This window comes from Rhizobium sp. AQ_MP (genome assembly GCF_014237835.1).
Taxonomy (GTDB): Bacteria; Pseudomonadota; Alphaproteobacteria; order Rhizobiales; family Rhizobiaceae; genus Allorhizobium.
Genome location: NZ_JACJVI010000003.1, coordinates 227,020 through 284,690, shown reverse-complemented (window position 1 = coordinate 284,690; position 57,671 = coordinate 227,020). Strand labels below are relative to the sequence as shown.

The 57,671-nt window shown below is 61.7% G+C and carries 45 protein-coding genes (2 of these 45 only partly in view); 18 read left to right on the top strand and 27 right to left on the bottom strand.

Annotated features, from left to right (window positions below; translation table 11 throughout):
- Positions 1–154: the beginning of an RNA-binding S4 domain-containing protein gene (locus H6M51_RS07025; RefSeq protein ID WP_162549000.1), read on the bottom strand. It extends 257 nt beyond the left edge of the window; 154 of the gene's 411 nt are visible here — the first part of the coding sequence; the start codon lies at positions 152–154; the stop codon falls past the left edge of the window.
- Positions 154–3,210 carry a helicase-related protein gene (locus H6M51_RS07020; RefSeq protein WP_185809353.1) on the bottom strand — a complete coding sequence of 1,019 codons (3,057 nt, stop codon included), beginning with the start codon at positions 3,208–3,210 and terminating at the stop codon, positions 154–156. Before H6M51_RS07020 ends, H6M51_RS07025 begins: the two co-directional genes overlap by 1 nt.
- Positions 3,211–3,577: 367 nt before the next feature.
- Here H6M51_RS07020 and H6M51_RS07015 point away from each other — a divergent pair, with 367 nt between their 5' ends.
- The 3 genes from H6M51_RS07015 to H6M51_RS07005 are packed head-to-tail and all read left to right on the top strand — an operon-like array spanning position 3,578 to position 5,040.
- The gene (locus H6M51_RS07015) at positions 3,578–4,654 is read left to right on the top strand and encodes an alpha/beta fold hydrolase (RefSeq protein WP_185809169.1); all 1,077 of its coding nucleotides are present in this window, start codon (positions 3,578–3,580) and stop codon (positions 4,652–4,654) included.
- On the top strand, positions 4,587–4,739 hold the full coding sequence (locus H6M51_RS07010; RefSeq protein WP_082511155.1) for a DUF3309 family protein: 153 nt from the start codon (positions 4,587–4,589) through the stop codon (positions 4,737–4,739). Before H6M51_RS07015 ends, H6M51_RS07010 begins: the two co-directional genes overlap by 68 nt.
- 46 nt (positions 4,740–4,785) lie before the next feature.
- A complete protein-coding gene (locus H6M51_RS07005; RefSeq protein WP_185809352.1) occupies positions 4,786–5,040 on the top strand; it encodes a glycine zipper domain-containing protein in 255 nt (84 codons plus the stop codon).
- 210 nt (positions 5,041–5,250) lie between these two features.
- On the opposite strand, the gene H6M51_RS07000 is transcribed toward H6M51_RS07005, so the two are convergent.
- From H6M51_RS07000 to H6M51_RS06990, 3 genes are all read right to left on the bottom strand, one after another.
- Positions 5,251–5,604 (bottom strand): hypothetical protein, encoded by a 354-nt coding sequence (locus H6M51_RS07000; protein ID WP_185809168.1) that lies wholly within the window; start codon positions 5,602–5,604, stop codon positions 5,251–5,253.
- Between the two features lie 65 nt (positions 5,605–5,669).
- Complete coding sequence (locus H6M51_RS06995; RefSeq protein WP_185809167.1) at positions 5,670–6,395, bottom strand: beta-ketoacyl-ACP reductase; 726 nt, start codon at positions 6,393–6,395, stop codon at positions 5,670–5,672.
- A 149-nt stretch (positions 6,396–6,544) separates the two neighbouring features.
- The gene (locus H6M51_RS06990; protein WP_185809166.1) at positions 6,545–7,726 is read right to left on the bottom strand and encodes an acetyl-CoA C-acetyltransferase; all 1,182 of its coding nucleotides are present in this window, start codon (positions 7,724–7,726) and stop codon (positions 6,545–6,547) included.
- A 224-nt stretch (positions 7,727–7,950) separates the two neighbouring features.
- On the opposite strand from H6M51_RS06990, the gene phaR reads away from it, so the two are divergent.
- Complete coding sequence (gene phaR, locus H6M51_RS06985; RefSeq protein WP_185809165.1) at positions 7,951–8,529, top strand: polyhydroxyalkanoate synthesis repressor PhaR; 579 nt, start codon at positions 7,951–7,953, stop codon at positions 8,527–8,529.
- A 41-nt stretch (positions 8,530–8,570) separates the two neighbouring features.
- Here the strand turns inward: phaR and H6M51_RS06980 are convergent, their stop codons facing one another.
- The 4 genes from H6M51_RS06980 to mtgA all read right to left on the bottom strand — a co-directional run bounded on the left by H6M51_RS06980 (position 8,571) and on the right by mtgA (position 10,916).
- Positions 8,571–8,966, bottom strand: coding sequence for a hypothetical protein (locus H6M51_RS06980; protein WP_185809164.1), 396 nt, complete (start codon positions 8,964–8,966; stop codon positions 8,571–8,573).
- 133 nt (positions 8,967–9,099) lie between these two features.
- Positions 9,100–9,285 (bottom strand): 50S ribosomal protein L32, encoded by a 186-nt coding sequence (gene rpmF / locus H6M51_RS06975; protein WP_003543812.1) that lies wholly within the window; start codon positions 9,283–9,285, stop codon positions 9,100–9,102.
- A 155-nt stretch (positions 9,286–9,440) separates the two neighbouring features.
- Positions 9,441–10,088 (bottom strand): glutathione S-transferase family protein, encoded by a 648-nt coding sequence (locus tag H6M51_RS06970; RefSeq protein ID WP_185809163.1) that lies wholly within the window; start codon positions 10,086–10,088, stop codon positions 9,441–9,443.
- Between the two features lie 72 nt (positions 10,089–10,160).
- Positions 10,161–10,916, bottom strand: coding sequence for a monofunctional biosynthetic peptidoglycan transglycosylase (mtgA, locus tag H6M51_RS06965; RefSeq protein WP_185809162.1), 756 nt, complete (start codon positions 10,914–10,916; stop codon positions 10,161–10,163).
- Positions 10,917–11,039: 123 nt separating this feature from the next.
- On the opposite strand from mtgA, the gene H6M51_RS06960 reads away from it, so the two are divergent.
- The 3 genes from H6M51_RS06960 to H6M51_RS06950 all read left to right on the top strand — a co-directional run bounded on the left by H6M51_RS06960 (position 11,040) and on the right by H6M51_RS06950 (position 13,707).
- Positions 11,040–11,954, top strand: coding sequence for a polyprenyl synthetase family protein (locus tag H6M51_RS06960; RefSeq protein WP_185809161.1), 915 nt, complete (start codon positions 11,040–11,042; stop codon positions 11,952–11,954).
- A 1-nt stretch (position 11,955) separates the two neighbouring features.
- Positions 11,956–13,011, top strand: a complete 1,056-nt coding sequence (gene hisC, locus H6M51_RS06955; protein ID WP_185809160.1) for a histidinol-phosphate transaminase — start codon at positions 11,956–11,958, stop codon at positions 13,009–13,011.
- 63 nt (positions 13,012–13,074) lie between these two features.
- A complete protein-coding gene (locus H6M51_RS06950; protein WP_185809159.1) occupies positions 13,075–13,707 on the top strand; it encodes a LysE family translocator in 633 nt (210 codons plus the stop codon).
- Positions 13,708–13,761: 54 nt separating this feature from the next.
- Here H6M51_RS06950 and H6M51_RS06945 read toward each other — a convergent pair whose 3' ends face one another.
- The 3 genes from H6M51_RS06945 to H6M51_RS06935 all read right to left on the bottom strand — a co-directional run bounded on the left by H6M51_RS06945 (position 13,762) and on the right by H6M51_RS06935 (position 17,073).
- Positions 13,762–14,427, bottom strand: coding sequence for an OmpA family protein (locus H6M51_RS06945; protein WP_185809158.1), 666 nt, complete (start codon positions 14,425–14,427; stop codon positions 13,762–13,764).
- Positions 14,428–14,502: 75 nt separating this feature from the next.
- Entirely contained in the window at positions 14,503–15,768 is a 1,266-nt protein-coding gene (gene ispG / locus H6M51_RS06940; RefSeq protein WP_185809157.1) for a flavodoxin-dependent (E)-4-hydroxy-3-methylbut-2-enyl-diphosphate synthase, read from the bottom strand.
- A gap of 132 nt (positions 15,769–15,900) precedes the next feature.
- Positions 15,901–17,073, bottom strand: coding sequence for an MFS transporter (locus H6M51_RS06935; RefSeq protein WP_407073563.1), 1,173 nt, complete (start codon positions 17,071–17,073; stop codon positions 15,901–15,903).
- A gap of 224 nt (positions 17,074–17,297) precedes the next feature.
- Here H6M51_RS06935 and H6M51_RS06930 point away from each other — a divergent pair, with 224 nt between their 5' ends.
- Entirely contained in the window at positions 17,298–18,176 is an 879-nt protein-coding gene (locus H6M51_RS06930) for a DMT family transporter (RefSeq protein ID WP_185809155.1), read from the top strand.
- Here the strand turns inward: H6M51_RS06930 and H6M51_RS06925 are convergent.
- Complete coding sequence (locus H6M51_RS06925) at positions 18,158–19,321, bottom strand: M20 aminoacylase family protein (protein WP_185809154.1); 1,164 nt, start codon at positions 19,319–19,321, stop codon at positions 18,158–18,160. The two genes, H6M51_RS06930 and H6M51_RS06925, sit on opposite strands and share 19 nt — an antisense overlap.
- 136 nt (positions 19,322–19,457) lie before the next feature.
- Here H6M51_RS06925 and H6M51_RS06920 point away from each other — a divergent pair, with 136 nt between their 5' ends.
- Positions 19,458–20,093: a TetR family transcriptional regulator C-terminal domain-containing protein gene (locus H6M51_RS06920; protein ID WP_185809153.1), complete on the top strand. Its 636-nt coding sequence runs from the start codon at positions 19,458–19,460 to the stop codon at positions 20,091–20,093.
- 357 nt (positions 20,094–20,450) lie between these two features.
- The gene (locus H6M51_RS06915) at positions 20,451–28,958 is read left to right on the top strand and encodes a GH36-type glycosyl hydrolase domain-containing protein (protein WP_185809152.1); all 8,508 of its coding nucleotides are present in this window, start codon (positions 20,451–20,453) and stop codon (positions 28,956–28,958) included.
- A 78-nt stretch (positions 28,959–29,036) separates the two neighbouring features.
- Here the strand turns inward: H6M51_RS06915 and pyc are convergent, their stop codons facing one another.
- On the bottom strand, positions 29,037–32,498 hold the full coding sequence (gene pyc, locus H6M51_RS06910; protein WP_185809151.1) for a pyruvate carboxylase: 3,462 nt from the start codon (positions 32,496–32,498) through the stop codon (positions 29,037–29,039).
- 117 nt (positions 32,499–32,615) lie between these two features.
- Positions 32,616–33,353, bottom strand: coding sequence for a LuxR family transcriptional regulator (locus tag H6M51_RS06905; protein WP_185809150.1), 738 nt, complete (start codon positions 33,351–33,353; stop codon positions 32,616–32,618).
- 282 nt (positions 33,354–33,635) lie between these two features.
- Here H6M51_RS06905 and H6M51_RS06900 point away from each other — a divergent pair, with 282 nt between their 5' ends.
- Positions 33,636–35,381, top strand: a complete 1,746-nt coding sequence (locus H6M51_RS06900; protein ID WP_185809149.1) for a glucan ABC transporter ATP-binding protein/ permease — start codon at positions 33,636–33,638, stop codon at positions 35,379–35,381.
- Between the two features lie 14 nt (positions 35,382–35,395).
- Here the strand turns inward: H6M51_RS06900 and H6M51_RS06895 are convergent, their stop codons facing one another.
- From H6M51_RS06895 to H6M51_RS06850, 10 genes are all read right to left on the bottom strand, one after another.
- A complete protein-coding gene (locus tag H6M51_RS06895) occupies positions 35,396–36,934 on the bottom strand; it encodes a cryptochrome/photolyase family protein (RefSeq protein WP_185809148.1) in 1,539 nt (512 codons plus the stop codon).
- Positions 36,928–37,644, bottom strand: a complete 717-nt coding sequence (locus H6M51_RS06890; RefSeq protein ID WP_185809147.1) for an SDR family oxidoreductase — start codon at positions 37,642–37,644, stop codon at positions 36,928–36,930. The genes H6M51_RS06895 and H6M51_RS06890 overlap by 7 nt, the downstream gene beginning before the upstream one ends.
- Before the next feature lie 68 nt (positions 37,645–37,712).
- On the bottom strand, positions 37,713–38,519 hold the full coding sequence (locus tag H6M51_RS06885; RefSeq protein WP_185809146.1) for an alkaline phosphatase family protein: 807 nt from the start codon (positions 38,517–38,519) through the stop codon (positions 37,713–37,715).
- Between the two features lie 42 nt (positions 38,520–38,561).
- Positions 38,562–39,419 carry an SDR family oxidoreductase gene (locus H6M51_RS06880; protein ID WP_185809145.1) on the bottom strand — a complete coding sequence of 286 codons (858 nt, stop codon included), beginning with the start codon at positions 39,417–39,419 and terminating at the stop codon, positions 38,562–38,564.
- A gap of 118 nt (positions 39,420–39,537) precedes the next feature.
- A complete protein-coding gene (locus H6M51_RS06875) occupies positions 39,538–41,469 on the bottom strand; it encodes a beta-galactosidase (protein WP_185809144.1) in 1,932 nt (643 codons plus the stop codon).
- Positions 41,469–42,560 (bottom strand): ABC transporter ATP-binding protein, encoded by a 1,092-nt coding sequence (locus H6M51_RS06870; RefSeq protein ID WP_185809143.1) that lies wholly within the window; start codon positions 42,558–42,560, stop codon positions 41,469–41,471. Before H6M51_RS06870 ends, H6M51_RS06875 begins: the two co-directional genes overlap by 1 nt.
- On the bottom strand, positions 42,553–44,658 hold the full coding sequence (locus H6M51_RS06865) for an alpha-galactosidase (RefSeq protein WP_185809142.1): 2,106 nt from the start codon (positions 44,656–44,658) through the stop codon (positions 42,553–42,555). The genes H6M51_RS06870 and H6M51_RS06865 overlap by 8 nt, the downstream gene beginning before the upstream one ends.
- Positions 44,655–45,506: a carbohydrate ABC transporter permease gene (locus tag H6M51_RS06860; protein WP_185809141.1), complete on the bottom strand. Its 852-nt coding sequence runs from the start codon at positions 45,504–45,506 to the stop codon at positions 44,655–44,657. The genes H6M51_RS06865 and H6M51_RS06860 overlap by 4 nt, the downstream gene beginning before the upstream one ends.
- Positions 45,506–46,414 (bottom strand): carbohydrate ABC transporter permease, encoded by a 909-nt coding sequence (locus H6M51_RS06855; RefSeq protein WP_185809140.1) that lies wholly within the window; start codon positions 46,412–46,414, stop codon positions 45,506–45,508. The genes H6M51_RS06860 and H6M51_RS06855 overlap by 1 nt, the downstream gene beginning before the upstream one ends.
- Before the next feature lie 87 nt (positions 46,415–46,501).
- Positions 46,502–47,734: an ABC transporter substrate-binding protein gene (locus tag H6M51_RS06850; RefSeq protein WP_185809139.1), complete on the bottom strand. Its 1,233-nt coding sequence runs from the start codon at positions 47,732–47,734 to the stop codon at positions 46,502–46,504.
- Positions 47,735–47,884: 150 nt separating this feature from the next.
- On the opposite strand from H6M51_RS06850, the gene H6M51_RS06845 reads away from it, so the two are divergent.
- A complete protein-coding gene (locus H6M51_RS06845) occupies positions 47,885–48,808 on the top strand; it encodes a helix-turn-helix domain-containing protein (RefSeq protein ID WP_185809138.1) in 924 nt (307 codons plus the stop codon).
- A gap of 6 nt (positions 48,809–48,814) precedes the next feature.
- On the opposite strand, the gene H6M51_RS06840 is transcribed toward H6M51_RS06845, so the two are convergent.
- Positions 48,815–49,903, bottom strand: coding sequence for a mannitol dehydrogenase family protein (locus H6M51_RS06840; protein WP_185809137.1), 1,089 nt, complete (start codon positions 49,901–49,903; stop codon positions 48,815–48,817).
- A 3-nt stretch (positions 49,904–49,906) separates the two neighbouring features.
- Positions 49,907–50,794: a GntR family transcriptional regulator gene (locus H6M51_RS06835; protein ID WP_185809136.1), complete on the bottom strand. Its 888-nt coding sequence runs from the start codon at positions 50,792–50,794 to the stop codon at positions 49,907–49,909.
- Positions 50,795–51,045: 251 nt separating this feature from the next.
- Between H6M51_RS06835 and H6M51_RS06830 the strand changes: the two genes are divergently transcribed.
- The 6 genes from H6M51_RS06830 to H6M51_RS06805 form a co-directional block, all read left to right on the top strand.
- Positions 51,046–52,551: an altronate dehydratase family protein gene (locus H6M51_RS06830; protein ID WP_185809135.1), complete on the top strand. Its 1,506-nt coding sequence runs from the start codon at positions 51,046–51,048 to the stop codon at positions 52,549–52,551.
- Positions 52,552–52,579: 28 nt separating this feature from the next.
- A complete protein-coding gene (locus H6M51_RS06825) occupies positions 52,580–53,599 on the top strand; it encodes an aldo/keto reductase (protein WP_185809134.1) in 1,020 nt (339 codons plus the stop codon).
- Between the two features lie 9 nt (positions 53,600–53,608).
- Positions 53,609–54,055: an RbsD/FucU family protein gene (locus H6M51_RS06820; RefSeq protein WP_166600477.1), complete on the top strand. Its 447-nt coding sequence runs from the start codon at positions 53,609–53,611 to the stop codon at positions 54,053–54,055.
- A 191-nt stretch (positions 54,056–54,246) separates the two neighbouring features.
- Complete coding sequence (locus tag H6M51_RS06815) at positions 54,247–55,233, top strand: ABC transporter substrate-binding protein (RefSeq protein ID WP_185809133.1); 987 nt, start codon at positions 54,247–54,249, stop codon at positions 55,231–55,233.
- 100 nt (positions 55,234–55,333) lie between these two features.
- Positions 55,334–56,887, top strand: coding sequence for a sugar ABC transporter ATP-binding protein (locus tag H6M51_RS06810; protein WP_185809132.1), 1,554 nt, complete (start codon positions 55,334–55,336; stop codon positions 56,885–56,887).
- Positions 56,888–56,940: 53 nt separating this feature from the next.
- Positions 56,941–57,671: the 5' portion of an ABC transporter permease gene (locus H6M51_RS06805; protein WP_185809131.1), read on the top strand. Its footprint extends 241 nt past the window's final position; the window shows 731 of its 972 coding nt (coding positions 1–731); the start codon lies at positions 56,941–56,943; its stop codon lies beyond the right edge, outside the window.

Below are 57,671 nucleotides of genomic sequence, written 5' to 3'. Positions count from 1 at the left end.
GATGACTGGGCTGGCGAACCGTCTGCCCGTTGACAACAACATGGCCAGCTGCCACGCGCTCTTGCGCCAGGCTGCGTGATTTTGCCACACGGGCGAAGAACAGCCACTTGTCGATGCGCTGGCGCGAACCGTTTTGTGGCTGCTTCTCGTCCATTACTTCTTCAGCTGCTCCTTCAGCGCCGCCAGCTTGGCGAAGGGCGAATCCGGATCGATGGGCTTTTCCTTGCGTGGCGGCTTGGCTTCGAAGCGTGCCGGCTGCGACTTGTTGTTGTCGCGGTCCGGACGCGGACCACGGTCCTTGCGGTCGCCGCGATCCGGACGATCACCCTTGCCTGCGAACTTGCCACGGTTGTCGTCACGGCGATCGCCGCGATTGTCGGAGCGACGGTCGTCACGGCGGCCTTCGCCACGCCCCTCTCCACGCCCTTCTCCACGATTGTCGCCGCGACCTTCACCGCCTTCACGCGGTGCCTGATTGCGCTGACCTTGCGGACGGCGATCGCCACCCGGGCGACCGGCGCCACGCTGATTGTCGCTGCGACCACCCGGACGCCACAATAGAACCGGCTTCGGCTCGGCAGGCTCGCCAGCCTGATCGGCTGCAGCAGCCTCGGCCGGAGCAGCCTCTTCGGCCGCGGCAGCCACGGCTTCGCCCTCAACTGCAGCCTCAGAGGAGTGATCGGAGTCGTCGACGCTTTCGTCATCGCTCTTTTCAGCCGCAACCGACGCTTCGGCCTGAGCCGATCCCGCCTGCGCGGCGAGGAAAGCGGCGGCCTCTTCGGCAGAGACGCTGTCGGCACGATAGCCTAGACCCTTCAGGATCTCTTCCATGTCGTCGGGTGTCGCACCGAGGATCGAGAGCATTGCAGTCGTTGTGGTAAAGCGACGGCCGTCATAGGCACCATCAGGACGCGCCGGCGAGCCGGGCTTCCACTGCAGGAGCGGACGGATGAGATCGGCGAGACGCTCGAGGATGTCGATGCGCACCGCGCGCTTGCCAAGGAAACGGAAGCCGGCCAGCTTGTAGAACATGCGCTCGAAGCTCGGATCCGTAACAACGGATGTACGGCCGGCAGCAAGCACCGGGATCAGGTCGCCATAACCCGGCTTGTCGAGGCCGTCATGCTTCAGTGCCCAGAGGAGCGTGATGAGCTCGGCCGGAGCGGGCTTCAGGAGCGCCGGCATGAAGATGTGATAGGCGCCGAAGCGCACGCCATAGCGACGCATCGAGGCGCGACCGTCCTGGTCGAGCGACTTGACGTCGTCGGCGACGTCGCGCCGGAAGAGCACGCCGAGGTTTTCGACGAGCTGGAAGGCAAGCCCTTTGGCGAGACCCTGCAGGTCTTCCGCGCGAGAGAGATCGTCGAGCGGCTTCAGAACCGTGGAAATGTGATGATTGACGAAGCGCTCGATGCGAGCGGCAACGTGATCGCGTGCAATGCCGGTCAACTGCTCGTCGGCGAGCAGGATGACACGCGGATGCAGGATATGGTCTGTTCCCGTCAGGCGTGCGACGGGGTCGCCAAGCCAGCGGACAAGACCATCGGAACCGATCGCAAGGTCGTTGTTGCCGGATGCATGCAGACGCGCCGCACGGGCTTCGAATTCAAGCGCCAGCGCCTTGTAGGCGGCAGCCTGAACGGCCTTCGCATCCGGACCCTCCATGCCGGAAATCGGCGTGAACCGGAACCCGGAGAGTTGTCCCATGGCATGGCCTTCCACGAAGACATCGCCGTTCACACTGATTTCAGCTTCCAACATCGCATTCTCTCTCAAGCGCTTCATGAGCACAGATGTCCTGCGATCAACAAAGCGTTTCGTCAACCGTTCATGTAACGCATCGGACAATCGGTCTTCGATTTCCCGCGTCTTTTCTTGCCAGTGTGTCGGATCGGCAAGCCAGCCCGGCCGGTTCGACACATAAGTCCATGTCCTGATTTGCGCAATCCGCGCCGACAGCGTGTCAATCTCGCCGTCGGTCCGGTCCGCACGACGCACCTGCTCCGCAAGGAAGTCCTCGTTGACGGTGCCCCGCCTGACCAGATCGAAATAGAGGCTCTGAATCAGGTCTGCATGCTGTGCCGGTGTAATGCGCCGATAGTCGGGCAGCGCACAGGCTTCCCAAAGTTTTTCCACCCGTTCAGGCCGATCGGTGATGTCGATGATTTCGGGATAGCGCGACAGGAATTCCAGCGCCTGCTGATCCGTGGCCGGCAGGGCCCGTGTCAGACCTTCAACCTTAGGCGCCGCATCAAGGCTGCGCTGCAGGGCTCCAACCGAAGAAAAGTCGAATTGCGCCGTGCGCCATTGCAGAACCTTGACCGGATCGAACTGATGCGTCTCCAGCCGCTCGACGAGTTCGTCATCAAACGGATCGACGCGGCCCGTCACTCCGAAGGTACCGTCCTTGACGTGACGTCCGGCCCGTCCGGCAATCTGCCCAAGTTCACCCGGGTTGAGATTGCGGAACTGGTAGCCGTCGAACTTGCGGTCCTGGGCAAAGGCAACATGGTCGACATCGAGGTTGAGACCCATGCCGATCGCATCAGTCGCCACCAGATATTCGACATCACCTTCCTGGTAGAGCCCGACCTGCGCGTTGCGGGTGCGCGGGCTCAGCGCGCCCAGCACGACGGCCGCACCTCCCCGCTGGCGGCGGATGAGCTCGGCGATCGCATAGACCTCGTCAGCCGAGAAGGCGACGATCGCGGTCCGTTGCGGCAGGCGGGTGATCTTCTTCTGGCCGGCATAGAAGAGCTGCGACAGGCGCGGCCGCTCGACGATCGTGATCCCAGGCAGAAGCTGGATCAGGATCGACTTCATGGTCGAGGACCCGAGAAGAAGCGTTTCCTCGCGACCTCTCAGATGCAGCAGTCTGTCGGTGAAGATGTGCCCACGCTCGAGATCGCCGGCAAGCTGGATCTCGTCGATGGCGACGAAGGCGACCTTCGTTTCGCGCGGCATCGCCTCGACGGTGCAGACGGAAAAGCGCGCCTTTGGCGGGCTGATCTTTTCTTCGCCGGTGACCAGCGCAACGTTCTGGACCCCGACCCGCTCCACCACGCGGGTATAGACCTCCCGGGCGAGCAATCTCAAAGGCAACCCGATCATGCCCGACCCATGCGCGACCATGCGTTCGATGGCGAAATGAGTCTTGCCGGTGTTGGTTGGCCCCAGCACAGCGTTGACGCCGCGGCCACTCAGGATCATGGGTTGGGTATTCAAAGACCGCTCCGCTTGTCGGGACCGCGGCTCTGTCCGCACTCCGGCACCCTTGGCCAACACATGGCGACGAACAGGGGCAAAGGCAAGGCGCTTGTCGCAATCACCCCCGGAATTCCTCGCAAACCCTTGATCAGAATCAGTTTTCTGAATCAGGAACAGTCTGGGAACGAATCAGCGACGAATCGACGACTCAAGCAGATTCAGGCTTTGTTCACGGCTACATCTGGGAGAGAGTGCGTCTTGCACACACCAGATACTGAATCGGCCCCGACCGCCGGTCCGATCGTTTCGGTTGTTCAGCCAATGGAACAATCGGGAACAGCTGATCGTTGCGCCGGCGAGGTGAAGCCTGATGACACTATCCCCACCACCTGCAGAATGGATCGGAACCGACCACCTGGAACGGGACTTCGTCCTGATCCATGGCATGGTCATGGCGCCGTCTTTCTGGCGCACCTACGCGCCGGATATGGTGCGCCGGTCGCACAGCGCGGCATATGCCTTGCCAGGCCATCATCCATGGAAGCTTGCCGCACCGGGGCAGGCGATAACCCCAGAAGCTGTCGCCGCCGCCTATGCCGCGGCGATCCGGCGCGATTTCGGCGGCAGACCTGTCACGCTGATCGGCCACTCAACCGGCGGCTTCGTTTCGCTGCTGATTGCGCATCACTATCCGGAGCTGGTGAAGTCGATTGTGCTACTCGGCGCCTTCGCCTGTGGTCGTTTCGAGGGTCAGGAGCGCCTGCCGGCAAAATTGCTCAGGGTACCACGGGTCGGACCCTTCCTTTTCCGGCAGTTTTTCCTGCGCTGGATAGCGACCAGCGAACAGTTCCGCTGGGGATCGATCGAATGCGTCTTCGACAAGGGCTGCCCATGGCAAAATGATCGCGCCGTGGCCGCCCTGGAGGATGTGCGTCTGCAACTTCAGCAAGCCCGGCCGGAGGATATCGCGGCCTGTATCCGGTTCATGTCGGCGACCAGTCTCCTTGACCATCTGCGCGATATCCGCATTCCGGTTCTGAATGTCATAGGGGCAGATGATGCGATCGTCCCCTCTGCCCATCAGTTGCGCGTATCAAAGCTTCTGCCCCAGGCGCAGACCGTGCTGCTGCGCAACTGCGGTCATCTGCCGATGGTCGAGCATCAGAAACTGACGGCCAGCATCATCAGTGCCTTTGTCGACAGTATGCCCATTGCCCAGGAAAAACAGCGGCATGAAGTTCTGGCTCCGGCCGGTCACGCCACTGCGCATCTGTTGCAGTTGATGTCCAACAGTTTTCGGCGAACGGAACAAAGTGTCGCTGGTCGCGTTCCAACGGCACACGATACCGCATTTCATCCAGGCTCAGGAGAGGGTCCAAATGAGTACCATCCTCATCGTCATTCTAATTCTACTGCTGATCGGTGCGCTGCCGAGCTGGGGCTATAGCCGCGGCTGGGGCTATGGGCCGTCGGGAGGCTTGGGCCTCGTACTGCTCATCCTCATCATCCTGATGTTGATGGGCCGAATTTGATCTGAACTGACAATCCAACTCGACGTGAAAAAGGAATGAGACGATGATGAAAAAGGCCCTTCTTGCCATCGCATTGATCGCCCCGCTCGCATCCTGCACGGCAACCGAACGTGGCGCCGGCATTGGCGCGGCTTCCGGCGCTGTCATCGGTGGCATTGCCACTGGTAACGTCCGCGGCGCAGCCGTCGGTGCAGCTGTCGGCGGCGTTGCCGGTGCTCTGATCGGCAACTCCCAGGAGCGTGCAGGCTACTGCGTCTATCGCGACCGCTACGGCCGCACCTATGAAGCACGCTGCCGCTAAGGCGTAACGTCCCTCAAAAGCCGCCGGACCGAAAGGTTCGGCGGCTTTTTTCATTTCGGTATTAACCTCTCGACCAAAGCCGGAACGAATCATCGACGAATCGCGGACTGAGGCATCTTCCCGGTTTGTTCACCGCTATATATTGTGTAATAACAATTGTTTAACCATAGGACGCAGTGGATATTAAGAAATCATCCGCACCCGCGTGCGTCAATCGTTAACAGGAAGCCCGAGCCTGCTGCACAAAGCCCGATATTGAAATGGATTAGTGTCGGTCATGGCTTCTTGCCGATCCGAAGGTAGATCCAGGTAGTCGATCGGAACATCGAACTGGCTCGAAGTGAAGTCCAAGCGGCGACCCTCGATGAGGTTATAGAAGTGCGGCCTCTGCGGAAGTAGTGTCTTCAATATCCGTCCTCCAAATACGTCATGAACGACGAGGCTGGTGACGCCACACTGGCCCCTTGCAGGATTGTCGGATGACCAGAGGCTAGATGTTTCGCGCGACCACGCGCTGGCGAGGCGCTTGGCAAATTGCTCAAGATCTACGTTCAAATGAACCATGGCGATTCCCAAGAACGAACAAGGCCGGCACAGGGCCGGCCTCCTGATTGGACACTCGCTGTTATCTACACGAAGAACTGACCACCATTGGCAGAGATCGTCGAGCCCGTGATGAAGCCGGCATCATCGGAGGCGAGGAAGACGACGCAGCGCGCGATCTCCTCGGGCTCGCCGAGGCGTCCCACCGGGATCTGCGGGATGATGCGCTCGTTCAGCACCTTTTCCGGGATGGCGCGCACCATTTCCGTGCCGATATAGCCTGGGCAGATGGCATTGACGGTGATGCCCTTGGCAGCACCTTCCTGGGCAAGCGCCTTGGTGAAGCCGAGATCGCCGGCCTTCGCCGCGGAGTAATTCGCCTGGCCCATCTGGCCCTTTTGGCCATTGATCGACGAGATATTGATGACGCGGCCGAAACTGCGGTCACGCATGCCGGTCCAGACCGGATGCGTCATATTGAAGAGGCCAGTGAGGTTGGTGTTGATCACCTCGTTCCACTGGTCCGGCGTCATCTTGTGGAACATGGCGTCCCGCGTGATCCCGGCATTGTTGACCAGCACCTCGACAGGGCCAAGTGCTGCCTCGACCGCAGCGATCCCGTCCACGCAGGCCTGATAGTTGGACACATCCCACTTGAAGACCGGAATGCCGGTCTCGGCTTCAAAGGCTTTCGCCTTTTCCTCATTGCCGGCGAAGTTCGCCGCAACCTTGTAGCCCGCATTCTTCAGCGCGATCGAAATCGCCGCACCGATACCGCGCGTGCCGCCGGTCACCAAAGCCACTCTGCTCATGCTGTCCTCCCCGTTCTTTTTCTATGGGTTCCCATCTGGATCGCCGTTACGGTTCCCGTCGCAGCGGCATGACTGACCCATCCCGGCGATGAACCGGGACAGGCACTGACGATGTTACTGGTGAGCCGGTCCCATCAGGACTGGCCGGATCAGAAGGACTCGAGGCACATGGCGACACCCATGCCGCCACCGATGCAAAGCGTGGCGAGGCCCTTCTTGGCCCCGCGACGCTTCATCTCGAACAGCAGGGTGTTGAGGATACGCGCCCCCGATGCGCCGACGGGGTGACCGATCGCGATTGCGCCGCCGTTGACGTTGACGATGGAGGTGTCCCAGCCGAGATCCTTGTTGACGGCGCAGGCCTGTGCCGCAAAGGCTTCGTTGGCCTCGACGAGATCAAGATCGGCGATCTTCCAGCCGGCCTTTTCCAGCGCCTTGCGCGATGCCGGGATCGGGCCCGTGCCCATGATCTTCGGATCGACGCCGGCAGTCGCCCAGGAGACGATACGCGCCAGCGGCGCGATGCCACGACGCGAAGCCTCGGCTTCCGTCATCAGCAGGGCTGCAGCTGCTCCGTCATTGATGCCGGATGCGTTGCCGGCGGTGACGGTCCCTTCCTTGTCGAAGGCAGGTTTCAGTTTCTGCATGCTCTCGAGCGTTGCGCCATGGCGGATGTATTCGTCCTGGTCGACGGTCACGTCACCCTTGCGGCCGGGCACGATGACCGGCACGATCTCATCCTTGAAACGGCCGGCAACCTGAGCCGCCTCCGCCTTGTTCTGCGAAGCCAGCGCGAAGGCGTCCTGCTCGTCGCGGGTGAGCTGCCACTGGCGGGCGACATTTTCGGCCGTCGTGCCCATGTGATAGCCATAGAAGGCATCGGTCAGGCCGTCCTTGATCATCGTATCGACCATCTTCAGGTCGCCCATCTTGGTGCCATTGCGCAGATGCGCGCAATGTGGCGCCATCGACATCGATTCCTGCCCGCCGGCGATGATGATCTTGGCATCACCCGTCGCGATCTGCTGCATGCCGATGGCGACGGCGCGCAGGCCCGAGCCGCAGAGCTGGTTGAGCCCCCAGGCGGTGGCTTCCTGTGGGATGCCGGCTTTCATAGCTGCCTGTCGCGCCGGGTTCTGGCCTTGGCCCGCCGTCAGGATCTGGCCAAGAATGACCTCATCGACCTCGGCCGCCTCAACGCCGGCACGCTCCAGCACGCCCTTGATGGCAATCGCGCCGAGATCATGGGCCGCGACGGAGGACAGCGCCCCGTTGAAAGACCCGACAGGGGTTCTTGCAGCGCTCGCGATGACGATGGACGGGGTGCTCATGGGCGTCTCCTCGGGTTTTGTGATTGAGAAGAAACTGACAAAGACTGCCGCCGGTGTCAAACAGGATAAACCCCCGCTTCTCGTTCTTTGGTTGCGCTTGCCTGTCTTTCGTCAATTGCCGATCCTGCATCGCACAAAGAGATTGTAACCGGACTGAATTTGCGCTTAGACTTGCTTCAGGGAAGAGCAAAAATAATCGAAAAACGACGGGTTAGGAGACAGAAATGGCCAAAGCCGATGGCGAAATCGTTATCAAGAAGTACGCCAATCGACGCCTCTACAACACCGGGACCAGCACTTATGTGACCCTTGAAGACCTCGCCAAGATGGTCAAGAAGGGAGAAGACTTCGTGGTGCAGGATGCAAAATCCGGCGAGGACATCACGCATTCGGTTCTGACCCAGATCATCTTCGAGCAGGAATCCAAGACCGGTAACACGCTGCTGCCCATCTCCTTCCTGCGCCAGCTGATCAGCTACTACGGCGACCAGATGCAGATGGTGGTCCCGAGTTTTCTCGAGCACTCGATGAAGGCGTTTACCGAGCAGCAGACGCAGATGCGCGAGCAGATGACCAAGGCCTTCGGTGATCATCCGCTGTCGAAGAATCTGCAGATGCCGATGCAACTCATGGAGGAGCAGGTCAAGCGCAACACCGAGATGTTCCAGCAGGCGATGCAGATGTTCTCGCCCTTCCTCGGCGGCCAGCAGCCGGCCAAGGAAACCAAGAAGGCGGAAGCCAAGGACATCGACGAGCTGAAGGAGCAATTGCGCTCTTTGCAGAACAAACTCGACAATCTCTGATGCATGCAAGGCCCCCGAGCGGGGCCTTTTTCATATGGGGATCAAAGTCCGATCGAGACGTCGCGCCCGGCCGCGCGATTGGAAATGGTGAAGCCCGCGACCACGTCGATGAAGGCGATCACCATCAGACTGAAGAAGAGTTGCGTCGCCGCTTCGCGCACCAGCAGGAACTCGACCAGAAACGCGATGAACACCAGCATGGACAGCATGTGGTTCATCAGCGAGCCGCGATTGCTGAGCGTTGCCTTAAGCACCTCGAAGAACAGCGCCACCAGCGCCGAGAGGATGACGAGATCTCCGAGCGTCATCGTCCAGATGGCGCCCGAGAGCATGGGAACCGTCATGATCACGCCGGCAAAGGCTGGAACTCCGCTCCCCAACATAACGGCATTGTAGAAGACGAGGGGCACGATCATCAGCGGCACGGCAATCAGCATGCGAAACCCTTCCTGGAATGCGATCCCGACCGAGACGAGCGTGATCCGCCGCGCAACTTAACTATGCCTGACCCAAAATGAAAAGGCCGGCGCATGCGCCGGCCCTTCGAAAAACCAAATCAATGCGCAGAGATTATGCGCTTTCCTTCGGCGTCAGAACCTGACGGCCGCGATACATACCGGTCTTCAGATCGATATGGTGCGGGCGGCGCAGTTCGCCGGAATTCTTGTCCTCGACATAGGTCGGGGCCTTGAGCGCGTCAGCAGAGCGGCGCATACCGCGCTTGGACGGGCTTGTTTTTCTCTTCGGTACAGCCATTTTCGTTACTCCACGTGACGGACAAAACAGGTTTAGCGGCCTCGATGAGGCCGGACAGAACCTGTCTCGATCTCGGAATTTGGCGGGCTTATACATGCCCGAAGTGGGTTTGACCAGTCCCCGGGACGATTTTTTCGAATCTAGGGCAGGCCCGTTCAGGCCTCGTCCTCCGGCACGATCCAGGCTTCCGCAAGGGCCGCCTCTTCCCAAGCAAGCCAGGCCCGATGTGCCCGCATCGCGTCCATGTAGGCAATCGTTTCTGGATCGCGCGTGAGATCATAGGCGCTGAAGCGATTGACCACGGGCGCAAACATCGCTTCTGCCGCCGAGAATGCGCCGAACAGGAAAGGACCGCCCGAGCGCTGCCGCATCTCCCGCCAGATCGCCTCGATGCGAGCGACGTCGGCCGCCACTCCCTCCGGCAGATCGATCGCCCTGACCGGCCGCCGCAGGTTCATCGGACAGGCGCTGCGCAAGGCGCGAAAGCCGGAGAGCATTTCCATCGAGATGGAGCGCGCGAGCGAACGGCTTTCGCGATCCGCAGGCCAGAGCCCCGCATCGGGGTGAAGCTCGGCCACATATTCGATGATTGCGAGTGATTCCCATACACGAACCGAGCCGTGATGCAGCACCGGAACCTTGCCGGTCGGCGAGAGCTCGTGAAACCGCGGATGGGTGGCGCCCGGTCCGAACGGGATCAGTTCCTCGCGAAAGGGAATGCTGGCGGCCGTCAGCGCGATCCATGGACGGAACGACCAGGAGGAATAGTTCTTGTTGGCAATGTAGAGGATGAGTTCGGTCATGATGTCTCCCGGTCGTCTGAGAAACGATCCTAACCGGATCGAGCCTGCCAAGACCAACGAAAGCTTATGATCTCAATCATAAAGACAGGTGATGTAATCGCCCGAGGCTCTTGCGCGCCTATCGACAACGCCGGCAAGCCGCTTCAATCCCGGGCCGGGCTTGCTGGCGACGCGATCGATCGGATTGGGCAGGGAAACGGCAAGAAGGGCTGCCTGCTGGCGGCTGAGTTTGGCGGCCGAGGTCTTGAAGTGATAGCGAGCCGCAGCCTCGATCCCGTAGATGCCGGGACCCCATTCGGCGACATTCAGATAGACTTCCATGACCCGCTCTTTCGGCCAGACGGCATCAAGCGCCAGCGCCAGCGGCAGCTCGAGACCTTTGCGAATGAAGGAACGACCATTCCAGAGGAAAAGGTTCTTGGCCGTCTGCATTGGGATTGTGCTGGCACCGCGCGTCGCCTCGCCTGCCATCGCGTCGTCGATCACGGACTGCAGTTGGTTCCAGTCGACCCCACCATGATTGCAGAACTGCCCGTCCTCCGACATCATCACCGCCCGGACGACATTCGGCGAGATATCCTCGAAATCGACCCAACGCCGGTCATAGCCCTGGAAGGTGGCAAGATCCGCCAGCATCAGGGTCGAGACAGGCCGCACGAAGTCGAGCCGATAGATGAGGATCAGGAGATAGGGCCCGAGCAGAAAGACGACGAGGGCAATCAGTAGGGCCCGGATGATCCGGGGCCGCAACCTCCGTTCTTCCGTCGGGACAAGCTGCTCGTTTCTCTCCAATGCCTCGACTTCCGGTGTCAACGAAGTTGGGTCCATGATCTGTGATGGACCCTCTTAGCGGTCCTCCCTCTAAATGACCAGTGTGGGTGCGCTGTTCCGCGCCATTCCCACGGTGAATTTCCCGTTGCCTGACAGGGGGCAGCGTGCCAAATAGCCCAGATGACCCAGAGCGCCGATGACTTTGAAAAGAGCCTGTCCGCCCATGCCGAGATCATCGAGGCAAGGCTCGCTGTCCTCCTTGATGCGACCCCGCGTCCGGCAGAGCTTGCACGGCCCGTCCAGCTGATCGGGGCGATGCATTATGGCGCACTGAACGGCGGCAAGCGCCTGCGCCCCTATCTCGTGATGCAGGCAACGCGGCTGTTCGGTGGAGTGGACGAGGCCGCCCTTCAGGTGGGCTGCGCCCTCGAATGCCTGCACAGCTATTCGCTGGTGCATGACGATTTGCCGGCCATGGACGACGATGACCTGCGCCGCGGCAAACCGACGGTTCACAAACAGTATGACGAGGCGACCGCCATCCTCGCCGGCGATGGCCTGCTGACCTATGCCTTCGACATCATCGCCTCCCCCGAAACACCGCTGCCCGATACGGCCAAGGTCGCGCTGGTGCTGGAACTTTCGCGCGCCGCCGGGATCGGCGGCATGGCGGGTGGCCAGATGCTCGATCTTGCCGCGGAAAAGGATCAGCCCGACGAAGGGGGTATCGTGATGCTGCAGGCGATGAAGACCGGCGCGCTACTTCGTTTTGCCTGCGAAGCCGGCGCGATCATCGCCGGTCGCACGGCTGACGATCGCGATCGCCTGCGCCGATTCGGCGAGATCATCGGTCGCGCTTTCCAGGTGGCGGACGACCTGCTCGACATCACGTCGGATGCCGCCACAATGGGCAAGGCGACCGGGAAGGATGCCGCCAAGGGCAAGGCGACTCTCGTCGGACTGAAAGGCACCGACTGGGCCCGCGCCGAGCTCGACCGTCTCGTGGCGGAAGCCAACGCCCTGCTCGATCCCTATGGCGCCAAGGCCGAGGCCTTGAAGGAAGCCGCCCATTTCATTGCCTACAGGAAGAAATAGTATGAGCCGTTTCTGGTCGTCTGCCGTTCACGCGCTGGAACCCTATGTCGCCGGCGAACAGCCGAAGATCCCGGGCCTGGTGAAGCTCAACACCAATGAGAGCCCCTATGGTCCCTCGCAGAAAGTGCTGGACGCGATCGCGGCTGCATCCGGAGAGCGTCTGCGCCTTTACCCCGATCCGGCCTCCACGACCCTGCGTGAGGCGATCGCAAAACGCTTCGGCCTGGCGCTGGACGAGGTTTTCGTTGGCAACGGTTCCGACGAGGTGCTTGCCTTCACCTTTGCCGGTCTCCTCAAGCATGACGCGCCGCTTCTGTATCCCGACATCACCTACAGCTTCTACAAGACCTATGCCCGGCTGTTCGAGGTGAAGGTCGAGGAGATCCCGCTGGATGATGCCTTGCGCGTTCAAATTGCCGACTACGACCGTCCCTGCGGCGCGATCATCCTCGCCAATCCGAATGCACCGACCGGCATCGCTTTGCCTCTCTCGGAAATCGAAAAACTGGTCGCTGCGCACGCGGACCAGGTCGTGGTCATCGACGAGGCCTATGTCGATTTCGGCGCGGAAAGCGCAGCAAGCCTTATCCCGCGATATGAAAACCTGCTCGTCGTCCAGACGTTCTCCAAGTCGCGCTCGCTTGCAGGCCTGCGCGTCGGCTTTGCGCTCGGCCAGCGGCCGCTGATCGAAGCGCTGGAGCGGATGAAGGACAGCTTCAATTCCTATCCCGTCGACATGCTCGCCCAGGCCGCCGCCAAGGCCGCCATCGAGGATGAGGCCTGGTTCGATGAGGCCTGCGGCAAGATCATCGCCAATCGCGATGTAGTGACGAAGGCGCTTGAAGCTCGCGGCTTCGAGGTCCTGCCGTCATCGACAAACTTCGTCTTCGCACGTCACCCCGCCCATCAGGGCGCGGATCTGCAGAAAGGTCTGCGCGAACGCGCGGTTCTTGTGCGCCACTTCAACAAGCCCCGGATCGCCGATTTCCTGCGCGTCACCATCGGCACGACCGAGGAATGCCATCAGTTTCTGAAGGCAATCGATCAAATCATCTGACGTGTGCAGATCGCCGCAAGCAATTAGTGTCCGGCTCATTGCAGACCAAGCCGGAGCCTTTTCGTGACCGTCATCCTTGAACACTGGCCGCAGGTCGTGGCCGCTTATCTCGTCTACCTCGTGGCGGTCCTGAGCCCAGGCCCGGCGACTATGGCAATTGCATCCGCTTCGCTCGGCCAGGGGCGGCGGCATGGCCTGACAATCGCCGCCGGCATTTTCTGCGGGTCGATGACCTGGGCGATAGCCGCCTCCCTGGGCCTCGCAGCAATCCTCTCCCAGTATGCGCAGGCACTGGTGGTCATGCGCATCCTCGGGGGGCTTTATCTGCTGTATCTCGCCTGGCGTGCCTTCCGCTCCGCCGCCAGCAAGATCGATCCGCTTTCCGTCTCCAAGGCAACGGCGAGCCTCAAGCGCACCTTTCTCATGGGCTATGCGATCCACCTGACAAACCCGAAGGCGATCTTCGCCTGGCTCGCCATCATCTCGCTCGGCCTGCCAGAGGATGCGACGCCGCTAGCTGTCGCCATCATCGTCTGCGGCTGCCTCGCGACGGGCTTCACGATCTTCACGGGCTATGCACTGCTCTTTTCCACGCCGGGGGCCCTGCGGATCTATCGCGCGGCGCGCCGTTATATCGATGGAACGCTGGCGGTCCTGTTTGCGACAGCAGGCGCCAAGATGCTGACCTTCCGCTGAAACGAAAAAGGCGCCGCACGGATGCGACGCCTTGAATCCCTTGGATCGAAGACCTCAGCCCTGGGTGAGCGGCGAGATCTGGATTTCGACGCGGCGGTTCTGCGCGCGGCCATCCGGGGTCGCGTTGGACGCAATCGGCTGGTTCGGGCCGAAGCCGACAGCCGAAACACGACGCGGATCGATGCCCTGGCTGTTGAGATAGCCGGCAACCGACATCGCACGGCGCTCGGACAGACCCTGGTTGTAGCCCGGGCTGCCGGTCGAATCGGTGTGGCCGTTGATATCGATCAGGGTACGGTCGAACTTGCGAAGCACGATCGCGACCGAGTTCAGCGTCGGATAGAACTGCGGCATGACCGCGTCCTGATCAGTGTTGAACGTGATGTTGGACGGCATGTTCAGGATGATGCGATCGCCGACGCGGGTCACCGAGATCCCGGTACCCTGCAGCTGTGCGCGCAGCTCGGCTTCCTGCTGGTCCATGTAGTTGCCGATCGCACCGCCCGCGAGCGCACCGATGCCGGCACCGATGAGGGCTGCGTTGCGGCGGCCTTCCGGCGAGCCGCCCACCGCAAGACCACCAAGCGCACCGACGGCAGCACCAAGTGCCGCGCCGCCCGCCGTGTTGGACACCTTCTGCTGGCCCGTATAGGGATCGGTCGTGGTGCAGGCACTCAGATAGGTCGCGCACAGCGCGAGAATGGCGATCTTCTTGATCATGCTCGGTGTCCCTCCAGGATTCGGCTGATAATCCGTCAACCGTGAAATTGCGGCAACAAAAAGTTGGCCGCAAGCTCACTCCGCCGCCGACTTCCGACCATAGCGCTTCTCGATATAGTCCGCCACCAGCGCCTCGAAATCGGCTGCGATATTGGGACCGCGCAGCGTCATCGCCTTCTGGCCGTCGATGAAGACGGGGGCAGCCGGGTTTTCACCCGTCCCCGGAAGCGAAATGCCGATATCGGCATGCTTGCTTTCGCCGGGACCGTTGACGATGCAGCCCATGACGGCGACGTTCAGCCCCTCGACACCGGGATACTTGTCGCGCCAGACCGGCATGTTCTTGCGCAGGTCGTCCTGGATCTTTTGGGCAAGTTCCTGAAAGACGGTCGAGGTCGTGCGACCACAGCCCGGACAGGCGGCAACGACGGGCACGAACTGGCGGAAGCCCATGACCTGCAACAGTTCCTGCGCCACCTGCACTTCGCGGGTCCGGTCACCGTTCGGCTCGGGGGTCAGCGACACGCGGATCGTGTCGCCGATACCATGCTGCAGCACGTAACCCATGGCCGCCGAGGAGGCGACGATGCCCTTGGAGCCCATACCGGCCTCGGTCAGTCCCAGATGCAGAGCATGGTTCGAGCGCTCGGCGAGCATCGAATAGACGGCGATCAGGTCCTGCACCTGGCTGACCTTCGCGGAGAGAATGATGCGGTTGCGCGGCAACCCGATCTCTTCGGCGAGTTCGGCCGATAGAAGTGCGGATTGCACGATCGCCTCGCGCGTCACCTGACGGGCCGACAGCGGCGAGCCCTGTGCGGCGTTTTCGTCCATCAGCCGCGTCAGCAACTCCTGATCGAGCGAGCCCCAGTTGACGCCGATCCGGACGGGCTTGTCGTAGCGGATCGCCATCTCGATGATCTCGGCGAACTGCTTGTCCTTCTTGTCCTTGAAACCGACATTGCCTGGGTTGATGCGATACTTGGCGAGCGCCTCGGCACAGGCAGGATGATCGGCGAGCAGCTTGTGGCCGATGTAGTGGAAATCGCCGATCAGCGGCACGTCCATGCCGAGCCTCAGCAGCCGCTCGCGGATCTTCGGCACGGCTGCGGCACTCTCGTCACGGTCGACGGTGATGCGCACCACCTCGGAGCCAGCCTTGTAGAGCGCGGCAACCTGGGCAACGGTCGCGTCGATGTCAGCGGTGTCGGTATTGGTCATCGACTGGACGACGACGGGCGCGCCGCCACCGATAATGACACCACCCACTTCGACCGCAACCGAGGAACGGCGCGGCTTGGGGTCAAAGGCATCGGCGGGATGGATCAGGGGTGCGGTCATGGCTGGTTCTCTGCAAGCCTCAATCGCCATGGAGGTGGATCAAAGCCGTTCGCTTGTCAACCGAAAGACACAGGGACACGATCACATGCGCGCGTGTGCGGCAGCCTCGATGCCCCCGCACACGCCTTGTTTTCAGTGCCCAGCCGCCCGGTCGGCATGGCGGGCAAGCCCGGAAAGGGCGAGCACGACGATGAGCAGGGAGGGGATCGCCGTATAGACGGTCGAGAGTGAGGTGAATTCCGCGACGAAACCGATCAGCGAAGGCGCAAACAGGATCCCCGAATAGCCCATGGTCGTGACCACGGAGAGACCGACACCCGGCGCCAGCCCCGGAATGTTGCCGCCTGCCGAAAAGGCGATCGGCACCATGTTCGAGATCCCGATCCCCGTGATCGCAAACCCGATAAGGGCGAAGGTCACGTTGGTCGATTGTCCCGCCATGACAAGACCGATGATCGCCGCCACACCGCAGAACCGCAAGGTGTTGACCGCCCCGAACCGATCACGGATGAAGTCGCCCGCAAATCGGCAGACGGCCATCGTGAAGGAGAAAGCGGCAAACGCGAAGCCCGACAACTCCGTCGATGCATTCAGCTCGTTGCGCAGATAGAGCGCGCTCCAGTCCAGAACGGTGCCTTCCGGGATCATGGAGAACAATGCAATGGTGCCGATCAGCCACGGCAGCGGCGTCATCGGCAGCTTCGCCTTGACCGGCTCTTCACTTGGATGCGGTGCATCGGCCAGGATCATCGGCCGGGCAACAAGAAAGAGCGCGACACAGACAGCCGCGAGCAACAGCACGTGCCCCATGACTCCAAGTGAGGCGATCAGGAAACCACCGGTCGCTGCCCCACAGAGACCGCCGAGGCTCCAGAAGGCATGGCAGGAGGACATGATCGAGCGGCGCATGTTGCGCTCGACTTCGACGGCATTGGCATTCATCGCCACGTCCATCGCTCCGGTCAGCCCGCCGAACAGGAAGATCGCGACCGCCCCGGTCCAGATATTGTCGACCAGCGTCACCAGCACGATCGTCGGAATGAAGAGCAGCGTGGCCACCTCCACGACGCGCCGCGAGCCATAGCGGGCGATCTGCATGCCGGCGATCGGCATCAGCACCAGCGAACCGACGCCAAAGACGAAGATCATCACGCCGAGCATTAGTTCCGTCAGGCCGAGTGCCTGCGAGAAGAAGGGGATCTTCGGGGCCCAGGCACCGATGACGAGACCATTGAGGAAGAACAGCAGCGCGACGGCCGCGCGCTCCTTCGTTACGATCGGCGCCGGTGTGGCTGGGGAAGTCATGCTCTGTGAAATGTCGTTCATATCCTGCTCCCGTGGTGGGGCCGCACTTTAGTTAAATCGATTTAGTCGGCAATCGCCCTTGCGCGCACCAGCTGTAAATTTTTGTTTCGCGTGACAACAGTATCGAACCACATGCAGCTGGTTGACATGGCAGCGTCAAGCTCCGACACATGGGGCGTAATGCGCGCTCCGGTTCGGGGCACTTCATCCGAAAGATATCTCCCGTGAAAACCGCAGTCGGCGCTGGCATCCTGCTTTCCAGTCTCGCCTATTTCCTCTTCGCCATGCATGACGCCATGATCAAGCTGCTGGTGGAGAGCACGACGGTCTGGCAGATCCTGTTTTGCCGTAGCATCGCGATCCTGCTCGGCTGCTACATTCTCGGTGGTCGATCGCTGGCCGTCGAGACGGTCAAGTCGCCTGCGCTGCGCCCCATGATGCTGCGCAGCCTCTTCCTGCTCGCCGCCTGGCTTTGCTACTTCAACGCCGCCAGGCATCTGCCACTTGCAGACCTTACCACGCTCTATTTCGCCGCGCCGATCGCCGCGATCCTGCTGGCCATTCCGATCCTCGGTGAAAAGGTGCCGATGAGCAGCTGGATTGCTGTCTTGACCGGCTTTGCCGGCGTGGTGATCGCCAGCAATCCGACCGGCATGGCCACCGGCTGGCCGGTCTATCTCGCGCTGGTCGCCGCCGTCTGCTGGGCCATTGCGACGACGCTCCTGCGCACCACCAGCCAGAGCGCCAGCAGCATGGTTCAGATGACGATGACCAATGTCTTCTTCCTGGCACTGACGACCCCGATGGCGCTTGTCTCCTGGACCATGCCGAGTGGACCGAGCCAGATCCTGCTGCTCGCGGTCGGCGTGATCGGGGGCATTGGCCAGCTCAGTTACTTCGAGGCTCTGCGCCGCGCGCCGATTTCGGTGATTGCACCGCTCGAATACACCGCCCTCATCTGGGCCTTCGCGCTGGGCTATGCCATCTGGCAGGAAGTGCCCGGCCCCAATGTTTGGGCCGGCGCCGTGCTGATCGCCGGCGCAGGCCTCATCATTCTCTTTGCCGAGCGCCGTCGGATGCCGGCTCAGGACCTCGAAAGATAACGTTCGGCAAGCTCCACCCAGAAGGTGGTACCGACGGGCAGGATGTCATCGTTGAAGTCGTAGCGCGGATGATGCAGCGGCGGATCGTTGGGCGTGCGCTGCGTGCCCAGGAAGAAATAGGTGCCCGGCCGCTTGGCAAGCATGTAGGCAAAGTCTTCACTGCCCATCATCGGACGGGCGAGATCATAGACCTTCTCCTGCCCGGCAAAGCTGACGGCGAGATCGCGGACGAAATCGGTTTCCGCCTTGTGATTGATTGTCGGGTCATAACCGCGCTGGTAGTCGATGGTGACGCCCATCCCGTAGCTCGCTGCCTGCCCCTCGGCCACGCCACGGATGCGCTGCTCCAGCTGGTCCCGCACTTTCGGATCGAAGGACCGGATCGAGAGCACCATCTCTGCCCGCTCCGGAATGACATTGCTTGCGGCACCCGCATGGAACCCGCCAACGGTGATCACGGTCGGGTCGAGCGGATGGATGTTGCGCGAAACGATCGTCTGCAGCGCCATGACGATGGACGCGCCACAGACGATTGGATCGGCCGTCGACTGAGGCTCGGCACCATGACCGCCGCGACCATTGACGGTGATCTTGCACTCGTCCACGGCGGCCATGATCGGCCCCTCGCGTAGCGCGATGTGACCGAAGGGGATTTCCGGATCGTTATGCAGCGCAAAGACGGCATCGCAGGGGAAGCGCTCGAACAGACCATCCTCGATCATGATCCGCGCACCGCCGAAATTCTCCTCGGCCGGCTGGAAGATGAGATGAATGGTGCCATCGAAATTCCGCCGCTCGGCCAGGATCTTGGCCGCCCCGAGAAGCATGGCCGTGTGGCCGTCATGCCCGCAGGCATGCATCACTCCGGGGATCTCGCTGGCATAGGGAAGCCCGGTTTCCTCAAGGATCGGCAGGGCATCGAAATCGGCACGAATGCCGATGCTGCGATCACTGCTGCCGTTCCGAAGGGTCGCGACCACGCCGGTCTTGGCAAGCCCCCGGGTGACCTCATAACCAAGCGCCGTCAGCTGTTCAGCGACGTAGTCCGAGGTCTTGAACTCCGACAGACCGATCTCCGGAAACCGGTGCAGATGGTGGCGCGTTGCGAGCACTTCGGCCATCACATTGGGAGCGTGGATCGTCATGGGTTTCACCTCTCGGCATCTGCAGAACAGTTCTTGGAGGCGCGGACTGTTGCACTTGCCGCCCGGTTGTTCAACCGTGTAAAATGTCGCCTCGACGGCAGAAGCGCTGCCCTATTTGCCTGGCTGGAGTTGCCGCATGACACGACGCACGTTCCAGCGTGCCGGGGAAGCCGAGCGTCGAAAAGACCTGATAGCCGCGACGCTGGACAGCGTTTCGGAGCACGGTCTGGAAGGTGCGACGGTCCGCGACATCGCCGCCAGAGCCGGTGTGACCGGCGGTTTGGTCCGGCACTACTTTTCCGGCAAGGATGAGATGATCCAGGCGGCCTATCGCGAGATGCTGGCAGGAATGACCGGCACTGCGATCGATGCCATGAGGGGGGCGGATGCGGATCCGCGCAGGCGATTGCGGGAGTTCATCGTCGCCAATGTCAGTCCGCCCATTGCCGATCCCAAGGCCTTGTCCCTATGGGCCGCGTTCATCGGCCGCGTGCGATCAAACGAGGACCTCGCGCGGATCCATCGGGAAAACTACCTCGTTTTCATTGGCATTCTTGAGGATCTCATCCGGGCTGTTCTCTCAACGCGGCAGCAGAAGCCGCCATTTGCGGAGGTGCGTCATCTGGCAGTCGCAATCAACGGCCTTATTGACGGTCTGTGGCTGGAGAATTCCCTCGCGAGCGACCTTTTCGATGAGCGACGCCTGCCGCAGATCGCACTGGACGCTGTCGAGGCGATGCTCGGTGGTGTGTCCCTGGAAGACGATGATTGAGGCTTGCAGAAGGGGAGCCGGACAACACCTTGCCATGCAGATGTTTGGGATCTGGTAACCTCACCGACAGATCGACTGTGCCTATGCTCGCATGCGCAGGACAGGCACACACTTCAGGCGCGTAAGCCACTTGGCCAGTGACTTGAAATAAGGCATAAAAACGCCAATTCACCTGCCAGCATGCGAAAGTCGTACTGAGAGTGTAGCCGCCGCCGCTTATCGTCGTATTACGGCCTTTTTCTGCCCCGATTGTTGGTCAACAGCCCAATTTTGTGCAATGAGGCGCGACGGTGAAGACCGGGTCGGTCCAACCACAACGGCTTTTCATTAAACCACCGAACCGAGAACTTATCCTTCATGACGCTGCATGTCCCATCGCGCGACCTCGAAACAAAGCAGATCGACCACAACGATTCCATCAGATCTGCCTACTTCACGATCGAGGAATTGAGGGAAAGTGCGGAATCCCTGGCGCTGAATGGCGCCACGGAACTTCCCGGCCTGATGGATTTTGACTTCTTCGCCCGGCACAAGGAAAACGAGCGCGAGATCCTGCGTGTCTACCGCGCGACCGCCGCTGACGTGGAGGCCGGCGCAACCATCACGCCGGCGGCCGAATGGCTGCTCGACAACCATTATGTGATCGAAGAAGCGATCCAGGAAGTTCGCCGAGACTTCCCGAAGAAGTTCTATCGCCAGCTGCCGACGATGAAGGTGGGCAGCCGCGAAATTCCGCGCACCATGGCGCTCGCTTGGCTTTATGTCGCCCATACCCATTCGACCGTCAGCCAGGAAAGCATGACCGCGCTAGTCGAGGGCTATCAGCAGCATCAGACGCTGGAAATCGGTGAACTCTGGGCGCTGCCCTCGATCGTCCGCTTCGTGCTGGTCGAGAACCTCCGTCGCATTGCGACCCGCGTCGACCGTTCGCGCCGGATGCGCCGTCGCGCCAATGAAGTGGCCGACGAGATCGTCCGCCTCAACGACCCGGTCGCAGCAGCAACTTATCTCAGCCAGATCGAGCAGCTGGCCGACGATAACACCTTCGCGACCCAGTTCCTCTATCGTCTGCGCAACGGCTCGCAGAACACGAGCTTCGCGGTAGAATGGCTGGAAAGCCGTCTGGAAGCAGCCGGCCGCACCGCCCAGGAGGCCATGGACGCCGAGCACAATCGTCTCTCCTCGGGCAATGTGACGATGGGCAACATCGTCCGCGGCCTGCGCGAGATCGACGACAAGGAATGGTCGGTCTGGGTCGAAGAGGTGAGCCATGTCGACCGGGTACTCGGTCAGCACACCGATTACCGTCAGCTCGATTTCGGCTCGCGCAATGCGTACCGCAACACGATCGAAAAGCTGGCGCGCCGCTGTGACCAGACCGAGATCGAGATTGCCCAGACCGCGATCGATCTCGCCACCGAGGCGGCGGGCCCGGAGGGCCATCTCGACGTCGGCAGCTACCTTGTCGGCAATCGCCGCACCGAACTCGAAAATGCGATCGGCTACAGCCAGCCGCTGTCGCGCATCATCACCGATTTCATCAAGCGACTGAACTGGCTCTCGATCGCGGTTCCCGTCATCGCGCTGACGATTGCCGCGCTCGCCGTCATTGGCCATTTCCTCAACCAGATGGCGCTGCCAACCTCGCTCATACTGGTGCTCCTGATCCTCGTATCGCTCCCGGTGTCGGAGGGCGCAACGGGCCTCTTCAACACGCTGGTGACCTTCTTCGTCAAACCCTTCCGCCTGACCGGCTACGAGTTCAAGCAAGGCATTCCCGAGGAAGCCCGCACCCTCGTCGTCGTGCCGTGCATGATCACAAAGCGCGACGATGTCGATGAACTCGTCCGCAACCTCGAAGTCCACTATCTCACCAACCCCCATGGCGAGATCTACTTTGCTCTGCTGAGCGACTGGAAGGACAGCCAGACGGAAGAATCCTCCGCCGACATGGAGGTGCTGGACTATGCCAAGCGCGAGGTGGCGCAGCTCAACAGCCGATACGATTTCGCTGGCAAGACGCGCTTCTATCTCCTGCATCGTCGCCGCCTCTACAACGAGGCGGAAGGTTGCTGGATGGGATGGGAGCGCAAGCGCGGCAAGCTGCACGAGCTGAACCTGCTGCTGCGCGGCGACCGTGACACATCCTATCTGCCTGGTGCCAACATGGTGCCGGAAAACGTGCGCTATGTGATGACGCTCGACGCCGACACGCGCCTGATGCGTGATGCGGTCACCAAGCTCGTCGGCAAGATGCACCACCCGATCAACCGGCCGGTCCACGACGAAAAGACCGGCCGCGTGATCAGCGGTTACGGCGTCCTGCAGCCGCGCGTCACCCCGTCGCTCACGACCGGCAAGGATGCCTCGGTCTTCCAGCGCATCTTCTCGATGAACCGCGGCCTCGACCCTTATGTCTTCACTGTTTCCGACGTCTATCAGGACATCACCGGCGAGGGCACCTTCACGGGCAAGGGCCTCTACGACGTCGATGCCTTCGAAACGGCGATCAAGGGCCGGATCGATGAGAACAGCGTGCTTAGCCACGACCTGCTCGAAGGCTCGTTTGCCCGCTGCGCGTTGGTGACCGACGTCGAACTGGTCGAGGACTTCCCGACCCGCTACGAAGTGGAAATTTCGCGCCAGCATCGCTGGGCCCGCGGCGACTGGCAGTTGATCCCCTATATCGGCGACACCAGCCGCGGCATCACCAGCCTCGGTCGCTGGAAGATGGTCGACAACCTGCGCCGCTCGCTGACCCCGATCGCATGGTACGCGGCCTCGGTTCTCGGCTGGGCCACCATGGACCCGGTCGGCGCCACCATCTGGCAGCTGCTTTTGATTTTCAGCCTTTTCGTTGCACCGACCCTGTCGCTTCTCTCCGGCATCGTTCCGCGCCAGACCGATATCGTTCCGGCAGCCCACTTCCAGACGCTATGGTCGGAAGTCCGCTCGATCAACGCACAGGTCGCGCTGCGCATCGTCTTCATCGCCGACAATGCCTGCATGATGGCCGATGCCATCGCGCGCTCGCTTTACCGCATGCTGGTGAGCCGCAAGCTGCTGCTCGAATGGCGTACCGCCGCAAGCGTTCAGTCGGCAGCCCAGGGCTCGATCGCCTCTTACTATGAGAACATGCGCCATGCGCCGATCCTCGCCATTCTCTCCGTGGGCGTCGCTGCCCTGCCCGGCGGTTATGGCTATCTGATCGGCCTTCCCTTCGCCTTGCTCTGGGTGCTCTCGCCACTGCTTGCCTGGTATGTCAGCCAGTCCGCAGAGACCGAAGACAGCCTGGAAGTCCCTGAGAACGTCTCCTACGAGCTGCGCAAGATCGCCCGCCGTACCTGGCGTTACTACGAAACCTTCACGACAGCGGGCGACAATTATCTGCCGCCGGACAACTTCCAGGAAACGCCTGAGCCGATCATCGCGCATCGCACCTCGCCGACCAATATCGGCGTCTACCTGCTGTCGGTCGTGTCCGCCCGCCATTTCGGCTGGCTCAGCTTCGAGCAGACGATCGAACGCATGGAGCAAACGATTGCGACCGTCGAGCGGATGGAGAAGTATCGCGGCCATCTCTACAACTGGTACTACACCGACACGCTTCAGACGCTCGGCCCGAAATACATCTCGGCCGTCGACAGCGGCAACCTGGCCGGCCATCTGATCGCGATCTCCTCGGCCTGCCGCGAATGGGCGGAAGCCCCCTCCGCCCACCTCCAGGGCAACCTCGATGGTATCGGTGATGTCGGCGGCATCCTGCTCGAAATCCTCGGCCAGCTGCCGGACGACCGCAAGACCGTCCGCCCGCTTCGCCGCCGTCTCGAAGAGCGCATCATCGGCTTCAACACGGCCCTGGCCGCGGTCAAGCGCGAGCACGAATTCGCCTCGATCCGCATCATCAACCTCGCGGTGCTCGCCCGCGACGTCCAGAAGCTTGCGGCCAACCTGCACCACGAAGTGCGCTCCGAACAGAGCGCCGAGGTCGTGCGCTGGACGGAATCCCTCGTGCAGGTCTGTGAAGCGCATATTGCCGACACCGCCTTCGACCTGTCGAACATCGATCCGCTGCGCCAGCGCCTGAACCAGCTCTCGGAACGCGCCCGCAACCTCGCTTTCTCGATGGACTTTACTTTCCTGTTCCGTCCGGAGCGCCGTCTTCTCTCCATCGGCTACCGCGTCGATGCCCGTGAACTGGACGAGGCCTGCTACGACCTTCTGGCGTCGGAATGCCGCCTGACGAGCCTGTTTGCGATTGCCAAGGGCGACCTGCCCACGGAGCACTGGTACCGTCTCGGCCGCCAGGTCGTGCCGATCGGCGCGCGCGCCGCGCTCATTTCCTGGTCGGGCTCGATGTTCGAGTATCTGATGCCGCCGCTCGTCATGCAGGAGCGTCAAGGCGGCATCCTCAATCAGACCAACAATCTGATTGTCATCGAGCAGATGAACCACGGGCGTCGCCTCAACATTCCCTGGGGCATTTCGGAAGCGGCCTTCAATGCCCGCGACCACGAGATGAACTACCAGTACACCAACTTCGGTGTGCCGACGCTCGGCCTGAAACGCGGTCTGGGACAAAACGCCGTGGTGGCGCCCTATGCCTCGATCCTCGCCAGCCAGTATTACCCGGAAGCCGCGCTCGAGAACCTGAAGCGTCTGCGTAAGCTCGGTGCCCTCGGTGCCTACGGCTTCCACGATGCTGTCGACTTCACGCCGACACGTCTGCCGGATGGCAAGAAATGCGCTGTCGTCTACAATTACTATGCCCACCACCACGGCATGTCGATCGCAGCCATCGCCAACGTCGCTTTCAACGGCCGTCTGCGCGCCCTTTTCCACGCCGACCCGGTGATCGAAGCGGCTGAACTTCTGCTGCAGGAAAAGACACCGCGCGAAATCCCGGTCATGAGCGCGAAATACGAACCGCAGACGCCGGGCAAGGGCCAGGCCGACCTGCTGCGCGCCGAAATCCGCACAGTTGAGGACCCGGCCACCAAGGACCGCGAAGTCGTCTTCCTGTCGAACGGCCACTATTCGGTGATGCTGACGGCCACCGGCTCGGGCTTCTCCCGCTGGAACGGACAGTCCGTCACCCGCTGGAAGCCTGATACGACCGAGGACCGCTGGGGCACCTTCCTCTTCCTGCGCGACACCGCGACCAACGAATGGTGGTCGGCAACATCGGCGCCGCGCAGCGCGCCGAATGAAAAGTCCAAGGTCATCTTCGGCGACGACAAGGCCGAGTTCTTCAAGACCGTCGGCGACATCTCGACGAGCCTCGAATGCATTGTCGGCACCGAGCACGATGCCGAGGGCCGTCGTCTGACGATCCTGAACACCGGCACGGAAGACCGTTACATCGAGGTAACGTCCTATACCGAACCGGTGCTGGCCTACGAGGATAGCGACAGCGCACATCCGCTCTTCTCGCGCATGTTCGTGAAGACTGAATTCGGCCGCCGTCGTGATGTCATTCGCGCCGAGCGCAACAAGCGCAGCCCGTCGGATCCCGATATCTGCGTAGCCCATCTGGTGGTGGACAGTGCAGGCCAGGGTCGCCCGACGGAATTCGAGACCGATCGCCGCAAGTTCCTCGGCCGTGGCCGCAGTCTCGGTGAGGCAGCTGCCTTCGATCCCGGTGCGAGCCTCTCCGGCACGGAAGGCTTCACGCTCGATCCGATCCTGAGCCTTCGCCGCGTTGTGCGCGTGCCGGCCGGCAAGAAGGTTCAGGTCATCTTCTGGACCATGGCAGCCCCGAACCGCGAGGAAGTCGACAAGGCGATCGAACGCTATCGCCACCCGGATTCCTTCAGCCACGAGCTGATCCATGCCTGGACGCGTGCCCAGGTGGAGCTCCGCCACATCGGCATCACCTCGCAGCAGGCGGCTGCCTTCCAGCATCTCGGCCGCTACCTCACCTATCCGGACAACCACCTGCGTGCCGACCCGGAAACGGTCCGCAAGGGTTTGAAGTCGCAGTCGGCACTCTGGCCGATGGCGATTTCGGGCGACTTCCCGATCTTTGCGCTGCGCATCAACGATGACATGGACATGGACATCGCCCGCGAAGCGATGAGCGCGCTGGAATATCTGCGCCGTCGCGGCGTCGTGGCTGACCTTGCGATCATCAACGAGCGCGCGACTTCCTATGCCCAGGACATGCAGCACGCACTCGACCAGATGGCGGACAATCTGCGCCACCGCCTGCCGGGCGGTCGCCAGCATGTCTTCACCGTCCGTGACGATCTGCAGGACGAGGGCGCAACGCTTGCCGTGCTTGCCGCTGCCCGCGTGGTTCTGCATACCCGCAACGGCAAGATCGTCGACCAGGTGAACCGAGCCGTCTCGCTGTTTGCGACACCACGTACGATCGACGGCGAAGCTGAATGGGCAGGCCTGCCCCCGGCGCTGCCCGCTCCGTCAAAATCGGCTCAGAAGGCTGACGGTGCCGACCTCGACTTCTGGAACGGCTTCGGCGGCTTCTCGAAAGACGGCAAGCAATATGTCGTCCGTCTCGATGGAACCGCCAGCACGCCGCATCCGTGGATTAATGTCATCGCCAACGAAAGCTTCGGCTTCCACGTCTCGGCAGAGGGCGCCGGCTTTACCTGGAGCCAGAACTCCCGCGATTACCAGGTGACGCCCTGGACCAACGATCCCGTCATCAATCGCCCGGGTGAGGCCTTCTACGTTACCGATCTTGCCAGCGGCCGCGCCTATGCGACGGTGAGTGCGCTCAACCTCGACCCGACGGCGCGTTTCGAGACGCGTCATGGTCTCGGCTACTCGACCTTTGTCAGCAGACACGGCGATCTCGAAATCGAACTGAACCAGACGGTCGATCGCGAGCGTCCGGTGAAGCTCACGAAGATCCGCCTGAAGAATGTCAGCGACGAAGCACGCAAGTTCCGCATCTATGGTTATGCGGAATGGGTGCTGGGCAACAATCCGGCCCGTACCGCACCTTTCGTTCTCTCGACTTTCGATGAAGAAACCGGCGCCCTTCTCGCGTCGAACCCCTACGACATCAACTATCCCGGCCGTTTCGCCTTCCTGGCGGGTCCGGAACAGCCGGATGGCTATACGGCAAGCCGCCGAGAATTCATCGGTCGCAACGGCACGATCAAGCTGCCGCAGGCCGTTGCGCGGGCCTCCGGTCTGAGTGGATCGATCGAGAGCGAAAGCGACCCCTGTGCTGCCATCGCCTTCGATGTCGAGCTGTCGCCCGGCCAGTCCCGCGACATGACCTTCCTGCTCGGCGAGACCGACACGGCGGAAAAAGCGATCGATCTGGTGAAGACTGTCCGTGGCTCCGGCTTCGAGACCATCCTGAAGACCAACACCGATTTCTGGACAGGCTTCACCGGCAAGCTCTCGGTCGAAACCGGCGACAAGGGCTTCGATAACCTCGTCAATCGCTGGCTGCCCTATCAGGCGCTCGCCTGCCGCATCTTCGCGCGGGCCGGCTTCTATCAGGCCAGCGGCGCCTATGGCTTCCGCGACCAGCTTCAGGATACGCTCGCCTTCCTGACCGTCGAGCCGCATCTTGCCCGCAGGCAGATCCTCAACGCCGCTGCCCGCCAGTTCATCGAAGGCGACGTCCAGCATTGGTGGCTGCCGCAGACGGGAGCGGGTGTCCGCACCATGATCTCAGACGACGTCGTCTGGCTCGCCTATGCGATTGATCAGTACGTGTCGACCACGGGCGACGAGGCCATCCTTGCCGAACAGGTTCCGTTCCTCGACGGCCCGGAGCTGAAGCAGGGGCAGCATGACAGCTTCTTCCTGCCGAACACGGCGGCAGAGACGGCGGATCTCTACGAGCATGCCGCCCGCGCGCTGGATCTGGCAATTGCCCGCACCGGCGAACACGGCCTGCCGCTGATCCTCGGTGGTGACTGGAACGACGGCATGAACCGTGTGGGCATCGAAGGTCGCGGCGAAAGCGTCTGGCTGGGCTGGCTTTTGGCGGCAACGCTGGAGCGTTTCAAGGCCCAGGCCGAGAGGCGCGGCGAACGTGAGCGCAGCGCCCGCTGGAGCGACCATGTCGCAAAGCTTAAAGCCGCTCTGGAAACGGCCGGCTGGGACGGTGACCACTATCGTCGCGGCTATTTCGACGATGGCTCGCCGCTGGGGTCGAACGGCTCCCTGCAGTGCCAGATCGATTCCATCGCCCAGTCCTGGAGTGTGCTTTCGGGTCTCGGAGATCCAGCGCATACCGCAAAGGCTCTCGATTCCGCAGTCTCCAAATTGGTCGACACGGAGACGGGCATCGTCCGCCTCTTCACGCCGGCCTTCGAGAAGCCTGAGGTCGATCCGGGCTATATCGGCGCCTATCCGCCGGGTGTGCGTGAGAACGGTGGTCAGTACACCCACGCGGCGATCTGGCTCGGCCTCTCGCTGGTCAAGGCCGGACGCCTCTCCGACGCCTGGCGCGTCTTCGAGCTCTTGAACCCGATCAACCATGCCCGCACGCCGGAAGAAGCAGAGCAGTACCGCGTCGAGCCTTACGTTGTCGCAGCCGACATCTATGGCGGCAGCGGCTATGCCGGTCGCGGTGGCTGGACCTGGTACACGGGCTCTGCCGGCTGGCTCTACCGCTTCGCGGTCGAAGGCTTCCTCGGTATCCGCCGCAAGGGCAGTGACATCGTGGTCACGCCTGCGCTTCCCGAGCACTGGCAGGGCTTCAAGGCGAAGGTCGAAATCGACGGACGCAAGGTCGACGTCGCCGTCACCCGCAAGGCCGAAGGCTATGACGTGACCCTGGATGGCAAGGCCCAGGAGATCGGCCAGGATCTGCCGCCCGCTCCGCCGCCAGCGAAGAAGCCGGCCCGCAAGCCAAAGGTCAAGGCGGCCGAGTAAGCGGTCCCAATAAGCGAAACGAACGAGGCCCCGCCAGCGATGGCGGGGCCTCTTCTCATTGTACTGATGAAAGAGCGATCAGGCGGAATAGACGACCAGCAGGTCCTTGGCGTCGATCTGATCACCGACGCGCACCAGCACTTCCGAAATCGTCCCGTCGCGGTCGGCATGCAGCGCCGTTTCCATCTTCATCGCCTCGATGGAGAGCAGCACGTCACCGGATCTGACCGTCTGACCGGATGAGACGGCAACCTGCGAGATGACGCCCGGCATCGGCGCGCCGAGATGAGCGGCATTGCCGTTCTCCGCCTTCCGGCGGATGGCGCTGCCCGATGCACCATGGGCGCGGTCGGGGACCTTGATGCGGCGCGGCTGACCGTTCAGCTCGAAGAACACGGTGACCATGCCCTTGTCGTCGGTGTGGCCGATCGCCTGGTTGACGATGACGAGCGTCTTGCCCTTTTCGAGATCGACGAACAGCTCTTCACCGGCCGGCAGACCGTAGAAATACTGCGGCGTCGGGATCACAGAAACCGGGCCATACATATCGGCGGCCAGCGCGTAATCCGTGAAGACCTTGGGGTACATCAGATACGAGGCAAACTCGAAATCCGTGACTTCGCGGCCGAGCTTTTCCTCGATCGTCTTGCGCTCGGCATCGAGATCGGCAGGCGGCAGAAGCGAACCAGGGACGGCCGTATAGGGCTGCTCACCCTTCAGCACCTTCTTCTGCAAGGCTTCCGGCCAGCCACCCGGAGGCTGACCGAGATCACCCTTGAGCATCGAGACGACAGAGTCCGGGAAGGCAATGTCCTTGTTCGGATTCTCGACATCGGCAACGGAAAGATCCTGGCTCACCATCATCAGCGCCATGTCGCCGACAACCTTGGAGGACGGGGTCACCTTGACGATGTCGCCGAACATCTGGTTGGCATCGGCATAGGCCTGCGCCACTTCGTGCCAGCGCGTTTCAAGCCCGAGCGAACGGGCCTGTTCCTTGAGGTTGGTGAACTGGCCGCCCGGCATTTCGTGCAGGTAGACTTCCGAAGCCGGCCCCTTGAGGTCGCTTTCGAAGGCCGCGTACTGCGTGCGCACGGCTTCCCAGTAGAAGGACAGACGACGGATCCAGTGCGGATCGAGACCCGGGTCACGCTCGGAGCCACGCAGGGCCTCGACGATGGAGCCGAGGCAGGGCTGGGACGTGTTGCCCGAGAAGGCATCCATGGCGGCATCCACGGCATCCACGCCTGCTTCGACAGCGGCCAGAACCGTGGCCGCGGCAATGCCCGAGGTGTCGTGCGTATGGAAGTGGATCGGCAGGCTGGTCGCTTCCCGCAGCGCCTTGAACAACACCTTGGCCGCACCCGGCTTCAAGAGACCGGCCATATCCTTGACCGCGATGATATGCGCACCGGCCTTTTCGAGATCGGCGGCCAATGACGTGTAGTACTTCAGGTCATATTTCGGACGCGCCGAGTTCAAGAGGTCGCCGGTGTAGCAGATGACCGCCTCGCAGAGTTTGTTCTCCTCGATGACGGCATCCATCGACACGCGCATGTTGTCGACCCAGTTCAGGCAGTCGAAGACCCGGAACAGGTCGATACCGCCCTTGGCTGCCTGGCGCACGAAATACTTCACGACATTGTCGGGATAGTTCTTGTATCCGACGCCGTTGGCACCGCGGAGTAGCATCTGCAGGAGCAGGTTCGGCGCGCCTTCACGCACCAGCTGCAGCCGCTCCCACGGATCTTCCGTCAGGAAGCGCATGGAGACGTCGAAGGTTGCACCACCCCAGCACTCGAGCGAGAAGAGGTTCGGCAGCGCGCGCGCATAGGTATCGGCGACCCTGGCGATATCGTGGGTACGCACGCGCGTGGCCAACAGCGACTGGTGGCCGTCACGCATCGTCGTATCGGTCATCAGGATGCGCTTTTCGTTGCGCATCCAGTCGCCGAACTTCTTCGGCCCGAGCTCGTCGAGCAGCTGCTTCGTACCTGGCTTGATATCGGCATCGATGAAGGGAACGACCGGTTCGGCAGCATCGGCCGGCGGCTTCGGGCGGCCCTTCACTTCCGGATGCCCGTTGACCGTGACGTCGGCGAGATAGGTCAGGAGCTTCGTCGCTCGGTCCTGGCGCTTCACCTGCTGGAAGAGCTCCGGCGTCGTGTCGATGAAGCGGGTTGTGTAGGAGTTATCACGGAAGCTCGGGTGACCGATGATCGCCTCGAGGAAGGTAAGGTTGGTGGCAACACCGCGGATACGGAACTCGCGCAAAGCACGATCCATGCGGCTGATCGCCTCCTGCGGCGTGCTGCCGGATGCCGTAACCTTGACAAGCAGCGGGTCATAGTAGCGGGTGATGATCGCGCCTGAATAGGCGGTACCACCGTCGAGACGGATGCCGAAGCCGGCCGCCGAACGATAGGCGGTGATGCGACCGTAATCCGGAATGAAGTTCTGCTCCGGATCTTCGGTGGTGATGCGGCACTGTAGGGCGTGGCCGTTGAGGCGGATATCCGCCTGATCAGGCACGCCCGATTCCGGCGTACCGATCGCATGGCCATCGAGAATATGGATTTGCGCCTTCACGATATCGATGCCGGTCACGACTTCGGTGACGGTATGCTCCACCTGGATGCGCGGGTTGACCTCGATGAAGTAGAATTTGCCGGTATCGGCATCCATCAGATACTCGACGGTGCCTGCACCGATATAGTTCGTCGCCTTGGCGATACGGAGCGAATAGTCGGCCAGCTCCTGGCGCTGCGCTTCGCTGAGATAGGGAGCCGGCGCGCGCTCGACGACCTTCTGGTTGCGGCGCTGGATCGAGCAGTCACGCTCGAAGAGATGCACGACATTGCCATGCGTATCGCCGAGCACCTGGCTCTCCACATGGCGCGCGCGCTCGACGAGTTTTTCGAGATAGACCTCGTCCTTGCCGAAGGCGGCCTTCGCCTCGCGCTTGGCTTCGGTGACCTCGCGGATCAGATCCTTGGGATCGCGGATCGCGCGCATGCCGCGGCCACCGCCGCCCCAGGAGGCCTTGAGCATGACGGGATAGCCGATCTCGGCGGCGAGGCGATGGATTTCTGCTTCGTCATCCGGCAGCGGATCGGTCGCGGGCACGACCGGCACGCCCACGCTGATCGCCAGATTGCGGGCGGCGACCTTGTTGCCGAGCTGCCGCATGGTGTCGCTCTTCGGGCCGATGAAAATCAGACCTGCATCGTTGCAGGCGTCCACGAATTCAGGACTTTCCGACAGGAGGCCGTAACCCGGGTGAATGGCATCGGCGCCGGACAGCTTGGCGACGCGGATGATTTCGTCGATCGACAGATAGCTTTCGATCGGTCCGAGATCCCTCGAAAGGTGCGGCCCCCGACCAACCTGATAGCTTTCGTCCGCCTTGAAGCGGTGCAGCGCGAGTTTGTCTTCTTCGGCCCAGATGGCGACCGTTTTCAGACCGAGCTCGTTGGCGGCGCGAAAGACGCGGATCGCAATTTCCGAACGGTTGGCGACAAGGATCTTGGATATTGGCAATTCGGTCTCCCCAAAACGATATGCCAGGGCATTGTGCACCTGCGAAGAAAACTCATAGCGCGTTGTTTTAGGAAGTTCAATTTGCCTTGGAAGCTGCGGAGAAGATTCCGCCTCAGCTCATGTGACGAGCCCTAGACGGAAGGACAAAGCCACAACGTGCTGCCGGTTTTTTGCGTTTAGTTTGTCCTGAATACCATTCATGTACCAGTCGACCGTATGGTTGGAGATCTTCAGGATCTTGCTGATTTCATTCGAGGTCAGTCCATCGGCGAGATAGTTCAGCACTTCCATTTCACGCCGGGTCATGCGGGTATCGATCGGCTTGACGGCTTCGGTGTTGTCGGCATGCTTGAATTCAAGCAGACGCCAGTAGGCTTTCTTCGCGACTGCATCAAACAGGGCGATTTCCGTCGGCGACAGATCCACCGGCCGGCCACCGACCGTCATGTTTCCAAGAAGCCCTGTCCGCCCATGGACGGGGAAGATGTAACCATCCATCAATCCAAAGCGCATGCTGTCGCTCAACATCCGTTCCATGCGCTTGCGATGGGGATCATTGCGAAACGCGTGAAGCGCATCACGCCAGCGGAAACCAGCTTGCGCCTGCCCCAGATAGCGGATGGTCGGGTCCATCAAGACATACTTTTTGGCGATGTAAATCTGCGGCCAGCCCTCGGGCCATTGGCCGGTCAGGACAAGATCCATGGGGTTCTCGTCCGGCTTTGGTTGCCGCACCACACCGTAGTATTCGAAACCGTAGCTCCGCACCAGTTTTTCAAGCTCGGACACGAGCTCCGATGCGGTACGAAATTCATCGGCGACGACCAGGAAATGCAGCAACTGATTGATATTCACAAACCTTCTCCGAAATCATCTAAAAAACATCATTAAAAAGCCACGAGTAGAGGTTTGTTCGACCTCCCGAAGCAATGTGAACGTTTATCGCCAATTTGCGTTATGGGAAACTTAAAGCAAGGCTCGTGAGATAGCGTTAGCGTGAGACAACACTCATGAAGGCCGTGACGCGACATCTTGCGGTAGACCGTTTGTGGCATTAGGCATCCTTTCGGGGTGGCCAAGTCGGGCCAGCGAACAATCATGGCGCATGCCGCTTTGAAAGAACGAGGATAAAACAGCTTGTCTCTGCTCCAGGTTTATTTCAAGGCCCTGAAATACCTAGCGCGTTACAGGCTGCGGGTATCCCTGGTCGTCGCCGCAAATATCGTCCTTGCTGTCATAACGATTCTCGAGCCCATACTTTTCGGACGAATCGTCGACGCGATATCGGAAAAGCGCGACGCAACCGGCATTCTGATTGCCTGGGGTTGCTTTGGCGTCTTCAACACGGTCGCCTATGTCCTCGTTGCCCGCCAGGCCGATCGCTTGGCTCACGGCCGCCGCGCGGATCTTCTGACCGAATCTTTCGGCAAGATTATCTCAATGCCGCTTAGCTGGCATCATCAGCGCGGCACCTCGAATGCTTTGCACACACTATTGCGCGCGGGTGAGACGCTTTTCGGCCTCTGGCTCGAATTCATGCGGACTCATCTGGCGACGGCAGTGGCACTTGCACTTCTGATCCCAACCGCCTTCTCGATGGACGTGCGACTGACATCCGTTCTGATTGTGCTTGCCATCCTGTATGTCATCATCGGCAAGACGGTGATGAACCGCACGAAGGAAGGCCAGGCCTCGGTGGAGAGCCATTATCATACGGTCTTTTCGCATGTCAGCGACTCGATCAGCAACGTCTCGGTCCTGCATAGCTACAACCGCATCGAAGCCGAAACCCGGGCCCTGAAGGAATACACGACGAAGCTCTTGTCCGCCCAGTATCCGGTTCTCGACTGGTGGGCGCTGGCCGGCGCCTTGAACCGTATTGCCTCCACGCTGTCGATGCTTGTCATTCTGGTGATCGGCACGCTGCTCGTCCAGCGCGGCGAGTTGAAGGTGGGCGACATCATCGCCTTTACCGGCTTTGCGACCCTGCTGATCTCGCGTCTGGACCAGATGATCGCCTTCGTGAACCAGATCTTCGAAGCGCGCTCAAAGCTCGAGGACTTCTACAAGCTGGAGGATGCCGTTCAGGAACGCGAAGAGCGGGTGGGCGCTGCGGAGCTGAAACAGGTTCGGGGCGACGTCGAGTTCAAGGACGTCTCTTTCGATTTTGCGTCGACCACGCAAGGGGTCCGCGACATCTCCTTCAGCGTCCGCGCTGGCCAGACGGTCGCAATCGTCGGCCCGACGGGTGCCGGCAAAACCACGCTCATCAATCTCCTGCAACGTGTCTACGATCCGCAGTCGGGACAGATCCTGATCGATGGTCAGGACATCGCCAAAGTAACCCGCAAGTCGCTGCGTCATGCGATCGCAACGGTTTTCCAGGACGCGGGCCTTTTGAACCGCTCGATCAAGGACAATATTCGGCTGGGCCGAGAGGATGCGACCGAGGAAGAGATCATCCAGGCAGCCGAGGCAGCCGCAGCGACCGACTTCATCGAAAGCCGCATGATCGGCTACGACACCCATGTCGGCGAACGCGGCAACCGGCTGTCGGGCGGCGAGCGTCAGCGCATCGCGATTGCCCGCGCCATTCTCAAGAACGCCCCGATCCTCGTGCTTGACGAAGCCACCAGCGCGCTGGACGTGGAGACCGAGGCACGCGTGAAGGAAGCGATCGACAGGCTGCGCAAGAACCGGACGACCTTCATCATCGCCCACCGCCTCTCCACGATCCGGGAAGCCGATCTCGTGGTCTTCCTTGATCACGGCCGGGTCATCGAGATGGGCAACTATGACCAGTTGAGCGCACTCGGCGGCCGTTTCACCTCGCTACTGCGCACCAGCGGACTTCTGAAGGAAGAGCCGAGCCCGGCCATTTGAGGTCGAAACAGCCGTCAGAGGGTATTAAGCGTGTCGAGCATCTGCGCCGCATGCTTGCGGATCGCTTCCTGCTTGAACGGGTCCATTCGCCGCCACGTCGCATACATGTTCGATAGCCGGGGGTTTCGAGCGAGCTTTTCCGTGTTGCGATCGAGGAAGTCCCAGTAGAGCGCATTGAAGGGGCAGGCCTTCGGCCCGGTCGTCAGTTTCGGATCGTAGCGGCAGCCGCCGCAGAAATTGCTCATCCGGTCGATATACTTGCCGCTCGCCGCATAGGGTTTGCTGGCCATGATGCCGCCATCGCCATAAAGCGCCATGCCGAGCGTGTTCGGCAACTCGACCCATTCATAGGCGTCGGAATAGACCGCGAGGTACCATTCGCAGACCTCCGCCGGATCGATGCCGGCCAGCATGGCAAAATTGCCCGTTACCATCAGTCGCTGGATGTGATGCGAGTAGGCATGCTCGATCGTGTCCCCGATCGCACCCTGCATGCAGGCCATCTCGGTCTTTGCCGTCCAGTACATCTGGGGCAGCGGGCGGGAGGCCGAGAGATGGTTCAGGCCGGCATAATCAGGCATCTCCGTCCAGTAGATGCCGCGCACATATTCGCGCCAGCCGAGGATCTGGCGAATGAAGCCTTCGACCGCATTGAGCGGCGCACGTGCCTCGAACCATGCGGCCTCCGCCCGGCGGATGACATCGATCGGCAGCAGCAATCCGGCATTGATGTAGGCGGAGATGAGCGAGTGGTAGAGATAGGGCTCGCCCTTGACCATAGCGTCCTGGTAGTCGCCGAAGTTTGGCAGGATCTCGTCAATGAACTGCTGCAACTCGATCTGCGCCTGGCCAGCAGTCACGGCGAAATGGAAGCTGTCGAGTGATCCCATATGATCGGCAAAACGCTGTCCGACCAATGCCAGAACGGATTTCGTGATGTCGTCCTTGGCATGACTGATCCGCTTCGGCCCTCTCAGCCCCTCATCCGGCGGCTTGCGGTTTTCAGCATCGAAATTCCACTTGCCGCCGACAGGCTCCTCACCCTCCAGCAGCACCCGATGCCGCCGACGCATGTCGCGATAGAAATACTCCATGCGCAGCTGCTTGCGGCCCTTGCGCCAGGTGCGGAAGTCCTCGATCGGACAGAGAAAGCGATCGTCTTCGCGGATCTCGACGGGCACGCCGAGATCCGTTTCCCAGCCCCGCATCTCCTCGGCCAGACGCCATTCGCCGCATTCCGTGGCGATGACTGCGGAAGCGCCGCTCTCGGCAAGCGCGCGGGCAAGCTCACCTTTGAGGCTCTGAGTGTTCTCGGGGTCATCAAGCGTCACATAGCGGACCTGGAACCCCGTCTGCCTTAGCTCTTCGGCGAAGTGCCGCATGGCGGAAAAGAGAAAGGCGATCTTCTTCTTGTGATGCTTCACATAGGTCGCCTCGCTCATGACTTCCGCCATCAGCACCAGCGAGGTTTCCGGATCGGCATCGGCAAGGCCAGACAGCGAATGCGTAAGCTGGTCGCCGAGAACGAGATGGATACGCGATGCCTTCACCATTCGATCGGCTGGCCGTCATAGGCGAAGAAGCCGCCGGTCTGGGCAGGCTCAAGGCCATCAAGCACCGAAAGCATCATGGCGACACTTTCGGATGGCTGGATCTTGTCATGTGTCTTGGAGAAGCCGCCGGAAAAGCCGGTATCGACGGAGCCGGGATGCAAGGCGACCACCACGCTTTTCGGTCGGAGACGGGCAATCTCGATCGCCGAGGTGCGGGTGATCTGGTTGAGGGCCGATTTCGCCGAGCGATAGGAGATCCAGCCGCCGAGCTTGTTGTCGCCAATCGAGCCGACCCGCGCCGACAGCGTGGCAAACACGCTCTTGCCCTCGTTGGAGAGCAGCGGCGCGAAGTGCTTCAGTGCCAGCGCCGGGCCGATGGCGTTCAGCGCAAACTGCGCCGCCATCACATCCGCCTGGATCGCCTTGATCGTCTTTTCCGGGCCATTGCCATTGATGACGAGCGCACCCGTCGCACAGAGAATGAGATCGAATTTCTGACCTGCTTCCAAAAACAGGGCTGCCGCCGCCCCCACAGAGGAATCATCCGTGATATCAAACCCGTCACGACTGCGAGAGAGTTCCATCACACGGCCACAGGCAGGATCGGCCTTGATCGCGGCAGCAAACGCGCCGCCGATGCCCCCGCTTGCGCCAAGGACGAGGGCACGGTAGCCGGGATTGAGGGACGTCATTCCGGAAAAGTCGGACATCTGGATCTCCTGCGGGTCTGTGCTACCCACTACGGCAGGCAGCCAAACCGGATCAGGCACACATTGTCTCAGAGGCGCTCCACGGTCCCGCCAAAGGCCGGCATGTCGCCGGGATCAATGTCCATCAACCGGCAGACGAGGCCGGCAATCTGGATCTGCTGCAGCAGGGCCGCTTTCTCGACCCGGAAGCCGACCGTGTAGAAGGGCACTTCCGTCTCCTCCGGCGTCGGCCCGGCATGATTGCCGTCGTCACCCATGCCGTGATCTGCCGTGACGATGACGCCGTAACCGGCCTCGAGCCAGCCAGGCACATGCCGCGCAAGCAGATCGCCCTGCAAGCGCGCCGCATTGCGATAATCGACACTGTAGCCCCCATGCTTGTGCCCGGCATCATCGACATTCATCGGGTGGAGCAGCAGGAAATCGGGCGCCTTGGACCGAATGAGCCATTCGGCATCGGCGAAGAGATGGCTGTCGGGATAGGCATCGTCCCAATAGAAAACACCATGGCTGATATCGCCTGTACCATCGACGAGAATGCGGTCGCGATACCGGTCGAACGGGCAGGAGACATAAAGCTCGGACACCCAGTGATAGGCGGCAGCAGCGGTCACGCCACCCTGGGCCCTGACCCGCGCGAAGAGATTGTCCCCCATCGAACGGCGCACCACGCCATTGCTGACCACGCCATGGTCTACGGGCTTTCGCCCGGTCAGCAAGGTCTCATAGAGCGGCCGCGACATGGCGGGCAGTTCGCAGGTCAGCTTGCGCACATCCGCCCGCCCCGCAGCCACGAGCCCTTCCATATAGCCGAGACAGGAGCGGGCCACGTCGTAGCGCAGCCCGTCGAGAATGATCAGGATCACTTTGTTCATGGCGCGCAACTTGCCACGCCGCGCGCCAAAGGCAAGGCCGACTTAGAGAATCGGCTTTCCGCCGGTGACGGCGATCGTCGCGCCGGACACATAGCTGGAAAGCGGATCTGCGAGCATCACATAGGCCGTCTGCAATTCCGCCGGCTGGCCGGGGCGCTGCATCGGCACCTGCTTGCCGAAGTTCTTGACTGAATCTTCCGGCATCGTCGACGGAATAAGCGGCGTCCAGATCGGACCGGGCGCAACGCAGTTGGCCCTGATCTTCTTCTCCGCCAGCATTTGCGCAAGCCCGGCGGTGAAGTTCTGGATCGCACCCTTGGTCGTCGCATAGGCGAGAAGATGGGGGCTCGGACTATCCGAATTGATCGACGCCGTGTTGATGATCGAACCGCCGTTTTTCATATGCGGCACGGCAGCCTTGGTCAGGTAGAACATCGCGTGGATGTTGACGCGGAAGGTGAGTTCCCACTCCTCATCCGGGATTTCAGTGATGTCCTCGAATGTCGCCTGATGGGCAGCATTGTTGACAAGAATGTCCACGCCGCCGAGTTCGCGAACCGCAGTGTCGACGATCTCCCGGCAATGATCGGCATTCTGGATGTCACCCCGAACCAGCACGGCCTTTCGGCCCGCTTTCTCCACCCATTGGGCGGTATCCTGTGCGTCCTCATCTTCTTCGATATAGGAAATCAGCACATCGGCACCTTCCCGCGCATAGGCAATCGCCACCGCACGGCCGATCCCGCTGTCGCCACCGGTGATGATGGCCTTCAGGCCCTCGAGCTTTCCAGAGCCCCTGTAACTCTCCTCGCCGTGGTCCGGCCGGGGATTCATGTCGGCGGTACGGCCCGGCATGGGGACCTTGTCCTGCGAGAACGGCGGTGTTGGGTAATCGGCCATCGGTCTGTCTCCTCGTGTGGGTTCGAGGGTCAAACCGGTGAGCCATGGTTGAGTTCCGGAATTCGATCCGGGCAAGACGGGAAGGCCGGCGTGATGCCGGCCTTCGAGAGCTTTGAGATCAGGTCCGCCAGGCGGCGACTGCCTGCGGTTTCAGGACGGGCTCGCCAAGCACCGGGTCGGCATCTGCAGGCAGCGCCCAGTCTTGCGTGCCGTAGTTGAAGGCGAAGACGAGGTCACCGCGGCGACGGATACGGATGAAGTCGGGTACGCGCAGCGTCGCAACGCCGGCCTTCTTCGTGGCCAGTTCCAGCACCTCGGCGAGAAGTCCGGCATCCGCCCAGCAGGCGAGATAGAGCACCTTGCCCTTCTCGGTGAGAGCCGGATCGCCATTGTCGAAGGTCGCCAGCACCGAGGCCGAGGTCTCCAGATATTCCCGCCAACGGATCGCATGACCCGAAACCGCACCGGAAACGCCATCCGAGAGACCCGGACGCATGGAGGAGACCTGAATGACGCGATTGCCTGTGAGTGCGCCGAGCGGACCCGGCGGCAGGTTTTCCGGTATGCGGAAATTGCGGTCGCGCGAACCCGTGCGCGCACCGATCACCACAACACCTTTGGTCTTCTCAAGCTCGGCCCGCGCGGCTTCAGTCACTTCCGTCATGCAGGGCACGACAACGAGCGGATAGCCCTCGAGCGACGCGCCCGGACGGACGAAGTCAACGTTCAGGCCGAGATGGCGCAGCGCCTCATACCAGCGGAAGCAGAGTTCCTCGTAGCGGAAATCCTTGCCCTGCGGCTGGATCATCGTCGACCAGTAGCTCTGATAGTCGAAGACCAGTGCCACGGGTGCCTGGCTCGTTTCGGGAAGCGCCCCGAGAGCCGCAAGTTCGTCCGAGACCCGCATGGCTTCCTTGCCGCCCGGCGACCACTCGTCGAGACCCGGCAGGTTCAGACCCGCATGCATCTGCTCCTGCGCAAACGGTGCCTGACGCCAGCGGAAATAGCTGACGACGTCTGCTCCATGTGCCAACGCCTCCCAGGTCCACAGACGCACCATACCGGGCTTCGGCACGGGGTTCCACGGCGCCCAGTTCACCGGACCCGGCTGCTGCTCCATCACCCAGAAGCGACCCTTGCCGACCGCGCGATAGAGATCGTGGTGATAGGGCGCGATATCGGGATGCGAGGTTTCGGCCCAGCGATTGCGCTCGTCTTCGGTGAAGGGGAACTTCTCGACGAAGCCGATCGGATAACTGTCCCAGGAGGCGAGATCGAGATTGTCGCCAACCTTGAAGTGGTCGAAGTCGGACACGAAGCCCATGAAGTTATGGGTGATCCAGCGACCGGGCGAATGCTTGCGGATGATCTCGCACTGCATCTTGTCATAGGCCGCGACCTGGTCGGAATGGAAACGCCAGAAGTCCAGACGCGTCGCCGGGTTCGGTTCGGTGACCGTCAGGTTCGGCAGGGCGACGTCATCGAAGCTTGTGAGCTCCATCGACCAGAAGACCGAGCCCCAGGCTTCGTTCAGCTGATCGGTCGACTGGTAGCGCAGCCGCAGCCAGCGCTTGAAGCTCTTCAGATCCTCGGCCCCCCAGGAGAGGGTTGTATCGTGGCAGCCATATTCATTGTCAGTCTGCCAGCCGACGATGCCGGGGTGCTCGCCATAGCGCTTGGCGACCATCTCGACGATCCGCGCGCTTTCCTTCCACCAGGTCTCCGACGAGAAGGTATAGTGACGGCGCGAGCCGAAGCCGCGCGGGCGGCCGTGTTCGTCATAGGGAATGATATCGGGGCATTCGTCCACCAGCCACTTGGGCGGAGTCGCGGTCGGCGTGCCCAAGACGACCTTCAGGCCCGCTTCATGCAGCACGTCGATCGCCCGGTCGAGCCATTCGAAGGTGAAATTGCCACGCGAGGGCTCCAAACGAGACCAGGCGAACTCGCCGATGCGCACGAAGGAAATGCCGATTTCGCGCATTCGGCGCGCGTCGGTTCGCCACCGGCTTTCGTCCCAGTGTTCCGGATAGTAGCAGACGCCCAGCATTATCGTGTCAGATCCCCATTGATGACGGCCTTGCCGTCCTTATCGAACAGATGGCAGGCCTTGGCATTGATGCCGAGGCGCAGCGTCTGGCCGGGCTTCTCGCTGGCCAGACCATCGGCCTTCACCGCAAGCTCCGAGCCATCGGCAAGCGTGACGAAGAACAGCGTCTCAGATCCCAGATATTCCGCGAGCTTGACGGTCGCCTCGATGACGACATCGCCCTTGCCGGTCGCGTCGATATGCTCGGGGCGCAGGCCGAAGGTCAGTTCGCCAGCCGGAACGCTCGCCCCATGCGTCGGGATCGAGATCTCGCCACCCGGCAGACGCACCACGGCAACACCGTCGGCAGCCGAAGCCTGAACCTTCAGGAAGTTCATCTTCGGCGAGCCGATGAAGCCGGCAACGAACAGGTTGTTCGGGCGGTGGTAGAGTTCGAGCGGCGAACCGACCTGCTCGATCTTGCCGGCAGACAGCACGACGATCTTGTCGGCCATGGTCATGGCCTCGACCTGGTCATGCGTCACGTAGATCATCGTCGCCTTGAGGTCCTGATGCAGCTTGGAAAGCTCCGTGCGCATCTGGACGCGCAGCGCCGCATCGAGGTTCGACAGCGGCTCGTCGAACAGGAAGACTTCCGGATTGCGCACGATGGCGCGGCCGATGGCGACGCGCTGGCGCTGGCCGCCGGAAAGCTGGCCGGGCTTGCGCTGCAGAAGCGGCTCAAGCTGCAGCATCTTCGCGGCAACGGCGGTGCGCTCCGCAATCAGAGCCTTGGAATGGCCGGTCATCTTCAGGCCGAAGCCGATGTTTTCCTCAACCGTCATGTGCGGGTAGAGCGCATAGGACTGGAAGACCATGGCAACGCCGCGCTCGGAGGGGCCGATGCTGGTCATGTCCTGGCCACCGATCGCCAGCGAACCGGAGGTGATCTCCTCAAGGCCCGCAATCAGGCGCAGAAGCGTGGACTTGCCGCAGCCGGAGGGGCCGACGAAGACGCAAAACTCGCCGTCCTTGACGTCGAGGTCCACACCCTTGATGACGCTGAGCGCGCCGAACTGTTTCTTGACGCCACGCAGGCTTACATCAGCCATGGGTCTTGCCTCCCTTGATCGGTTCGAGTTCGAGGAGAAGAGCGCTTTCGGGCGTCAGCATCGGCAGCGGCAGGCCGGCAAGTCCGGCACTGGAAAGCGCGAAGGTGACGGCACCGGAAAGCAGCGCCTTCTGGCCCTCGGAGATGCGGATGAATTGCGGTTCTGCCGGCAGCACGGTCTTGATCCGCCACTGGCCGCCGAACTGGGTGATCTCATCGGGCAGACGCAGAGGTGCTGGCTGTTCGCCCACCATCTGCGGTCCCTGGGCGACGATCACCACGATTTTCTCGGCCGAAGCCGCACCCCAGACATAGCGACCGTCCAGCGGCTCCATGCGGAAACTGGCGCTCGGCGCATGGAAGAGATCGCGCAGCCGCTTGTAGGTCTCGATATAGACCTTGAGTTCGACGCGTTCCTCATCGGTGAGTTCGAGCGGGTTCAGCTCCACACCGAGATGATAGGCGATGGCCACGAGCGCCCGGAAGGCAAGCGTGTGCCGACGACCGGTCTGATGGTTCGGCGAGGCCGAGATATGGCTGCCGAGAATTTCCGGCGGCACGAAGACCGAAGCGCCGCGCTGGATTTCCAGCCGCTCCAGCGCATCCGTGCAATCCGACGTCCAGACGCGATGGGTGCGCTTTAAGGCGCCGTAATCGATACGTCCGCCACCGGAGGCGCAGCTTTCGATTTCGACATTGGGGTGAGCCGCACGAACGCGGTCCATCAGCGCATAGACGGCGCGGGTCTGGGCGGCAGTCTTCGCCTTGCCGTCGCGACCGGCCGCATGCGTCAGATCGCGGTTCATGTCCCACTTGATGTAGGAGACGGCATGGTTCGACAGTACGGCGTCGATCTTGCCGAAGAGATAGTCGGAGACCTCGGGACGCGTCAGATCCAGCACCAGCTGGGTGCGCGATTCCAGGATCGGACGGCCCTCGATCGTCAGTGCCCAGTCGGGATGCGCCTTGTAGAGCTCGGAGACCGGGTTCACCATCTCAGGCTCGAACCAGATGCCGAACTGCATGCCAAGCCCTGTGACATGATCGACCAGCGGCTTCAGGCCATCGGGATATTTGCGCGCATCGATGTCCCAGTCGCCAAGGCTGGTCGTGTCGTTGTCGCGTTTGCCGAACCAGCCGTCGTCGAGCACGAAACGCTCGATACCGAGCTCGGCTGCGGCTGTCGCCTGGGCCTTGAGCGAGTCCATCTGGTGGTCGAAGTAATTGCCTTCCCAGGTGTTGAGCGTCACCGGGCGCGGCGTCATCCGGCCACCCGGCCAGTCGATCAGCTCTTCGCGCACGAAGGCGTGGAAATCTTCCGTATCGGCCCCGGCATAGGCAACCGGGCTCTCATAGCTTTCACCCGGCGCAAGAATGATCTCACCCGGCTCGAACAGCTCCCCGAGATGCACGAGGCGGCGGCCGTCATCCGTCCGGTCGATCACCATCTGGTGGTTGCCGCTGAAGCCGAGTGTCACGCCGAAGATCTGGGTCTCGCTCTCGATGAACAGCATCGGGAAGCGATCATGCGAGGTGCGACCGCGACGGTTTTCCTGGATCCAGGTACCGTTGCCCAAAAGCTCGCGCCGCGTCTGGAACTCACGCCCCCAGATGCCGGTGAAGCTCATCACCTGCAGGTCACCTGCCGGCGCAAGGAAGGTGCCGGCCATGCAGCGGTCGAGCTGATAGTCCGTGTCGCCGCGATTGGTCAGCTTCGTCGCCATCGAGATGAGGCCGGAAGGATGGGCGGTCAGGGTGATCGACAGGGCGAGCTTCGCGACAGGATCGATGCCGGCGAGGATGGTGTGATGCCCGTCGCGGAAGAATTCCCACTGGCCGAACTGGGCGACAAAATCGCGGCCCCCGCGGTGACCTGCAATCGCCGGCCAGCCGAAGAAGCCCATGCCGCCTGTTGGCAGCAGAACGTATGATGGGACAGCCACATCCATGCCGTTGACTCGGCTCGATCGTTCGATTTCGAACAGGGGATCGGTTTCTGCCGGTTCTGCCCCAAAAGACAGGATTTCCGGCATGCCGAGTTCGGGCAGGCGCAGGCTCAGCGCCAGCTGTCCCGAATCGATGGTGACAATCTTGCTCATCCCTTGGTCGCTCCGAGTGTGAGGCCGGCAATGAAGTGGCGCTGCATGAGGAAGAACATCGCGACCGGCGGCAGGGCCGCAACGATCGATCCGGCGGACACCAGATGCCAGGCGGCAACCCACTGGCCGTTCAGCGAATAAAGACCTGCCGTCACCGGCATGGCGTGCTGGCCCTGCACGAGCACGGTCGCCCAGAAGTAGTCGTTCCAGACGAAGGTGAAGATCAGGACGGAGAGGGCGGCGATGGCCGGGCGCATCAGCGGCAGCACGATGTAGCGGAAGATCCGCCATTCCGAGACACCCTCGACGCGCGCCGATTCGATCAGCGCAAAGGGCAGGCCCTTGATGAAGTTGCGCATGAACAGCGTGCAGAAACCGGTCTGGAAGGCGACGTGAAAGAGCACGAGGCCCATGGTCGTGTCGTAGAGACCCGCGCGCAGCGTCATGTCGCGAACCGGAACCATCAGGATCTGGAACGGGATGAAGTTGCCGGCGACGAACAGGAAGAACAGGACGAGATTGCCCTTGAACTTGTAGACCGCCAGCGCGAAGCCGGTGAGGCAGGACAGCGCCACCGCGCCGATCACCGTCGGGATCGTCACCTTGAACGAGTTGAGAATGTAATAGCCGATCGGCGAGTTGTTGAAGACCGCCGAATAGTTCTCGAAACCGGCGAAACCCGAGGGGATGCCAAAGTAGTTGCCGGCGGCGAGGTCACCGGCTGGGCGTACCGATGTGATCGCCACGCCGATCAGCGGCAGAAGCCAGAGGAAGAGGGCAACCGGCAGCAGGATCTTGTACGCCGTCTGCGCAAAGGGCGAGGCCTTCTGGATCGGAGTGGGGAACATCAGGCGTTCCTTTCCTGGGCGAGCATGCGAACGATGAAGAGCGAGATGAAGACCATCATGATCAGGAACAGCACGACCGCGATCGATGCGCCGTAACCCATGCGGAAGCCATATTCGGAGAGCGCCTGCTCATACATGAAGTAGGAGAGAACCTGGCTCGATCCGTAGGGGCCGCCTGCCGTCATGATCGACACGAGGTCGAAGGAGCGCAGCGAGCCGATGACCGTCACGACCATGGCGATGAAAGTGGCCGGCGCGAGCTGCGGCAGGATCACGTACCAGAGCAGCTTCAGGCCCTTGGCACCGTCCATGCGGGCGGCCTCGACCTGCTCCGGATTGATGTTGTTGAGGCCGGTCAGGTAGAGGATCATGCAATAGGCCGTCTGCGGCCAGAGGCCCGCGACGATAATGCCGTAAGTCACGAAGCGCTCGTCGGCGAGGACGGCAAACTGTTGACCGGTGACCAGTTCGACGAGCTTCGAAAAAAGGCCGAAGTCCGGGGCATAGAACCAGGTGAACATCAGGCCGACGACGACCTGGCTGATCACGAAGGGGAAGAAGAACAGGGACTTGTAAAGGCGAATGCCGGCGACCGTCTGATTGAGGAAGAGCGCGACGGCGAGGCCCGCGGGGATCGCCAGCAGATACAGAACAAGCCAGATCAGATTGTTCTCGAGCGAGATGTAGAAGGAATCATCGTCGAGCAGTTCGACATAATTGCCGAGCCCGATCCAGGTCATCGCACCGAGACCGTCCCAGTCGTGGAAGCTGATCCAGATCGACTGAAAGATCGGGACGAGCACGTAGATCACGAACATCAGCATGCCGGGCGCGAGGAAGAGAATCGGCGCGAGCGTCTGCTGGTTGCGCTTCCAGAAGCTGGAAGTCGTTGGAACGGTGTTGCTCATGGCGGCACCTCTGAGGAAACGGGAAACGGCAACCGGATGCCATGGGCCCAGGGGACCCACAGCACCCGGCGCAGGGAGCTCTAAGGCTTACTTGTGGATGCGGGCGCGAGTCTTTTCGAGACGCTCCAGGATCGCATCGAGACGGTCAGGCTTCACCATGAATTCCTGGAAGCCTTCCATGCCGGCCTTTGCCATTTCGGCATCGGCGTCACGATCGTAGAACTGTGCCAGCGCATAGGCGTTGGACAGCATCTCGAAACCGGCCTGCAGGAACGGATCAGCCGGCTTTTCCGACTGGTTGTTCACCGGCAGCTGGCCAAGCGTTGCGTTCATCTTCGACTGGGCAGCCGGCGAAGCAACGAAAGCGAGGAACTTCTTCGCATCTTCCTTGTTCTTCGCACCCGACGGGATGTGGAAGGTATCCGTCGGCGCTTCCTCGGCCATCGGAACGCCCGCGGTGATTTCCGGGAACTGCATGAAGCCGATCTGCTCTTCCTTCAGACCGCCATCCTTCATGGTGGCGACGGCGAAGTTGCCCATCAGATACATGGCAGCCTTGCCCTGCACCATCTGCGGGATGGCGTCCTGCCAGTCGATCGCGGCATGGTTTTCATTGAAGTAGCCGGCCTTGACCAGCTCGCCCCACTTCTCGAACACGGCCTTGACGCGCGGGTCGGTGTACGGAACCTTGCCCGAGGTCAGCTCCATGTGGAACTCGTAGCCGTTGACGCGCAGGTTCAGATAGTCGAACCAGCCGCCGGTCGGCCACAGAGCCTTGGTGCCGATGGTGATCGGGGTAATGCCGGCTGACTTCAGCTTTTCGCAGGCAGCCAGGAACTCGGCCCAGGTCTTCGGCGGCTCAATGCCCTGCTCGGCGAAGATGTCCTTACGGTAGTAAATGCCCCACTGGTAGTAGGTGTAGGGCACGCCCCACTTCTTGCCGTCGATGGTCATCGAAGGCGCGGCGGATTTCAGCTGGTCGTTGAGGCCATTGGCTTCCCAGACGTCGCTCACGTCCTCGAAGAGGCCCGCCTTGACGAAGGGCTCCATGCGGTTGCCGGCAAACCAGGCAACGACATCGGGCGCGTCAGCGGTCAGGAAGTTGCGGATGGCAGACTTGTAGCCTTCGTGGTCGAAGTTGTTCCACTTGACCGTGATCCCCGGATTGGCGGCCTGGAAGTCCGCAATCAGGTCCTCGATCGCCTTCTTCGGCGCCGGGTCGGAGTGGTTCGAATTGAGAACGATCTCACCGGCGAATGCGGTGGACGACAGCAGGACAGCACCCAGAGCGATAGCGCTCAGGCTTTTGAAAAAGGTCATGTTTTCCTCCCTATGACCGGTATGCAACGTATCTGCGGAGCCTTGGCCCCGGATCCCGCCGGGGCAGATTTGTCAGCTCGCCTTGATCATCGGATTCAAACCCGTAATAATCTACCGAGTTTTGCTGTAACTTTTCCGGGATCCTAAGATTTGGAACATGTGAAACCCCTTCTGGATGACGAATCCGTTCCGGTGCACCCGGACCATGATCCGCGACACCCGCTGGTCATCTTCGGCGACCACCGCTTTTGCGCGGGCGAGAGCCTGACGGTTCACCGCATGGCCGGACCACACATGCACAGCCAGATCGAGCTGAATTTTGTCCTGTCGGGCCACATGACCTATTGGTTCGACGGGCGCGAACTCACCGTCGACGAGGGTCGCCTCTGCCTGTTTTGGGGCATGATCCCGCATCAGGTGATCGATCGGCGGGAGGGAACACGCTTCGTCTGCCTCTATGTCCCGATGTCGGTCTTCCTTGGCCTTGCAAACTTAAGCCGCTTCCGCGATGCCGTCTTTCGTGGCGCCATGATCGAAGCGCTGGAAATCCGCTCCTGGGACCGGGACATCTTCCAGCGCTGGCGCGAAGAACTGCTCGCCGGTGACGAGAACCTGACCGAGATCGTTCGCAACGAACTCACGGCGCGGGTTCTCAGGATCGAGCGCGACGGCTGGCGGGACCTGCGCGAGGAAGGCTCGGCGATTGCCAGCTTCAGCGCCAATGACAGTGAGCGCGTCGAACACATTGAACGCATGCTGCGCTTCATCGCCGAACACGCCCTGGAAAACATCTCGGCCGAGGATGTCAGCCGCGCCGTTGGCCTGCATCCGAACTACGCTATGTCGATCTTCAAACGCGCCGTTGGCCACACCATCAACCAGGCCATCGTCCGCCATCGCCTTGACACGGCCCAGTCGCTGCTGATCTCGACCGATCTCTCGATCACCGATGTCGCCTTCGAAAGCGGCTTTGGATCGGTCTCGCGCTTCTACGAAGCCTTCAGCGAACGCTTCGTCGAGAAGCCGACCGCCTTTCGTCGCCGCATGCGCTCCAAGGGCCAGCCGCCTGCCTGAGGGCCGTCAGCGGCCAACAATCGCCGACAGCTTCGGCATGGCGACGGCAGGACACCAGTCCTGGAAACCGATGATGCGCCGCACAATCTTTTCCGCATGATTGCCGGCGATATCGCGCAGCCTGTGGTCGAGAGTGGGATTGAGGAACCGCTCGAGCGTGGTGGCCACATAGGCCTCGGCCTCGTCAGCCAGGCCATGCTGGCGAAAACCCGGTACGACTTCTTGCGTATAGATCGCCTCAAGCTCAGCCCGGATCGCGGCATCCGCCAGGATGTCCTTGACGCATTCCGCCTCCGGTCTTGCGTCTTTGAGCCAGCGATCGGCCAGCACCGTGTGACCGAGATTGAGGATATGCAGCTTTAGCCGCTCATAGGGCGTCAGATCGTCGACCACCTTGATCGAGGGATGCTCGCAAGGGACGGTGAGACCGGGCTGCCGTTCAATGGCCCAGATCGCATAGGGCTCGGCGATTGCTCCTGCCGGCTCGATCGGTTCGGACACAATGCGGTCGACCAGCGTATTTCCCCAGATCACCCGCTCGGAAAGCCAGACATCGAAGTCCGGGTCCGACACATACTGTCTGGCAAGATCGGCGATCAGGCGCTTCAGCACATCCCCATTGCGCGAGATCAGCTCGCAGGGAAGGATCGTCAGCGGTCCGCCACCCGCCTCGTGACGTGCTTTGAGCAGCGCAAGCAGCTTCATCGGGAAGGATTGTGGAACGCCGTCGAGACTGTCGCCATCGAGAAGGGCATAGCCTTTGTCGCCGGTGTTCGAGAGAACGACACGCGCCTCATCGACAAAGATCCTTCTGACCTCGGCCCAGTCCGTTGCGGTCGACAGCGATCGGGCAACGGAGCGGACACGAACTTTGTGCTCCACCGGAGCACCATTCTCCAGCCCGCGGATGATCACCGGGAAACCTTCCGGCGCCGACAAGGCTCCGATCCGCCCGGCACGTTGCGGATCACCGCTTGTCTGCACCACGGTGATCGCGCCCAAGGCCTTGCCGACTTCCATGGCTTCGCTGACGAAGAGATCGGCATGCGCCTGAAGAAACCGGCTCGTGCCGAATTGCAGGATGGGCGTGTTCATGGATCAGGCGGTCTCCTGGATCGATTGCAGCAACGTCTCGCGTGCCGATTTCAGATGCTGGCGGCAGGCTTTCTCGATCGCGGACGGATCGCGGGAGAAGAGCGCCTTGATGTAGTCCACATGCTCCTCGAGCGCCCGCTGGTTGCGCGCCCGCGCATTCGTCTTGTTCCATTGATAGTGATAGTGGAAGACGATCGATATGATGTCGTAGAAATCGATGATGAAGCGGTTGCTCGACGCCTTCTGGACGAGCAGGTGGAAGCGCTCGTCGAGCTCCGAAAACTCCATGTAGCGATTGTCGATATCGGCCAGCAGCGCATGATGCTGCGCCTCGACCGCCTTGAGCTCCGCCCAGGCGGGATGCTCTTCCGCAAGACGAACGAAGGCGGCTGCCGAGCGCAGCTCGAACATTTCGCGCACTTCGGTCAGCTCAAGCGCAAATTCGCGGGTAAAACCCTTCAACACCCAATGGCTGTTCGGACGCTTCTCGATCAGACCGAAGCGGCTGAAACGAATGAGAAATTCCCGAACGCTGGTCGTGCCGATGCCGATCTCGCGGGCAAGCTCCAGCTCGTTGATCTGCATGCCGGGCTGCGCCCCGCCGGCAAGGATGCGCCTCATGAAGCTGCGCTCGATGATTTCCGAGAGCGAACTGGTTTCCTCGTCCGGAAAGTAGTCGCTCTGCTCCGGCCTGCGCAGCACCGTCTTCGAACGCTTGTCCCAGGCCACCAGGCCGACCTCGCCGAGCCGCGTCAGCACCGCGCGCACCGTCGTCCGGCTGACGCTGAGCAGTCCGCCAAGCTCCGGCTCCGAGGGAAGCGTGTCCGTTTCCTCGATCAGCTTCAGCGTGCGGTTGTAGGCGTCCTTGAAGACGGTGTTCTGCTTTGCCATGGCTCTGCCTGGGTTGAAATCATGCGGGCGGGTCGGTCTCTTGCCTCATGGCGCAAGACACGCCTTAGCGCAACGGAAACCACCGATTGCGGTGGCCCTGCCTCTTCTTGGTCTGGGTCCTCTTCCTCCCGCCCCTCACCGGAGCAAATTGTTCTTTATCGATATCATACCCATTGACGAGCAACTGTCTATTGCCGATAAAAGACAAAACACAGGATCCGGTGTCACCGGACGCATGGGAGAAACATCGGGTGTCGAAACCAGCCTGCATCCTGCTTTCGCGGGACGACAATGTTGCGGTGACCACTATTGCCATCGAGCCAGGGCATGTTTTGCCCGGCGGCGCGGCTGCGGCGACAAGGATCGACCCCGGCCACAAGGTGGCCGTGCGCGCGATCAAGAAGGGCGAACCGGTCGTCAAATACGCTCAGGCGATCGGTCGCGCGACCACGGACATCGCGGCCGGTGACCACGTCCATTCCCACAATCTCGCCTTCGATGAGGACCGCCTTTCGGTCAGCGGGCTTGCCGCCCCCGAAACCGCGACGGCAGCCGACAAGGGCCGCACCTTCATGGGCTATCGCCGCGCCGACGGGCGTGCGGCCACCCGCAACTACATCGGCATCATCGCCAGCGTGAACTGTTCCACCACGGTCTGTCGGGCGATTGCGGATGCCGCCAACCGCACCATCCTGCCCCATTACGAGGGCATCGACGGCTTCGTGCCGATCGTGCATGACCAGGGCTGCGGCATGAGCTCGACCGGCGACGGCATGCGCACGCTGCACAGAACGATAGCCGGCTACACAAGGCATGTGAACTTTGGCGGCGTGCTGATGGTCGGCCTCGGCTGCGAAGTAAACCAGCTGACACTTTACGGCCAGAGCGGCGCCGGTGCCTCAAAGCGTCACTTCAACATCCAGGATGCCGGTGGCTCGCGCCGCGCGGTCGAAAACGCCCTTGCGATCCTCAAGGAGATTGCAGCCGAAGTCGGCACCCTTCGTCGTGAACCGATTTCCGTCAGCGAGATCATTGTCGGCCTGCAATGCGGCGGTTCCGACGGACTTTCCGGAATCACCGCCAACCCCGCACTCGGCGTTGCCGTCGATATCCTGGCCGGCGCCGGTGGTACCGCCATTCTCTCCGAAACCTCGGAAATCTACGGTGCCGAACATCTCCTGCGCAGCCGTGCCGTCAACGAAGAAGTCGCTGTCAAGCTCGACGGGCTGATTTCCTGGTGGGAGGCCTATGTCGCCCAGCACGGTGCCTCGCTCGACAACAATCCTTCGCCCGGCAACAAGAAGGGTGGCCTCACCACGATTCTGGAAAAGTCACTCGGCGCCGTCGCCAAGGGCGGACGCTCGCCGCTGACGGCCGTTTACAACTACGCCGAACGTGTCACCGAGCACGGCCTCGTCTTCATGGACACCCCCGGCTATGACCCGGTCTCGGCGACCGGCCAAGTGGCAGGTGGCGCCAATGTGATTGCCTTTACCACCGGCCGCGGCTCCTGCTTCGGCTCGCGTCCCGTGCCTTCCATCAAGCTGACGAGCAACACTGCGCTCTACAATTCGATGGAAGAGGACATGGATATCGACTGCGGCGTGATTGCCACGGGAGATGCCAGCGTCTCCGGGCTTGGCCGCGACATCTTCGATCTGATCATCGAGACCGCCTCGGGCAAGAAGACCAAAAGCGAGCTCTTCGGCTACGGCGACAACGAATTCGTGCCGTGGCACCTCGGTGCCACGCTCTGACCTCGACAACAGGGATCCGGATATCAGCATGAAGACGAGACGCATCGGCAAGACCGCTCTGGAAGTGACCGAATACTCCTTTGGCACGGCCCCGCTCGGCGGCCTTTACCGCCCTTGCCCGCGCGATGTCGGGATCGCCACGCTGCAGGCGGCCTGGGATCACGGCATCCGCTATTTCGACACGGCCCCGCATTACGGCTTCGGTCAGGCCGAGCGCTATGTCGGCGACTTCCTGCGCGACAAGCCGGAAGACAGCTATGTGCTCTCGACCAAGGTCGGCCGCCTGCTGGCACCGGTCCCAAAGGATCAGATCCCGAATGTCGGCTTCGTCGATCCGCTGCCCTTCAAGCTGGTCTATGATTACAGCTATGACGGCATCATGCGCTCGGTCGATTTTAGCTATGCACGCCTCGGCCTGAACCGCATCGACATCCTCTATGTCCACGATATAGGCGTCTATACCCATGGCCGCGCGGTCAATGATCGCTATGTGAAGCAGCTGCGCGACGGCGGCTACAAGGCGCTCGACCAGCTGAAATCCTCCGGCGCCATCAAGGCCTTCGGTCTTGGCGTCAACGAGGTGCCTGCCTGCCTCGAGATGATGGCCGACATCGACATCGACGTCATCCTGATGGCAGGCCGCTATTCCCTGCTCGACCGCTCTGCCGTCGAGGAACTGCTGCCGCTCTGCGAAAAGCGCGGCACCTCGATTACTGCTGGCGGCGTGTTCAACTCCGGCATTCTCGCGACAGGTGCCGTGCCCGGCGCCCATTTCGACTACACGCCGGCTACCGACGAGGTGCTCGCCAAGGTGCGCGCCATGGAGGGTCTGGCAAAGCAGGCCGGCAAGCCGCTTGCTCAGTTTGCCCTGCAGTTTCCGCTGCATCATCCGGCGGTCGCCTCCGTCATCATCGGCACGGCAAAGCCGGAAAGCCTCGACCGCAACATGGCGCTGACGGCGGAGGAACTGCCGGCCTCGGCTTTCGCCCCGTTCGAGGCGCATACGCTGGTCGCACCGCCGCTCGGCGATGATGCGGTCCGGGAATAGGAGTTGACAATGCTGAAAGGCATCCATCCCCTGCTCGGACCCGACCTTCTGCACGCCATCGCCACCATGGGCCACGGCGACGAGATCGTGATTGCCGACGGCAATTTCCCGGCCTCGACCATGGGTCCGCCGGTCATCCGCGCCGATGGCGTCGGCGCGGTCGAGATCCTGGAGGCGATCCTGGCACATATGCCGCTCGACCAGTTCGTCGACGATGCGGCCTGGCGGATGCAGGTCGTCGGCGACCCACATGCGGTACCGGAAATCTGCGCGGAGTTCCAGGCCATGATCACCAGGCTTGCGGGTGACTTCCAGCTCGAAAGCCTCGAGCGGTTTGCCTTTTACGAGCGGGCGCAGACGGCCGCCTATATCGTCGCGACCACGGAATTGCGGATTTACGGCAACGTCATTCTGAAGAAGGGCGTCGTTTATCCGGAAGAGGTTCACCGGGTCTGAAAAGGTTCGGAATGCCCTGAAAACAAGGGCGAAAGGGGTTTGGAGGAGACCGCTTTTGTCCGCTTGCAATCTCCAGGATGCTGGAGTAGCGTGCCTCGATAAAATGTTTTTTATCGATAAAGATCGACCTGGTTGCGTTCTGCGGGCCGATCTCACCGGAGGAACAGGACGCGTTGAGAGGAGAACCCACAATGATCATTCTGAAGAGCATGACTCGCCGCGCCCTGATGGGGATCGCCGGCGCTGCAATGATGACGTCGATGATGCCGGCCGCTTCCTTCGCACAGGACGTGACCATTCCGATCATCGTCAAGGACACCACGTCCTTCTACTGGCAGATCGTGCTCGCCGGCGCCCGCCAGGCCGGCAAGGATCTCGGCGTGAGCGTGCCGGAACTGGGCGCCCAGTCCGAGTCCGACATCAACGGCCAGATCAGCATTCTCGAGAACGCTGTTGCCGGCAAGCCGGCCGCCGTCGTCATCTCGCCGACCGAGTTCAAGGCACTCGGCAAGCCGATCGATGAAGCCGCCAAGGCCGTGCCGATCATCGGCATCGACTCCGGCGCCGATTCCAAGGCCTTCACCTCGTTCCTGACCACCGACAACGTCCAGGGCGGCCGCATCGCCGCTGACGGCCTCGTTGCCGCCATCAAGGAAGCAACCGGCAAGGAAGAAGGTGAAGTCGCCATCATCACCAGCCTTCCGGGCGTCGGCTCGCTCGACCAGCGCCGCGAAGGCTTCCTCGACCAGCTGAAGACCAAGTATCCGGGCATCACGGTCACCGTCGACAAGTTTGCTGACGGCCAGGCCACCACCGGCCTCAACATCATGACCGACCTGATCACCGCCAACCCGAACCTCGTCGGTGTCTTCGCCTCCAACCTGATCATGGCACAGGGCGTTGGCCAGGCGATTGCCGAAAACAAGCTCGGCGACAAGATCAAGGTCATCGGCTTCGACTCGGATGAAAAGACTGTCGGATTCCTGAAGGAAGGCGTTCTCGCCGGCCTCGTCGTCCAGGATCCGTATCGCATGGGCTATGACGGCGTGAAGACCGCGCTTGCCGTGTCCAAGGGCGAGAAGGTCGAAACCTTCGTCGACACCGGTGCAAACCTGGTGACCAAGGCCAACATGGCAGACCCGAAGATCGATGCCCTTCTGAACCCGAAGGTCAACTGATCGAGACTTCGGCACGCGCGGCATCCGTCGCGCGTGCCGGATCGGAAACGGCGGACGCGGGAGGCGTCGGCCGCTTTCGCTGTGATTTGGGAGGAATGACATGACTTCGCTGCACGATGTGAGCCACCGGCATGACGACCAGCCGGAACTGCTGGAGACCGATCGCATCCCGCCGGGAAAGCCGATCCTCGAGCTCGTCGGCCTGCAGAAGAAGTATGGCGCCGTCGAGGCCCTGAAGCCCGCGACCGTCACCTTCCTCGCCGGTGAAATCCACGCCATCGTCGGCGAGAACGGCGCCGGCAAATCCACCCTCATCAAACTTCTGACCGGCGTCATTCCGCGCACATCGGGCGAGATCCGCTGGTGTGGCAAGCCGGTTGCTCTCGCCACGCCGAACGAGGCGATCCAGCGCGGCATCAATGCCGTGCACCAGGAAGTCGTTCTCTGCCCGCACCTTTCGGTCGCAGCAAACATGTTCCTCGGCGACGAGATGTCGTCCGGCGGCATCATGCGCCAGCGCGCCATGACGACAGCCGCGCAGAACGTTCTGGACGACCTCGGCTTCAACCTGCCGGCCGGCGAAATCCTCGGCAATCTCACGATCGGCCAGCAGCAGCTGGTCGCCACTGCCCGTGCCGCGATGCGCGGCATTCGCTTCCTGATCTTCGACGAGCCGACCGCCTATCTCACGCGCCAGGAATCCGCCCAGCTCTTCCGCCTCATCCGCCGCCTGCAGTCGGAAGGTGTCACCATCGTCTATATCAGCCACCGCATGGAAGAAGTCTTCGAGCTCGCCGACCGCGTCTCGGTCCTGCGCGACGGCACCCATGTCGGCACGCGCCTGATCGGCGAGACCAACGACGCCGAACTCATCTCGCTGATGATCAACCGCTCGATCGAGCAGATCTACCACAAGGAAAAACTGCCGATCGGCGCGACCATCCTCGAGACGAAAGGCCTGTCCGGCCCCGGCTTCTCGGATGTCTCGCTTTCGGTCCGCTCGGGTGAGATCGTCGGTCTCTATGGCCTGATCGGCGCCGGTCGCAGCGAATTTGCGCTGGGCCTCTATGGCCGTCACAAATGCAGCGCGGGCGAGGTCTTCTGGGACGGCAAGAAGGTCGTCATCGACACTGAACGCAAGGCCATGGATCTCGGCATTGCGCTCGCGCCTGAAAGCCGCCGCGACCAGGGCCTTTGCCTCAACCTGCCGATCGGTCTCAACATCAACCTGCCGGTCTTCGGTCGCCTGAGCCGGGGCCTCACCATCAGCCCCAAGCTCGAAGCCGGAAACGCCGACAAGCAGATCAACGATCTGAAGATCAAGACGCCGACCCGCGCCGTACTGGCGTCTGCCATGTCCGGCGGCAACCAGCAGAAAATCGTCATCGGAAAGTGGCTGAGCCACGGTGCACGCCTCTTCATCTTCGACGAACCGACCGTCGGCGTCGATGTCGGCACCAAGGCGGAAATCTACCGCCTCTTCGCCGAGCTCCTGAAGCAGGGAGCGGGCATCATCCTGATCTCGTCCTACCTGCCCGAGGTTTATGAACTGGCGGACCGGCTGCATGTCTTCCGCCAGGGCAGGCTGGTGGCGAGCCACGATTACCGGACCGCCTCGCACGAGGATGTGCTGACCGAGGCGATCGGCGTCTGAGACGAGATGCCCTGAAGAACAAGCGACATGAAAAGACGACTGGGAGGACACCAATGAGCACCGATAACACCGAGACCAAGGTCGCGCCGAAGAGGGGCATGAGCATCCTCTTCAGCCTCACGCTGGTCGGCCTCCTGCTCTTCCTCTGGCTGCTGCTCGGCTTTGCCACCAACAGCTTCTGGACGCCCAACAACATCAGCAACCTGCTGCGTCAGGGCGCGATGACGGCGATCCTCGCCGTCGGTCAGACCTTCGTCATCATCACCTCGGGCATCGACCTCTCCGTGGGCGCCGTGGTCGGCTTTGCCAGCGTCATCATCGCCTGGTTGCTGGCCGCCGGCGTTCCGGTCTGGATCGCCATCATCCTGACGCTGCTGATGGGCGTCGCGATCGGCATGTTCCACGCCTTCGGCATCGTCCGCATGGGCCTGCCGCCCTTCATCATCACGCTCGCAACGCTCACCTCGCTGCGCGGCATCGGCCTCCTGATCACCAATGGCTCGACGATCTCGATCTCCAACGAGGCCTTCACCAATTTCGCCCGCGCCGATTTCCTCGGAGTACCCAGCCTCTTTTGGATGGTCATCGTGGTCGCCGTGCCCGCCTATATCTTCCTGCACCTGAGCCGCTGGGGCCGCTATCTCTTCGCGGTCGGCTCCAACAGCGAAGCGGCGCGCCTCTCGGGCGTCAATGTCAACCGCACCATCTACATGGCCTACATCCTGTCCTCGACCTGTGCAGCCTTCGTCGGCATCCTGCTTGCCTCGCGCATCGGGATCGGCAA

What these genes read in the sequence shown, in the direction of transcription:
- H6M51_RS06815 (WP_185809133.1), top strand. Translation starts at nt 54,247, where the DNA reads ATGATCATTCTGAAGAGCATGACTCGCCGCGCCCTGATGGGGATCGCC.
- H6M51_RS06870 (WP_185809143.1), bottom strand. Translation starts at nt 42,560, where the DNA reads ATGGCTGATGTAAGCCTGCGTGGCGTCAAGAAACAGTTCGGCGCGCTC.
- H6M51_RS06990 (WP_185809166.1), bottom strand. Translation starts at nt 7,726, where the DNA reads ATGAGCACCCCGTCCATCGTCATCGCGAGCGCTGCAAGAACCCCTGTC.
- H6M51_RS06835 (WP_185809136.1), bottom strand. Translation starts at nt 50,794, where the DNA reads ATGGCAAAGCAGAACACCGTCTTCAAGGACGCCTACAACCGCACGCTG.
- phaR (WP_185809165.1), top strand. Translation starts at nt 7,951, where the DNA reads ATGGCCAAAGCCGATGGCGAAATCGTTATCAAGAAGTACGCCAATCGA.
- H6M51_RS06895 (WP_185809148.1), bottom strand. Translation starts at nt 36,934, where the DNA reads ATGGTGAAGGCATCGCGTATCCATCTCGTTCTCGGCGACCAGCTTACG.
- H6M51_RS06850 (WP_185809139.1), bottom strand. Translation starts at nt 47,734, where the DNA reads ATGACCTTTTTCAAAAGCCTGAGCGCTATCGCTCTGGGTGCTGTCCTG.
- H6M51_RS06855 (WP_185809140.1), bottom strand. Translation starts at nt 46,414, where the DNA reads ATGAGCAACACCGTTCCAACGACTTCCAGCTTCTGGAAGCGCAACCAG.
- H6M51_RS06840 (WP_185809137.1), bottom strand. Translation starts at nt 49,903, where the DNA reads ATGAACACGCCCATCCTGCAATTCGGCACGAGCCGGTTTCTTCAGGCG.
- H6M51_RS06915 (WP_185809152.1), top strand. Translation starts at nt 20,451, where the DNA reads ATGACGCTGCATGTCCCATCGCGCGACCTCGAAACAAAGCAGATCGAC.
- H6M51_RS06925 (WP_185809154.1), bottom strand. Translation starts at nt 19,321, where the DNA reads ATGACGATCCACGCTCCCAATGTGATGGCCGAAGTGCTCGCAACGCGC.
- H6M51_RS06825 (WP_185809134.1), top strand. Translation starts at nt 52,580, where the DNA reads ATGAAGACGAGACGCATCGGCAAGACCGCTCTGGAAGTGACCGAATAC.
- H6M51_RS06970 (WP_185809163.1), bottom strand. Translation starts at nt 10,088, where the DNA reads ATGACCGAACTCATCCTCTACATTGCCAACAAGAACTATTCCTCCTGG.
- H6M51_RS07000 (WP_185809168.1), bottom strand. Translation starts at nt 5,604, where the DNA reads ATGGTTCATTTGAACGTAGATCTTGAGCAATTTGCCAAGCGCCTCGCC.
- H6M51_RS06880 (WP_185809145.1), bottom strand. Translation starts at nt 39,419, where the DNA reads ATGGCCGATTACCCAACACCGCCGTTCTCGCAGGACAAGGTCCCCATG.
- H6M51_RS06860 (WP_185809141.1), bottom strand. Translation starts at nt 45,506, where the DNA reads ATGTTCCCCACTCCGATCCAGAAGGCCTCGCCCTTTGCGCAGACGGCG.
- H6M51_RS06885 (WP_185809146.1), bottom strand. Translation starts at nt 38,519, where the DNA reads ATGAACAAAGTGATCCTGATCATTCTCGACGGGCTGCGCTACGACGTG.
- H6M51_RS06920 (WP_185809153.1), top strand. Translation starts at nt 19,458, where the DNA reads ATGACACGACGCACGTTCCAGCGTGCCGGGGAAGCCGAGCGTCGAAAA.
- H6M51_RS06875 (WP_185809144.1), bottom strand. Translation starts at nt 41,469, where the DNA reads ATGCTGGGCGTCTGCTACTATCCGGAACACTGGGACGAAAGCCGGTGG.
- H6M51_RS06960 (WP_185809161.1), top strand. Translation starts at nt 11,040, where the DNA reads ATGACCCAGAGCGCCGATGACTTTGAAAAGAGCCTGTCCGCCCATGCC.
- H6M51_RS06810 (WP_185809132.1), top strand. Translation starts at nt 55,334, where the DNA reads ATGACTTCGCTGCACGATGTGAGCCACCGGCATGACGACCAGCCGGAA.
- H6M51_RS06820 (WP_166600477.1), top strand. Translation starts at nt 53,609, where the DNA reads ATGCTGAAAGGCATCCATCCCCTGCTCGGACCCGACCTTCTGCACGCC.
- H6M51_RS07020 (WP_185809353.1), bottom strand. Translation starts at nt 3,210, where the DNA reads ATGATCCTGAGTGGCCGCGGCGTCAACGCTGTGCTGGGGCCAACCAAC.
- mtgA (WP_185809162.1), bottom strand. Translation starts at nt 10,916, where the DNA reads ATGGACCCAACTTCGTTGACACCGGAAGTCGAGGCATTGGAGAGAAAC.
- H6M51_RS06935 (WP_407073563.1), bottom strand. Translation starts at nt 17,073, where the DNA reads ATGACTTCCCCAGCCACACCGGCGCCGATCGTAACGAAGGAGCGCGCG.
- H6M51_RS07005 (WP_185809352.1), top strand. Translation starts at nt 4,786, where the DNA reads ATGAAAAAGGCCCTTCTTGCCATCGCATTGATCGCCCCGCTCGCATCC.
- H6M51_RS06995 (WP_185809167.1), bottom strand. Translation starts at nt 6,395, where the DNA reads ATGAGCAGAGTGGCTTTGGTGACCGGCGGCACGCGCGGTATCGGTGCG.
- H6M51_RS06980 (WP_185809164.1), bottom strand. Translation starts at nt 8,966, where the DNA reads ATGCTGATTGCCGTGCCGCTGATGATCGTGCCCCTCGTCTTCTACAAT.
- H6M51_RS07010 (WP_082511155.1), top strand. Translation starts at nt 4,587, where the DNA reads ATGAGTACCATCCTCATCGTCATTCTAATTCTACTGCTGATCGGTGCG.
- rpmF (WP_003543812.1), bottom strand. Translation starts at nt 9,285, where the DNA reads ATGGCTGTACCGAAGAGAAAAACAAGCCCGTCCAAGCGCGGTATGCGC.
- H6M51_RS06945 (WP_185809158.1), bottom strand. Translation starts at nt 14,427, where the DNA reads ATGATCAAGAAGATCGCCATTCTCGCGCTGTGCGCGACCTATCTGAGT.
- H6M51_RS06865 (WP_185809142.1), bottom strand. Translation starts at nt 44,658, where the DNA reads ATGAGCAAGATTGTCACCATCGATTCGGGACAGCTGGCGCTGAGCCTG.
- H6M51_RS07015 (WP_185809169.1), top strand. Translation starts at nt 3,578, where the DNA reads ATGACACTATCCCCACCACCTGCAGAATGGATCGGAACCGACCACCTG.
- ispG (WP_185809157.1), bottom strand. Translation starts at nt 15,768, where the DNA reads ATGACCGCACCCCTGATCCATCCCGCCGATGCCTTTGACCCCAAGCCG.
- H6M51_RS06890 (WP_185809147.1), bottom strand. Translation starts at nt 37,644, where the DNA reads ATGTCCGACTTTTCCGGAATGACGTCCCTCAATCCCGGCTACCGTGCC.
- hisC (WP_185809160.1), top strand. Translation starts at nt 11,956, where the DNA reads ATGAGCCGTTTCTGGTCGTCTGCCGTTCACGCGCTGGAACCCTATGTC.